The following is a 57,671-nucleotide window of genomic DNA, read 5'->3' as shown; positions in this document are numbered from 1 at the left end:
GCGAATGGTTTTGTTAATGTTCCTAAAATCTCAATTGGAGCTAATATAATTTTCATTGGAACTGGTACTCCTGGCATCCAGAAGATGTGACCCCAATAATCTTTGTTTGCACTAAATTGAGTAATGATAAATGTAAAGGCTGCTAGACAAACTGTAATAGCAATGTTTCCTGTTACGTTGATTCCCAGCGGAGTCATTCCTAATAAGTTCAAGATCCATACAAAGAAAAATACAGTTAATAGGTAACCCATATATTTACGGTATTTTTTCTCTCCAATATTTGGAACTGCAATCTCATCTCTAATGAAAATTACAAGTGGTTCTAAAACTCTACCAAATCCAGTTGGGATTGGTCCTTTTTTATATGATTTTGCTAAACCAGTAAACATTAATAATAATAATACTGATACGAAAAGCATTGAAACAACATTTTTAGTAATAGAAAAATCTAATGGCTTTTCATTTTCTGGATGACCGTGCTCATTAAAAGTAATTGTTCCGGCTGCATCTGTTTTGTAAATTTTACCGTGAACTAATTTGTAGAAGTTTCCATCAACTTCTGCAACTGTTTCTCCAAAGTGGAATTTTGAAGAAGAAAAAACTTTAAGACCACCATCAATTAAAATAACTGGTAATGGAAAACCGTAGTGTTTGTTTTCTTTCTCATCTTGAAAGAAAACAAAATCGTGAGAATCTTGTAAGTGGTGATCAATAAATGCATCAACTTTTGCCTTTGGATCTAGAGCAACGTGCTCTCCTTCTTCGGGAGCATTATGTGAAACTACTTTCTCTTCGTGAGCAGTTTCAGTTTGTACATGCGTCGAATCATTCTCTTGATTTGCAAAACCCATAATAGGTAGAGAAGCTACAAAAGCTGCAAGAATAAAGCTGAGTGGTTTGTTTGAAATCACCATATCGTGGAAAATCTTATTTTTTTACGTTTCTAAAATTTGGTGCAAAGGTACATTTTTTATTAATATTCAAAAGGATATGAAAAATTATTTTTAAACCTTGTTTTAAAGAATTGTTATTTTAACGCTTTTCATTTAATAATCGGGCAGTTAAAAGCGTCTGAAATAACAAAAACAGCACAAATGTTACAAAAAAACTAATTTTTTCAACATCGCTCTGCCCAGTTTTGTTTTTTAAGATTGGCTGCAAAACTAAATAGGCTAATAACATTTGTGTAAAGGTTCCGAATAAAAACGTCATTCCGACGATTTCAAAATTCTTCTTTTTTACTACTAATAATATAAGGTATAATAAAGACGAAATCGCGAAGAAAGAAAAATACAGTAATTCTAAACTGTAATGAAAGTTCTTTGTACTAATTTCACTAAAGAAAAAAATTGCTTTATGAATAATATAAGTCCCTAAAGCAAGGCCAAACAAATAAAAAAACGGTTTGTAATTTTTTAAAAGCATTTGAAATAATTTTTGTGCAAAGATGCAACTTTTATCTCAAGGCTTTTTTATTTACAAACTACTTTGTTTTATTGATATCATTTACTTGTCGGATTACATTATACAATGCAACTCCAACACCGGCTAATACAAAAATGGTGTTATAATATACTTTGGGGCTTGGATGTTTCTCATCGAGCCAAGTTCCGAAATAAGAGAATACAAAAATGATTACTCCCATTTGAAAGGGAATGTTAATAAATGCCAACCATTTATTTCTCCTATTATTGTTCGGCTCCTTTTCCATCTTCTAACATTATAACTGTGTTTGAATGTGCAAGCATCGTGCAGGTTGCTGTAAAGTCGGCACCTGGTTCTATCGAAAGTTTTCCTACTGCAACTTCTCCATGTATTTGAGCAGTCGATTTAATATTAAGGGTTTCTAGAACTTTTATTTTTCCATGAAACTCTCCTTCTATATCTGCATTGTTACAAATTATTTCTCCTTTAACAACTCCTTTTGCCCCAATCACTATTTTGCCTTGCGAAGTAAAATTTCCTATCAATTCGCCATCTAATCTAAAATCGGCTTTAGAGACTATATCTCCTACTATTGATGTTCCTTCAACAATTCTATTTGTTTTTCCTAATTGTTCAGTTCCGTTTTTTTTTACTTTTTCAAACATGGCGGTTAAGATTTAAGGGATTTTTGGGCTAAGATATGTATCTAGATTTTTTTTAATTTGAACAATTTTATAATTGTCATTTGATATAATTATTGCTTGATCTGGGATTTTATATTTCTTATCATCTCTGAAAACTCCAGCAACATCATTTGCATAAGCCTCAGATTTTAAACCATGAATAACTACAAAACTTTCTGTTTTATTGTATTTATCCAATGATGTTGTCAATCTTTCGTAATTTTCAACTAATAAAAATACTCTAATTGCTTCTTCAATTCTTTTAACTGCCTTTGTATCGTTATTATTAACTCGATACACTATTTTCCAGTTTTTAGTGTCTGTTGTTGTAAAATTAAGTTTCTCTAAAATAGGAACCTGTTTTTCTAGAATTTCTCTTGCATTTTTACCTTCTTCACTATTCGGATAATTATCGGCTACATTCTCAAGTCCTTTTTTATAAGCTTCTAAACCATATACTTTTCCTTGAGCGTTAGCCTTTAGCAATTCGTATTTTGAAACAATATCATCTCCAGAATATTGGTTAATTAGATTGTCAATATTTGCCAAGACTTCGTTAAACTGTTCTTGCTCAAATAGTTTATACCATTTTTGATATTCTTTGTCTGGACTAGAATTTGGATCTTCTTCTTTATTGTTTAAAATATGAGCATATCTCGAATCTGGATATTTTGAAGATATCTCTGCTTTTATAGCTTCAGCTTTTGCTGGGTTTGTAATTTGATATATTTTGTATAAATTATACATTGATGGCAATACCAATTTTTCTTCAGGATTATTTTGAAGTAATTGTTCTAGCTTATCGCTTGCCAAATTATATTCTTTAAACTTCTCCTTATATATAAGTCCCAATTGATAGTATGAAAAGTTTCGTTCTTTACCAATGCTATCCATAGCTGTTTGCGAAGTTGGAAGCTGTTTTACATAATAGGCTACAGTATATTTTTCTGGTACAATGGTATCTTTTAATGCGTTAGCAACTTCTTTAGTTGCAATAGAATCATTCATCGCATCATTATTAATGGCTCTCATTCCTGCCAATCTCCAGTTTCCAGCCATAGTTCTGTTACCCCACATTTTTTTAAACTGTAGTTTTCCATAGGCTACGGTTGTAGGGTTATAAAAATAGAATGTACTTGCGTTATCATTTCCTCCAGGGGGCACGATCCCTTCTGGTTCCATTGATTTACCTAAAGATTGCGGGTTTACTGCTCCATTTCCTGGAATTCCCGATTGAGAATTTCGATCGATATTGGCTAATCGTTCTTTTTCTTTTTCTTCTAAAAGTCTTTTTTCTTCGTCTTTCTTTTTAAGCTTTGCAATATAACCTTCAAAATAATCTTTCTTTTCGCTTGGTGGCAAATTGTATACCTTAATAATACTATCGTTGCGTTTTGCGATAGCTTCGTATTTAATTACGTCATCAAGATTTTTTCTGTTTTTTTCTATAAAAGCAAATTCTCTGGTTTTAGGATCCAGTTTTACCAAAGTACTATCATAATACTTTGCTGCCATAGAATAATCAGTGTTTTTAAAATACATGTTTCCGATGTTTCTGTAAGCAGATGCCATCAAATAAGGATCTTTAGATTTTCTGCCTAAAGATTTATTGTAGAAGAATAATGCATTTTCCTGATCTTTCTTTTTATCATAATAAACTCCCATTTCATAAAAAAGAATATCATAATAAGGACGATTTTCACGATCAGTCACCAATTTATTAAATGTTTTTAAGAAAATCGTATCATTATCTTTCCCATAATCAAACATTTGTGCTTTTTTCGCGTAAGCGTGCATCATATACTTACGATCTGCTTTTCGGTTTAAATCAATAACAGCATCATAGAAATAAATGGCGCTGTCACGTTTTCCTTCTGCCTGATACATCTGACCAAGTATAAAACGATACCTTGCGCGTTCTTCATTCTTTCTTGTAAATTGTTCTGCAACTCTAAGTCTAGAAACAGCACTGTCTTTTTGTTCCAGATTAATAAAAGCTTCTGCCAAAAGAGCGTTGGCATCAGCATAGGTCTGTTTATCTAAATCTGTTTTTTTAAGTAAAATTTTAATATTCTTAAGAACAATTGCATCGTTTCCTAAACGCATATTGGTTTTTTCGCGCCAGATTTTTGCGGTATAAATATTATTACTTTCTGGATATTTGTATAAAATATAATTGAAAGCCTCAATTGCTGGAATGAAACGTTGGTCGTAATATCTCGCTTTTCCTAGCATAAGATATGCTTCGTCAATCTGCCAGTTTCTTTCTCTTCCTCCAATATTCATGGAGTGTTTCTGAATGGCTTTTGTAGCTTTGGTTTCTGCCTTTTCAAAGTCAGGATTTTTAGTTTTTTCTCCTTCAGAAAAATTTTCATCAAACTGCATTTTTTCAATTGGCAGTATCTTCCAAAAATTATCTTCGTTATTAGCCTGAATTGACTTTAAACCTTTTTCTAGACCAATTCCTCCATTATAAAGAATGTTATATTTTGTCCCAATCGAATGAGAGCTTCGAGCCAAAAAAGTATTTTTTTTGGTAGAACAAGCTATCAAAAAGAATAAAAAAACGAGAGTAAAACTATATTTAAGAGTATTCTTTTTCAATAGAAAAGAGTTTAAAACAGATAACTACTAAAAATTGGTTTTAGTATATTCACTTGTAAAAATACGCTTCTTTTTGAAATATAGAAATTCTTACACAGCAAAAAACAATTCTAGTTCTTGTAAGGTCTCTTTTGAGGTCTGAATATCTTTGACAATCTCCCCCTTATTAAGAGCAACAATACGATTACAAACCTCGACAGTATGTTGTAAATCATGGCTTGAAACTAAAACCGTTACGTTTGGATCATCGGCTAATTCTTTGATTATTTTTTTTAGTCGGCTCACCGTTGTTGGATCTAAATTTGCAAAAGGTTCGTCTAAAATTACAACTTCTGGATTACCAATAAGAGTAGCAATTATTCCCACTTTCTTTTGGTTTCCTTTTGATAAATCACGAAGATATTTTTTATTCTTTAAAATTTCTCCGTTAAAAAATTCCTCGTGTTTCGCCAGCAAAGCATCAATATCTGCTTTATTCTGATTTCGTAAATCTCCAATAAAATAAAAATATTCTTCTGGAGTTAAATATCCGATAAGAAAATTTTCATCTAAAAAAGATCCAGTAAAAGATTTCCAGTTTTCACTTGTATTCACCTGAATATCATTACTTTTTATATATCCTGTTGAAGGCTGGATTAGGTCTAAAAGCAAACTGAAGAAAGTTGTTTTTCCTGCTCCGTTATTTCCTACCAACCCAAAACTTTGTCCTTTTGGAATTTCTAGACTATTAATATTTAAAACTGTTGTTTTGTTATATGTTTTTGAAAGCTGATGTACTTGTATCATGGCAATGTTAGGTTTATTTTCTAATGGCAAATTATCAATTAACTCTTTTGTTTATAAGCACTTATTGTACTATATTTTTCTCTTTTGTATATCTTTTCTATTAATGAAAACACTTTTTCTTTGAAGATAAAACCCAAGATTCCTACTCCTGCAACTAAGGCTAATGCAACCGTTTTATCTGCATAATGCAAACCAAGCCAATATAATATCGATGGCAGAAATATTTTTGGCAATGACAATAACATTGCATTAACATTAAACACTTTTTTATCAGAAAAAGCACCGCCAGCATTACTTAAATCAATTGGCGTTTTGGTAAAAGCGCCACCCAAAAGCACTAAATGAGAATTGACTCCTATATTATAAATTGCTCCAACTACAACAATTAGATAAGTTTCCCAACCATATAAAAGATAAAAAGAAGCAAGTATTGTTGAAATGAAAGTTGCAATTACAACAAGCCACCATTTTGCAGTAATGTAACCTCTATACGGAATATTCTGCGTCATCATTAATTGATAGTATGAACTGTCCCAACTCGGTACAAATTGTCCGAATACAAATAGAAATCCACCCGAAACAAAAATTCCAGCAAAAATTTGCATAGCAGGCGGCTGATTCATGTTTCCGAAAAAAATCAATCCGTAGAATAAAAAGATAACACTCATTACTATAGTGGTTTTGGATCTTTTATTTCTTTTGATGAGTTTAATGTCATTTTTAAGAAAAGTTCCCAAAGTCCCGAACTGATTCAGCCACGAAAGATTTTCTGTAGAAGCAACATCTTGTTTTACAGAGAGTCCTGCATCGAGATATAAATTCTTTTCAAAGTATTTAAAAGTAAAATAATGCAGTGTTATTAATACTAGAATCGGAATCAAAAACAATCCGTCTATTTCATAAAAACTTTGAAAAAATGGCGTTGTAAACTTTGTAATATCAAATAATTGATAATATTGTGCACTTCCTAAAACTATAATCAATAATAGAAAAAGAGCAAATAATCTGTCAATATTACTCAAAATAATATTTAGGAAATTGTTGATATAAATAATAGACATTACACCCACATGCCAATAAATAATCTGAACAACATCATATCCGTTTAAAATTAGAACAACAGTAAATGGAACAAAAAATAAGGCATGTATCCAATTAAAAAAAGATAAAATCGTTTTGCCTAAAGAAAAATGAACAATGGTCCTTTTTTTTAAAGGAAGAACCAGCAAAGGTTTGATATTTAGAACAGGAATTGACTGTAATAACAATCGAATCATTAAATCCGCCAGAAAATAATAAATCAGAAATTTGTTTAAAGTCACCAATGGTTCCAATTTCATTTCTTTAAGCATATAAAATGCTCCAACTCCCATACCAATAAAAATTAAAGAAAAATAGATCATCAAAAAACCTATTACAATTTTCATTGCCAGATTTTTACCGAAAGATGCCGATCTAGTAAAAGCCTTCCATTCGAGATAAATAAACTTCTTAATCATGGTTTATGGTTTAAGTATTTTTGTAGTAAGAGCCCAAATGTAGGAAAACGTTACAAAAAAAGTTAAAAAAAATAATTTCGTGCTAAAATTTTAATAGTGGTTTGCTACTTTTGCATAAAAATTCTATCATGCCTTCATTCTTAAAACTTATAATTAAAGAGGTTAAAAGAGAAACTGCAGATGCTGTTTCTATTCTTTTTAATGTTCCTGAAGAACTAAAATCTGACTATAAATTTATAGCAGGTCAATATATAAATTTAAAATTAACTCTTGACAACCAAGAAATTAGACGTGCATATTCTATTTGCTCTGCACCAGACAGCGGCGAATTACGAATTGCTGTAAAAGCAGTAAAAAATGGTCTTTTTTCTCAGTTTGCCAATACTACATTAAAAGCAGGAGATGTTCTTGAAGTAGGCCAGCCAGAAGGTAAATTTACTTTTGAACCAGATGCTGAAAGACAAAAGAACTATGCAGCATTTGCTGCAGGAAGCGGAATTACTCCGGTTCTTTCTATCATAAAATCAGTTTTAAAGAATGAGCCAAAAAGCTCATTTGTATTGGTTTACGGAAACAAAACTCCTGAAAGTACAATCTTTCATCAAGAGCTTCACGATTTGCAATTGCAATATGTAGGAAGATTTTTTGTGCATAATGTATACAGCCAAGCAAAAGCTGAAAATGCTTTATTTGGACGAATTGAAAAATCGGCTGTTAATTTTGTTTTAAACAACAAACACAAAGAACTTCAATTTGATAAATTTTTCCTTTGCGGGCCAGAAGAAATGATTAATACTGTTTCTAATGTTTTAAAAGAGAAAAACGTAAAAGAATCTGCTATTAAATTTGAGTTGTTTACATCTTCTTCTGAAGAGCACGAAATTCAAGGTTCTCAAGAAGGCCACACAAAAATTACTGTTTTAGTAGACGATGAAGAGACTACTTTTGAAATGTCTAAAAAACAAACAATTCTTGACGCAGCTCTAAAACAAGGTGTCGACGCTCCTTATTCTTGCCAAGGCGGAATTTGTAGTAGTTGTTTAGGACGCGTTACAAAAGGAACCGCAGAAATGACGAAAAATTCTATTTTAACAGATGGAGAAATTGCTGAAGGTTTAATTTTAACATGTCAAGCGCATCCAACATCAGAAACTATTTATGTAGATTACGACGACGTCTAGTCGTATTAAATTCCAATATCAAAAATTCCAACTTCCAACTTTACAATTGGAGTTTGGAATTTTTTTTGTTTAATTGCGTTTCTACTCTTTGTCAAAGTTTAAAACTTTGACAAAGATGTAACTTGGAATTTGGAATTTAAAAAATTGAAAATTAATTGTTTATGAAATCTGTACGAGAAATTTTTAGAAATAAAGAATATCTTCTGGACGAACCAGAAGTTATGAAGCTCGTTGATTACTGTGAAGAACTTCAGGATGAAATTGTTGAATTAAAATTTCAAAAAACGGACAATAAAGAACTTGCCTTGCTCGACATGATTAAAGAAGTTATAAAAGGATGCGATAGCATTGAAAGAGAACAAATGGAACACGAACGCTATAGTTATGACGCACCGAATTATCAGGAAACCATTGCAAATCTAAAAAGCTATATTTATCAACGTTGTCGTGATGAAAAGATTTGGCTCTAATTGAAATAAAAGCAAAATTTTATCAAAATATTGCCGAATTTTTAGTAAATTAGAGGTAAAATTATAGCAATCTCAATCTCATTGTTTTGAGATTTTACAGAGCTACATCAAATTTGTCAAACATTTAAAAAATTAAATATCATGACAGCTCACGTACAACACTTTCATCTCTATCTATTTATTATGCTGGTTGTAACTGCTTCGCTGTGCGTTCTGGCGGTTATTATAAAAATGAAAAACAGAAAAGGCCCTAAGTTGCTTGAAAGAGAAAAGTACAATTCAACTTTGACCGACAAAATGATAGAAGTAAAAAAGACCGATTCGAATGTTTTTAATATTTGGCCTTATGTAAGCAGACTTAAATCGGCTAAAATTTTATCCAAAAAAATTAAAGATCAAGACTTAATCTATAAAGTTTATAGAGATCCATCTCAAAAATTTGAGCATATTCTATTGTCAACTGAAGATAAAAATAACTTTGTTTCCATTATAGTAAACAAAAAAAGAAAAAAAACAATAGGATATTCTTTCCTCGATTCTAATGAAAATTATGATTTAAGCAAAAATATTGCTTAAATCATTGTTAATCGCAAATACCCCAGCGGGGTAAAATATTTATAGAATCACAATAAAACAAAAGAAAAAAGCTCCAGCGGAGCGACATGTTTTTTTATAATAATGTCGCTCCGCTGGAGCTTTAATATTGTAGACGCATATTTTACTATAAATATTTCGCTTCTCCGAAGCTTATAAAAAGTGACGTCTTCTAGTTTATTCTAATCCTTCATGAAAGTTGCTCTACAACCTTGTCAACAACCTGCTGTGGTAAAATTGTTCTCATGGCATCTTCATATCCTTCGACAATTTTGTTTCCATAAACTGAAGTTGGTAATTTTGGATATTGATTTCGGTCTGAAGTTAAAGCATCTACCATCTTCTGGTTAAACGGTAAAAATCCTGCATAAGGATGTGTCGCACCCCAAAGCGTAACTACTTTTACACCCAACATTGCTGCGATATGTGCATTTCCGGAATCCATAGAAAGCATCACATCAAGATTGCTGATTAATTGTAATTCCTGCTGAAATTTAATTTTTCCAGCCATATTAATTACATTTTCAAATGGTTGGGCAAGAGAATCTAAAATTTCGATTTCCTTCTTTCCTCCACCAAAAAGTAAAATCGTCTGATCTTTATTTTCGGCCAATTTTGCAATTACTTCCTGCATTAAATCAAGAGGATAAACTTTAGAATCGTATTGAGCAAAAGGCGCAATTCCAATTAATTTTCGATAATCGTGTCCAATTAAATCGTTAATTTCTGCGCTTAAATCTGCTTTTTTAGGAAACTCCGGATGAGACAAATCAATAGAAAAACCAAGTTCTTGAAATACTTTTACATGTCTTTCAAACATGGTTGGCAATTGCTTGAAAATCTTATTTTCAGCACGTGTTAACTCTTTTTTACCTTCTCTTCCTTTATCAACAGTTGCTCTTTTTTTTCCGCTTAAAGCGAAAAGCAAACTCACGACCTTAGATCTCAAAACATTATGAAGATCAGCAAATGCATCAATCTTCAGTTTTTTTATATCACTATATAAGCGTAAAAGCCCAGGAAATCCTTTGTGTCTTTCTTTTTCATCAAAAGCAAAAAACTCAAGATTAGGAATTCCGTCAAAAAAAGGTTTGAAAAATGGACGAGAAATAACGGTCAGTTTTACCGTTGGATATTGTTTTACAAAAGCTCGTAAAACAGGAACCGTCATGGCGACATCTCCCATTGCGGATAGTCTCATGACGGCTATATGCTTAATTTTGCTAGACAAGTCTGCCAAATTATTTTTTATTTTGATATAAAACTGGGTTCAAATCGTCGTCGTTGTACATTTTCATTTGTTTGTAAACTTTCATGAATTTGTCACCGTTTTCGATATCTGTCAATAATTCTTCAATTGCTGTAGATAAATCTGTTCTTTGCTCTAAAAGAATATTTAATTTTTCCTGACATTTATCTCTATGTTCCTGAGAAGCTTCAGCACGATTAGCTTCTTCATGCATGTGATAAATTTTTAAAGCCAAAATAGATAATCTGTCAAAAGCCCAAGCTGGACTTTCAGAATTGATTTTTGCTCCTTCTTTTACTTTTACATCGCTATATTTCTGTAAAAAGTAGCTATCAATATATTCCACCATATCAGTACGTTCCTGATTTGATGCATCAATTCTTCTTTTTAAAGTTAATGCCGCAACTGGATCAATCTGTGGATCACGAATAATATCTTCAAAATGCCATTGAACAGTGTCAATCCAATTTTTTAAATATAACAAATGCTCGAACTTATCTTTTGGATAAGGATTATTGATCGGCTGATCTACATTATCAAACTGGTGATAATCTTTGATGCTTTGCTCGAAAACAGAATATGCTAATTTTGAAAACATGTTTTTATTTTTTTATGAAACAAAGATACTTTTTATACTTTTATACTTTGAAAAAAAACATTAATTTTTCAATTATTCCTAATAAACAATTGATCTTCTAAAAAAATATTATGAAAATCCATTATATCTCTGAGAACAACAGTGTATTAAATCATTTTTTAAGTCAGATCCGAAATGTAAAGGTTCAAAACGACAGTATGCGTTTTCGTCGAAATATTGAACGTATTGGAGAAATCATGGCTTATGAATTGAGTAAAATTTTACCTTACAAAGAAGTTGAAATTCAAACGCCTTTAGGAATTAAAAAGACGACAGAAATTGATGCAAATTTGGTACTATGTCCAATTTTAAGAGCTGGATTGCCTCTACATAATGGTTTTCTAAATTATTTTGATCATGCAGAAAGTAGCTTTGTTTCTGCCTGCAGATATCATCCAAATAATGACGATGAATTTGAAATTCGAGTTGAATATCAGGCAATTTCTGACTTAAATAATAAAACAGTCCTTCTTCTTGATCCAATGTTGGCCACTGGACAATCAATTGTTGCCGTTCATGAAAAATTAATAGAAAATGCTACTCCAACAGAAATTCATATTGTTGTTGTTATTGCAGCTCCAGAAGGAATTGATCACCTTGAAAAAAATCTTCCAGAAAACTGTCATCTATGGGTTGCCTCTCTAGACGAAAAACTAAATGAGAAAAACTACATTGTTCCTGGACTTGGAGATGCTGGCGATCTTGCTTACGGAAGTAAATTATAATTGAGAGAAAAAAGTAAATAAACTACACACAATCAGAGTATAATAAACAATCTCGTTATTAAGTTTCTGTTGCATGTATTCTACATGACTTGTTGCCATTATCGTTAATGGTGCAATACTGAATAATAATAAATCATTGCTTTTATTTGGCGAAATGATATAAACAAAAGCAGCTATAAAAAAACAAGCTACAACTTTCTTGTACGAAGAATGTACAATTTGAGGCCTGTTTGATAGCGTCATTAGCATCGAAGTAACAAAAAATAACGCTACAGCGGTGTAAATTGAAAGTGCTGCGTTTTCGTAATTATTTTTAAAATAATCTATTCTAAAATCGATTACAGCTTTTTCTTGGATGAAAGCTATTGCATCAATATTTAAAATTAATGATGTCATATAGAATAAAATAGTTACGGCCAAAAGCGCTATAAAAGGCAGAACCCAGTTTCTATAATCTCTTGAAACATGAAAAATAATAGATATATAAACTAAAATTATAAAGAGAATACTCCAAAATTGAAATAAAGAAGCTACAAAAATCCAAAATGCGGCATCAAATATTTTTTCTTTTGATGCTTTAAGAGATTGCAATGAAATTAATCTTCGAAGTGCCAATAAAATGAAAAAATTGGCATAGATAACATTTGAGTTATTAAAAATCGTTGGGAAAAATAAAATAAACAATAAGTAAAAAAGTATCGAGTAACCGTTGTCTTTACTGAGTCCGTTCTTTTTTACAATGAAATTAATCATAAAAAAAGAAGCCAAAATAAAGCATAACAAACTCACTTTTTGAAACGCCAAAAAATAAGAAGTAACCCAAGATGGGTCTTTAATTTGGAACATAAAAAAGAAAACCAGTATTAAAATTACAACCAATGAATAATTTAATGGCGTAGATTTTTTAAAAACACTTGTTATCATAAGGATATTTTATACTTTTGTGATTGTAAAGATAATACTTGTTTAAAAGGAAAGACCTAACAAGTTGAAAAAAGATTTGGTTCGCCGAATTTTATCTTCAAGGCATTACACAACAATAAATAACATATAATTTTTAAAATTATGACAGCTTTTTTTGAAGGAATTCAATACCTATTCGTTAACATTTTGTTTGCTCCTCTTGACTTTTTACGTCATTTAGAATTAAAAACATGGTTTGGTGCAAATACTATTAACTGGATTTTTATGATCATCTGTGCATGCGCAATCGTTTATTGGATTAAACAATTACGTATTTTTGATGACGCTGGAACAGAAAACCAAGATACAACGGCTCATTCATTTTTAAAATAAAAAACCAAACCCTTTAATTAAAAAGGGCTGGTGAATTTATTTTTAGATTAAATCGAAACCGATATCTTTTCTAAAATACATCTTATCAAAGCTTAGTTTATCTATGTTTTGATAAGATTTTTTTATGGCCTCTTGGAAATTATCTCCGTAAGATGTCACAGCAATTACACGTCCTCCGTTAGTAACGACATTTTCGCCATCTAATTTTGTTCCCGCATGAAAAACTATAGAATCTTCAATATTTTCTAAACCAGAAATTACTTTTCCTTTTTCGAAATCTTCAGGATATCCGCCAGAAACTACCATTACAGTTGTTGCACTTCTTGGATCAACTTCTAAATTAAAGTCTCCTAATTTCTGATCTGCAACAGACAAGAATAATTCAACCAAATCAGATTTTAATCTCGGAACCACAACTTCAGTTTCAGGATCTCCCATTCTTACGTTGTATTCAATAACGATTGGTTCGTTTTTAACATTGATTAAACCAATAAAAACAAAACCTTTATATTCGATTCCGTCTTTTTGGAAACCTTCGATTGTTGGTTTTACAATACGAGTTTCAATTTTTTCCATCAAAACAGCATCAACATAAGGAACTGGAGAAACTGCTCCCATTCCGCCTGTGTTTAAACCTGTATCTCCTTCTCCAATTCTTTTATAATCTTTTGCAGTTGGAAGAATTTTATAGCTTTTTCCGTCAGTTAAAACGAAACAGCTTAATTCAATCCCGTCCAAGAATTCTTCAATAACCACTTTTGAACTTGCTGTTCCAAATTTTGCATGAACCAACATGTTTCTTAATTCCGTTTTGGCTTCTTCAAGATCTTGAATGATCAAAACACCTTTTCCAGCTGCTAATCCGTCTGCTTTTAAAACATAAGGAGGCTGTAAAGTTTCTAAAAACTCACATCCTTTTTCAACTGTTTCAGCTGTGAAACTGTCATAAGCTGCAGTTGGAATGTTATGTTTCATCAAGAATTCTTTTGCAAATTCTTTACTTCCTTCTAATTGCGCACCTAATTGAGATGGCCCGATAACCGGAATATGTTTTAAACTTTCATCGTTTTTAAAATAATCGTAAATACCTTTTACCAACGGATCTTCTGGTCCTACGACTACTAAACTTATATTTTCTTTAAGTACTAATGCTTTCACTGCTTCAAAATCAGTTGCAGATATTGCAACGTTTTCAGCAATTGCAGCAGTTCCTGCATTTCCAGGTACTACAAAAAGTTTTTCGCAAAGCGGACTCTGTGTCATTTTCCATGCAAAAGCATGCTCTCTTCCGCCTGATCCCAATAATAAAATTGTCATGGTGTTGTTGTATTTAGTTGTGGTGCAAAAATACTTGCTTTTGCACGTAAAAAATAATTAAATCTTCAAAAAATTGTTGGTTCTACATTGTTAGTAATTCCTAAACCTTATTTTTGACGAAAATTTTTCTGAAAAATGATTCGCCTTTTTGATATTTCCCTTCAATTAAATGGTTTTCCGATAAAGAAAGCTAAAGCCGAATTGGATAAAATTGTTCATTTTTCTGAAGAAGAATTTACGGTTTTTCTCGAAAACAAAAAGAAGGAAATTGTTGATTTTCATCTTAAAAACAATTCTTTTTATGCAGCATTAGCTGGAAATGTAACTGCCGAAAATTGGGATAATCTTCCGATTTTAAACAAACAGAATTTACAAAAACCTCTTGAAGAAAGACTTTCAAAAGGTTATTCTAAAAAATCTGTTTATCTCAACAAAACCTCTGGATCAAGCGGAACTCCTTTTGTTTTTGCCAAAGACAAATATTCACATGCCTTGACTTGGGCTTCCAATATTATGCGATTTGGCTGGTTCGGAATTGATTTTAATCATTCGTATCAAGCTCGTTTTTACGGAATTCCAATGGATTTTATTGGCAATCAAAAAGAACGTTTCAAGGATTTTTTGACACATCGATTTCGTTTTCCCGTTTTTGATTTATCTGATGAAGTTCTAGAAAAATTTTTTCAAAAATTCAAAGCAAAAAAATTCGATTACCTCAACGGTTATACAAGTTCTATTGTTTTATTTGCCAAATTTTTACAACAAAAAAATATCGTTTTAAATGAAATTTGTCCAACTTTAAAAGCTTGTTTTGTCACTTCGGAAATGCTCTTTGAAGCGGATAAAAAACTGTTAGAAAAACAATTCGGCATTCCGATTATTAGCGAATACGGCGCTTCTGAATTGGATTTGATTGCTTTTGAAAATCCGCAAGGCGAATGGCAAGTAAATGCAGAAACTTTGTTTGTAGAAATTTTAGATGAAAACAATAATCCTGTTCCACATGGAACAGAAGGAAAAATTGTGATTACTTCTTTATTCAACAAAGCAAATCCTTTCATTCGATATGAAATTGGCGATATTGGAATTTTGGATGAAAAAAGTACACCTCAAAAACCAATTCTTAAAAAACTTATCGGCAGAACAAATGATGTTGCGATTCTTCCAAGTGGGAAAAAATCACCAGGCTTGACCTTTTATTATGTAACTAAAAGCATCATTGAAGATGATGGAAACGTCAAAGAATTTATCATCAAACAAACTAAAATTGATACTTTTGAAATTAAATATGTAGCTGAAAAAGAACTGGTTTCAGAACAAATTCAAAAAATAAAAGAAGCAATCGATTTATATTTGGAACCCAATTTACACTTCACTTTTACTCGAAAAACAGTTTTAGAAAGAACCAATCGCGGAAAACTAAAGCAGTTTAAATCTTATTTATAAATATAAATAAAATCTTACATTTGTTTTTTTTAATTAAAAGCCTATGGAAGATCAATCTTTACTTTCTGAAGAAACAATTTCTTATAAAATATATTTTATCCGCGGTCAAAAAGTGATACTTGATCGTGATTTGGCTTTCTTATATGGAGTAGAAACAAAGCGATTAAAGGAACAAGTTAAAAGGAATTTAAACCGCTTCCCGGAAGACTTTATGTTTGAACTTAGCAAAACGGAATTTGAAAAATGGAGGTCGCAATTTGCGACCTCCAATTCAGAAAAGATGAGTTTACGATATGCACCGATGGCTTTTACAGAACATGGCGTTATGATGCTTTCAAGTGTCCTAAAAAGCGACAAAGCCATTCAAACCAATATTCAAATTATGAGGATTTTTACGAAAGTGAGGCAAATGCTTTTGGATACAACCGAAATTAAAGTTGATATCCTACAGATTCAGAAGAAGTTAGAAAATCATGATAAAAATATTGAGTTGGTCTTTTCTTATTTAGATGAATTAACTGAGAAGAAAGAAAATGAATCTGAAAGAGTGAAGATTGGCTATAAAAAATAATTCTTTAAGGTCACAATTTGTGACCTTAGAAACTTGATGTCACAATTTGTGACATCAAGTTTATCTTTTATATTACGATTTGAAAAAATTGGAAGTCACAAATTGTGATTTCCAATTCTAAACAAAATTCTTTAAGGTCGCAAATTGCGACCTTAGAAATCGAAACGTACTATTAAAAAAAAAATTGGAGGCCACAATTTGTGACCTCCAATTCTAAGCGAAATTCTTCAAGGTCGCAAATTGCGACCTTGAAACTTGAAGTCACAATTTGTGACATCAAGTTGAATTTTAAACTTTCTTAATATATTTTGTTTTGATTATCAACTGAGTAAACAAAAACCTCATCATCAATAAAACAGAAAAAACGAGATTATACCTGTGAAATTCCCTGTAAACACCAAAATTATGTTTGATCAATTTAAATTTTGAAGATGAAACGGAATCTTTTCTAATTCTGTAAAAAGCTAAAGGTTCTGCGACTGGTTTTGCTATTTTAATTTGCTTTAAAATCGTTAGCCAAATTCTCCAATCCTGACGTTTTTGTGTGGTTTCCAGAATGATTTTTCCAAAATAATCTGCATCATAAATGGCTGTCAAATTGCCTACATAATTACAGAAAAATAATTCTTTATAAGTTAATGGATTTGGTGATTCAACCCTTCTGTTTAAATTGTTTCCTTCTTCATCAATAGAATCGTAAAAACTAAAAGTAAAGTGTAAATTATTTGTTTTTAGAAACTGAATTTGTCTTTCTAATTTCTCAGGAAACCATAAATCATCGGCATCTAAATAGGCAATATATTTTCCTGTGGCTTTTTCTAAAGCGGTGTTTCTGGCAAAACCATTTCCGCGATTTTCTGGTAATTTGAAGAGTTTTATTCGATTGTCATTTTTCGCAAACTCTTCAATTATTGCAACCGTTTTATCTGTTGAAGCATCATCAGCCAGAATCATTTCCCAATTACTATAAGTTTGATTTTGAACAGATTCAATTGTTTGTCTAATGAACTTTTCAGTATTATATGTTGGTACAATAATAGAAACTAATTCGTTCATCTACAACAGATTTATTTGGAGTTTAATTAAAAAACAGCCCGAATTCAATTGGAAATTCGAGCTGTTATAAAGTTTTTATTTGATATAACTAGAAAAATCTTTATGTTCTTCTTTTGCAAGCTCTTCCGGAGATAATGATTTGAAATACTCATAAGTAATTTTCATTCCTTCGGCACGACTTACTTTTGCTTCCCAGCCTAATAATTCCTTTGCTTTTGTTGTATCGGGCTGACGTTGTAATGGATCATTTATTGGCAACGGATGATAAACTACTTTTTGGTTTGTACCCGTAAGTTTTATGATTTCTTCTGCAAAATCTTTGATTGTGATTTCGTCAGGATTTCCAATATTTACTGGATATACATAATCAGAATGTAATAATCTGTAAATACCTTCGACTTGGTCGTCTACATAACAGAAAGAACGCGTTTGCATTCCGTCTCCAAAAATCGTTAAATCTTCGCCACGTAAAGCCTGTCCAATAAAAGCAGGAATTACACGACCATCGTTTAGTCGCATTCTTGGACCATATGTATTAAAAATACGTACGATTCTAGTTTCTACACCATGAAAAGTATGGTAAGCCATTGTGATTGATTCCTGAAAACGTTTTGCTTCGTCATAAACGCCACGCGGACCTATTGTATTTACGTTTCCGTAGTATTCTTCAGTTTGCGGATGTACTAAAGGGTCTCCATAAACTTCAGATGTTGATGCAATTAGAATTCTTGCTTTTTTAACTCTTGCCAATCCAAGCAAATTATGTGTTCCTAAAGATCCTACTTTTAAAGTCTGAATCGGAATTTTTAAATAATCAATCGGACTTGCTGGAGATGCAAAGTGCAATATATAATCTAAATCGCCAGGAACATGAACAAACTTAGTAATATCGTGATGATAAAATTCGAAGTTTTCTAATTTGAATAAATGTTCAATATTTTTAAGATCTCCTGTAATTAAATTATCCATTCCGATTACAAAGTAACCTTCCTTAATAAATCTGTCACATAAATGCGATCCTAAAAATCCTGCCGCTCCAGTAATAAGTATTCTTTTCATTTCATTATTTTCTGTTCATTACAATTATTTACCAAATTAAACATGCAGTAAAAAATTATAAAGAAAATTATTCCTCTTTGTCTACTCAAAAAAGATTCGGTCAAAAATAAGATTATCATTGTTACTGCGAAAGCAATATGTATAAAATCTTTATTGACAATTCCTTTTCTAATGGTAGCAAACAACATACTTACTACTATTAAAAAGCCAAATATTCCTAATTCTGAAAATATTTGAACATATTCATTATGAAAATTAAACTCTCCGTAATTCGGGTATAAGTTATGTTCTTTGACCTTTTCTTTTATTTTATTTTGCGAAGCATCTAATCCAAATCCTGTGAAAAAAATATTCTCTTCCTCAAGCATTTCTTTAAAAATTCTTATCTGAAAAAGTCTAAATGCTGTTCCTGGAAAAAAATCATTTTGTTGAAATTGATCTTGGTTCCACGCTTGTTTTAAACTAATATTATAGATTGGTCCCTGATTCTTTTCTATAGTTTTATTCAAAGATCCATCAACAAATATGGTTTCAAATTCAATCATAAATCGGTCTCTAACCGGTTTAATAAAAAGTACAGAACTTATAGAAACTATAATGACTGCCAATAATATTACTTTCTTTGTTTTTTTGGAAACAGGAGAGAAAAACGAATAATACATTATTGTCATTATTAAATCGACTACAATGATATTTTTAGATGACAATAAAAATATAAAGACAATAAGAATCGAAAGTCCTATTTTATCAACAATTGACTTTTCTTTTTTAGAAAGAAAGAAAAACATGGCTAATGAAGCAAAAACAGCCATATAAATCGCATTTAACTCTAAAGTAACTAGTTCATGATAGAAAAAGACTTCTTTGTTTCCAGAATTTATAAATTTTACGACCGCTCTTAAAATATAGAATACCGCAAAACCCGTTATGGCAAAACTGTACGATCTTAAAACCTTGTTTATATCGTTTCGATTTATTTTTGGTAAGCTGCAAAATGCTAGAGGAATCAATAAAAATAAAACTTCTTTTTGTAATCCTTTGATTGTCTCCTTGCTTCCAATAGTCCAAAAAAGTGACATCAGCATTAAAACATACAATAGAATTGGAAGCAACAAAACCTTAGGAAGTGAAAAATGTGTTTTTTTAAATTTGACTAAAGAAACCAATAAAAAAACAATGCAAGTTAAACTTCCTATCGAATGTTTTAACGGAAGGGTAATCAACATTGCGCTTAAAAGAAAAATTAGCAATGTTTTGTTCTGCCATAATTCATCGATTTTACTGAAGGCTTTTTTCAAATAATCTGAGGTACGATTCATTTATTTTATTCCAATTAAATTCTTGAACTATTGTATCGAAGTTATTCTGAACCATTTGGTTATTTTCTTTCCTATTTACCGTTTCGATCAGGCGTTTAACATCTGCTGCATAAAAAAAGTAAAATGCATTTTCTTGTAAAATTGCATGGTTAAATTTATTGTTGTGCGCTACAATTAATGCTTTTGCTGCCATAGCTTCTAGCAAAGATGGATTTGTCCCTCCTACAGAATGCCCATGAAAATAAAGATTAGAAAAATATCTCAAATTGTCTAAATGCTCTTTATTATAAATTCCTCCTATAAAACGTATATTCGAATAAGCATTAAATTTCTTTTTAAGATAATTTCCAAAACTATTATCGTTATTTCCTACGACCAATATGTCTTTATCATCTTTGCTATCAACAATTCCGTCTAAAATTATTTCGATGTTATTCTCAGGTTCAAAGCGCGCAATCAATAAGTTGTACTTGTTTTTTTCTACATTATATAATGAAAGTACTTCTTCATTTTCTTTAAGGAAAGGTTCAGCACCATAAGCAATGTAAGTTGCATCAATGCTATATTTCTCTTGCAGATATTGTTTAATGCCGATAGAATCTGCCACTATATAATCGCTGCTTTTCACTGCTTTCTTTTCGGCAAACTTTAGAAATTTTTGGGTATTGTACGAATATTTAGTTCTCTTCCACTCCAATCCATCCATATTGGTAATAATAACTGCTTTTTTGGGTAAGAGAAAAGACCATATAGAACTGCTTGTGTATCCTAATTGTAAAATAATATCAAAATTTCTCTTTCTAGAATCGAGAATACAATTCAAATCGTAAATAAATTGTCCAGCAGAACCTATTTTATTTTCAGGGTCATATTGATGAATAATATTTACTCCCTTGTAGTTCTTCTCTTGAAAAACATGATTATGGGAATTATAAACATAAACCTCATGTTTTTGTTGTACTAAATAGACAGCAAAAATTTCAGCAAATTGCTCAAAACCGCCATAATTATTAGGGATTCCTCTGGTACCAAGAATGGCTATTTTCATCTAAATTTTATCAATCTGAAATCAAAAATAGCAATTTTAAAATTCTTAATAATTTAATTACAAACAAATTCGTTTTTAATTAATGAATATTTAATTTAATTTCTACTTTTGTTTGGAAGCAGCTAAAATAGCACCTATGATTAATTTTGAATATCTGGAAAACCATTTAGATGATTTGCGTTTAAAATATTTAACTGCCAGACCATTTCCACATTTAATAATAGATGCCTTTTGTGAAGAAGAAAAATTACTAAAAGCCCATAAAAGCATTCCTGAACTCAACAATAAAAGCCGCGATTATTCTTTTGCAAATAATAAATTTGAAAAATCAAATTATAAAGAATTAGGCCCTGAATTGAATGAGCTTTATAATGATCTCTCGTCTGAAAGATTCAATAAAATCATATCGTACATAACATCAAAATCAATTTTTGTTGACCCAAAAAATCACGGCGGAGGATTACATCAGGGCAAGAAAAATAGTTTTCTAGATATGCACTTAGACTTTAATTACCATCCTATTAACAAAAATTGGTATCGAGAGTTAAACTTACTTTTGTATTTAAATAAAGATTGGAAACCAGAGTACAAAGGAGGTTTAAAAATTTGTGATTTAAGAACTGGTGAAGAAGCTGAACTAGATGTTCCTTTTAATCGTTTAATTATCCAACAATGCGCACCTTATACACTTCATGGATATGATATGACTAATTTTCCTGAAGGAAGCTATAGAACATCAATCGCAACATATGCCTATCAAATTCATAAAAAGCTAATTGAAAAACCACGTACAACAGATTGGTTTCCAAAAGAAGATGCTTCTTTTTTAAAAAAACAATTTGCAAAAAATTATAACTTTTTAGTGCAAACGAAGAATAAATTATTTGGAAGCAATACTGCTAAAAATCAGTAAATCAAATTATTTCGTTTTTGTTATAAGATGATATAAAATCTCTGCTGATTTTTTCCAGCTGTATTTTTCTTTAATGTCTTCTGCCATTCTTTCGAAATCTGAACCTAAGTTTTCGTTCAATATTTTTTGAAGTTTTATATTAAATTCAGCTTGATTATGAGGATCAAAATAAAAATCATTGAAAAAACTAAAATCGGACATTGCCGTTTTATTGGAGCAAATTGTCGGTATTTTTGCCGCTACTGATTCTAATGGTGGAATTCCGAAACCTTCTGCCATAGAAGGATAAACAGCTGCATTTGCTCCTCTTAACAATAATAACATGGTCTTAAAATCAATGTTTTTTAAAGTTATGATCTTCTTTTTTATTTCAGAATCTAGTTTGTTAAATACTTCAGTAAATTGAGGATTCTCTAAAGTATCATTTCCTAAAAAAAGAAGTTCATATTCTTTATATAATTCCATATTTAAAAAAGCTTTTAAAACCATTTGATGATTTTTTCTTGGCTCCCATCGGCTTACATAAATAATATACTTTTTTAATGAAAATTTTTTTGCGACTTCAGCCTTAATTGATTCTTTATCATATGCTTCAAAAAAGATTTCATCAATTGCATTTGGAGTAATCTCATAATTTGACATTACAAAATGCTGTCGGATTTTTTCTTTGGAATACTCTGAAACTGTTAATCTGATTTCTGACCATTTAGCACTTTGTTTATATAAAAACGTATTGATCATTTTACTAAAGAAAGAAAAATATTCTGGAAAATCGATAAACAATATATCGTGTGTTGTCACTATGTATTTACACCTTTTAAATGGTGAAACGGTATATTGAAAATGGGCAAAATCTATTTTATACTTTTTGATAATCTGCGGAACATCAATAAGTAATCTCAAATATTTGTTTTGATATTTATACTTCAAATAAGTAACATTTGAATGATTACCAAAAACAGCTGCCAAATTATCGGGATGAGAAGAGACCAGAAAAAAATGAAGATCTTGTTTTGTAATTAATTCAGAATATAAACCTTGTATATATGTTCTAGTTCCTTGAAAACCACTATCAAAAACATGGCAGTCAACAAAAATGCTGGTGGTGTTTTTAATACTCATTTTTTATTCTTTTTTGACTATTATGCTCTCTAATCATTACTTCTCTAAGAGCAATCAAGAATCCAATTATTATCGATTTATTGTCAAGTTTTAAGTACAATCCTAAAAATACCCAGTTTGATACTATCAAAAAAACGCTTGATCCTATTAATAAATAATTTATTGTTTGCACATTGTCAATATCCGATTTTTTTTGTCGGAACAAAACAACTAAAAAAGTCAATAGAAATAAAACGCCTAATATTCCCGATTTTAAAAACACTGTCATATACCCGTTGTGTACAATTGGAATATACTGAACATATTCGTGATCATTGGTCCATACTTTTCTTCCGAGATTTAATGTAGATCCTAAACCTTCTCCAAAAAATATTGCTCTATTTCCGTTTGCCGAAACTTGATTTACGGCAATTATATTCTCAAATGATCTATAATTGTCATTAAAATCTTTCCAATCATCCTTGTCGATTCGAGTTTTAAAAGCTTCTTTTGGAGCGATTTTTATTTTATATAAAAAGGCTTGGATTCCTCTTCCTTCTCTTTTCGGATTAATATAAACAATGGCTGCATAGCCGATAATCGCAGCCAGTACAATGGATAAAATTACTTTTAAAGATCTTTTATTAAAGGTTAAATATCCTTTTAAACCAACATATAAAATTACAAACTGAATTAAATTTGTACGTGCCAAATATAAAAAACTTGACAAGCCTATTGTTGCTATTAAAAATAATCTTTGATTCTTTGAAATTTCTAGTTTAAAGTCTTTATAGAAAATGAGAATAATTAGTATATAAATCTCATAATCACTAAAATACCCTCCACGATCTCTTAAAAGATTTACACTTAAAGTTCTAAATTCTATTACTGCAAAAAGCAACATTATTAAGTGTATAATAGAAATTGCTAATCCGGTATAAACCAATACTTTTAAAGCTAGTTTGCTACTAAATCTGCAGAGTTGATATCCTACTAATAATCCTAAAATAGGTTTAACCAAATACGTAAAATCTCTTATAAATAAAAAAGCGGTTGTTTTATTGAAAAAAGTAGAAACAATTGCAATTAAAAGTATGGACAAAAAAATGGCATTGTACTGAATTATCGTAAAAGAGTATTTTCTTTTAATTGTTATCAATAACGTTAAAGACCAAACTGCAAAAGTAAGTTCATAATTGGCAAACAAAGAAACCACAATGCAAAGCAAAAATAAAATCTGATAGGGAAAACTTTTATAAATCGTGATATTCATTATTACTTATTCAATTTAATCATTGGTTTTAAAACTAAACAATAGGCAATTATCACCAGTATTTCGATAATAATTGTAGCAATAAAAGCACCTTGCAATCCGATGTTTTTTACTAATAGAAAAAATACAAGTAAACTAAAAACAGAAGAACCAATTGTAATATGTATATATACCCTATTTCTGTCTAATGCAAAAAGCAATTGTTTTAAAGCAAAAGAAATTGCCATAAATATGGGGATAATTAAACCTAACCTAAAAAAGAATGCCATTGATTCTAATTCATTTGAAGGAATATTGAAATATAACAAAATCTGCTCTGTTAAAACAAATGCAATAAATACTAATGACAAAACAAATAGATAATTTAAGCCATTATACTTCAACCAATTATAAATACCTTTTTTTAAATTCAAGTGTATCTGCAAACAAACATCGGCATATATAAAATTAAAAAACATTTGCAGATATGTTCTAAAAGTCATTATAATCTGTTCTATAATTCTATATTGTCCTGCCATGCCATTTCCGCCCACATAACTAATTATCATTATGGGCAGATATTGATAAAACGAAAGAAACAATTGTGAAAATGTTAGAGAGAATTCCTCTTTTAACAACTGTAAAGCATCTTTAGTAACATTGTGATAGAACCTTAAATTGTATTTTTTTATAAGACTAGCCAATCCTATCAAACTTGAAATTATCAATCCTAATCCCAAATAAGCATTGGCATAAATATAATCATCCTTTTTATGGATAAAAATAAAAATGCCAGCCACATAGATTATTTTAGAAATAATATTAATGAAAGAGATCCATTTGTAATTTTCTAAACCCTGAAAAATCCAAGTGGGATTTATTAATTGACCTATTACATACAAAAAACTAAAAAAGAAAACGGCTTCTTCCTTATTAAAAAATGGGACAAAATAAATAAGTAAAAGAGCTGCAAATAGTAAAATTACAGTCAAAAACAATTTCATTACATAAATAGAAACTATTTTCTTTTTTATAATTTCAGGATTGTTTCTGTTAATTGATATTTCTTTAGTTCCGTTAATATAAGAACCATAATCAACCAAAACATTTAATATTAAAGCAAACGAAAAACCAACCCCAATCTTTCCTAATCCTTCTTTTTCGCAAATAGCAACCAAATATGGTACAACCAGCAGCGGACTAACCAGATTAATAATCTGACCAATGCCGTAAATAACAAAATTTTTCATTCGGTTATTCTGCAATATCTTTAAGTATTTTGATCTAAACAAGATAATAAGATTGGTTTACAAATGCGACAAAAGATTCAAGATGATTTAAAAAATAGATAGAAAGTTACAGAATCTTTTATAACGAAACTAGATAAAAAGAGCCACAAAATTGTGGCTCTTAGATATTTATAAAGTAAAGTTATTTTACGATTAATTGAATTTGATCATAAAGCGCTTTCTCTGAATAAAACAACGGATCATATTTTCCTTCTTTTGTTTTGAAGTTTTGAATAGTTGAATTTTTCTTGTCTAGAATTTTTATACAATCATTTGGTATAAAATAGTTAAAAAATAGCGAGTCTTTAGCTTCAAAACTTTTGCTATAGTATTTCATTCTAAAATTCTTAATAACAATTTCTTTTTGCGCTTCATTAGTTCCAAAATCAATTCTAATGTAATTTGGAATTACATCTTCTGGTAAGTTAAAAACAATATCTTGCTGATTCTCATTAGCTTTTACAGCTGTCCAAACAGAATTTTCTTCTTTATAAGGAACCTCATAAGCATCTTGGCTATAATACAACTGAAAGTTATCGTCTGCTTTTACAATTGCTGATAACGTTACTTGAAAATTGTTGTTCTTTACTTCAACTTCGGCTGGTTTAACCTCATCTTTATTGGCTTCTTTTTTACAAGAAGTAAACGTTACAAATAAAATTAAACTTACAAAAAATAGTTTTGTTTTCATTTTGGAAATTTTTGGCTAATTTAGTTTTTAAACTTTAAAAAAAAGCTTTACCTCGATAATACTATTATATTTTTTTTAGACTGTTTTTTCTACAATTAATGACTTTTGTTTTCTGTAAAAATTCTTAAAATATTGTAGAGAAATATAAATTAAAATAAACAAGAAAGGAAATAACAATTTCTTGTGTCCATAAAGAATACCTTTTTTCTCGATATTTATTGTTGTACTAATATCTTTGATAATTTTATCGTATCCTATTAATTCAAGTCTATGGCTTCCTTGTTCATTAACTAAATCTCCTTTTGTTCTAATGACATCATTAAGCTGATTATTTTCATTATAATAAACTAATTTGTCACTTTTTTGAGAGTTTGCGTTAGCAGAAAATTCATTTAATACCCCATCTATCTGAGCAATAGTGGCTTCATTTTGTGCCATTTTTGCTTTGACATTTGCCAGTTGTGCTTCCTGAATTTTTTTATAATATTCTGCTTCGTTTAAGTATTTCAAAAGAGGTTCTATAATTTCTTTATCATCAATCAAATCATCAGTTCTAATTGAAATACTATGAAAACGGTAATTCTTACTAGTTATATCATCCGAAAGAATCTTTTTTATATCTCCATTATCAGCCATTAATTTTATTAATTCAAAATTTTCGGGCTTATTATTTATAAAATTATAAACGTCTGCAACAGGCTCAATTTCTATAGTAACTAGTTTATCTGGCTGTTTAATACCTACCGTTTTCTTTAAAAATAAATTATCGTCTTCATTGATTTTTGAGTTTATCAAATCAATTTTTGAATATAGATATTCTATGCTTCCAAAATTTGGCGCCACAATAATCTGATGGTCATATTTCTTTTGAGTTTTATCTAAAAAAAGACCAATACCAAACCCAACAATAATTAAAATTGCAGAAATCTTCCAATTCTTGATAAAGAACTGAATTGCATTGAAAATGGATCTTTTAGTAGATTCAAAAAATCCATTAATCTTTTTTGAAACATCAGCTAAATCAATCTCTTGATCTGTATTATCCTGCGGTACTTTTGTACTCATTCACAATTTATTTTATATTGAAAATCTGCTCTAAAATTTTAATCGTAATTAAATAAGTAGGTTTTACACCCGTTGTTCCCAATCCGCCTGAAGCCAAAGTGCTTCCTGTTTCAAGAGGATTATCTGATGCATAATAGGCGTAACGAACTTTAATATCGTGCGGAACGCTTTTTCTAATTTTTGATGCTGACTGAATTGCTTTTTGGTAATAAGAACCTTCCATTTCTAGACCGATTACACCCCAAGTCGATTCGTGGAAAAACTTCAATAAATCTCTGTTTTGCAATGACGTTCCTAAAACAGTAACCATTGCTCCTTCATAAATATCAATGTCATTTCCTTCGAACATAGAACCTGTTAGTTCATTTTCAAAGAAATAGTTATCGGCAGTTCCTTCGTTAATATGAGCAGAAGGAATCATGATATCTCCTTTTCCACCTTCTAGAATTCCCGCTTTACCCATAATGGAAACTGATTTTACATTTAGTAAAGTTTCTTTTTTATATGGTTTTAAGAGCTCATCAATAGTTTCATAAGCCTGCTCACCAAAAGCATAATCCATTACAATGATTACCGGTTTGTCTTCGCCTACATTTGCATGTGAAAATGCTGTTTTTGACCAGTCAATTTTAGCTGTATCAAAAATCTGAACATCGATATTGGTTCCTGAACAATCTGGCAACGAAATCATTCCGTTTTTTAAAGCCAAATCTTCTACTTGAGCTCTAATTTCTTTTGAGCCAGAACTACTTAATTCTTCATAAATAAAGAAATCTGTTTTTCCTTTATATTTTGTTTTCAGCAAAGGTGTTGCAAAGATCGAATTCATTACACTATGCATATTGGCACTGATAACGTGAATTGGCCTTTTCAGTAAATCGTTTGCTTTTAGAACCTCTTTTATATTTGTTGCCCAGATTTCTCCATGAATATGATGTCCTAATCTTTCACGTAAAACTGGACTAAAAGTAATTGTACGTTTATTGTTTTCAACAATTTCTTCGATTGCTAATTTTCCTAACCAATAAATTACGTGCAGGAAACGATCTGGCGCAGTTTCTGAACCAAAAGCATCATAGATATCTAAAACTTCCTCAAAAGTTCTCGCTAAAATATTTGCAACGTGCGAAATGGCTTTTTCTTTCTCAATCTGTGTTAGCTTTTTAGTTTGCATAACAGCTTGCTCCAGTTTCTGCCAATCGCGAGAAACCTCTCCACCATCATCGATTAAAACTCTATTTTTAATTTTATGAGATTCAATAAAAATGAAAGTCAAATGTGTTAGAATATCATAAATGTCAGAACGTCCACGTGTGATTTCTACATTCATTTGTTCTTCGTCTATTCTGTAGCAATTTCTTCTTCTTTTTGGAGGAACAATCGGCTGAAAATGCGATTTAGAATATCCCTCGTCTGAAGTTAAGTTAATAAAACGGCATTGCTCAATTCCAATTGGAAGACGCTCAATAACGTATAAAAGTCCGTTTAATTCTACTTTTTCTTCTGCGATATTCCCATAAATTTCTGGACGTAACGCTAATAATGATTCTCTTAAACTATCACCAGAAACTCCCATTGGTTTGTAAAAACCACGGTTAAATAAATGGCGCATTGTTATGTACATTTTTTCTATCGCCGCAGAAGATTCCTGCGCTCTTGATCTTGATATATGTTTAGTTTCTTTCATGCTTTTTTATTTTAAAAATCATCCTCATTTTTAAAGAAGATGTAAATATTTCGATAAACGAAAGTAGGAATTATATATAACTTTAATAAATTTCCATTTAACAAATTGTTAGTAGGTCTTTTTAAAAAAGCTGATTTTACTTCAAATTATCCGCAATATTTCTATCATTCGATAATCTAGGTATTTTATTCTGTCCGCCCAGTTTTCCTTGCGATTTCATATAATCTTGAAATCCGTTTTTAGAAACTTTAGTGATCACTACTTTTCTTAAAACATTTCCGGTAATTAAATCGTCATAATAAATGTTTTGTTTTCGCATCGAGTTATCAATCTTTTCGGCAAAAACTTCCATGTTTTCTGGCTCTTTTTCAAATTCTACAAACCATTCGTGGTAAGGTAATCCGCTAGCTGGCGTAATTTGTGGTGCTACGGTAAATTCGTTAATAACAATATCGGTAGAATTTATAGCTTCTTTCATCGCATTTTCGACTTCATTAGCAATTACGTGTTCTCCAAAAGCCGAAATATAATGTTTAATACGTCCAGAAACTATAACACGATACGGATCTAAAGAAGTAAATTGAATAGTATCTCCAATATTATAACGCCAAAGTCCTGCATTTGTCGAAATAATCAAAACATAGTTTACTCCTACCTCAACTTCGCCAATTGTGTATACTTTCGGATTTTCGTTAAAGAATTCATCTGCTTTTATAAACTCATAGAAAATACCAGAATTTAAAAGTAATAACATTCCTTTTTCTTTCTGCGAATCTTGGTACGCAAAAAAACCTTCAGAAGCTGGAAACAATTCGATACTATCTACTTTCTTACCAATCATCTGCTCAAATTTGGCACGATATGGTTCGTAATTAACACCTCCGTAAATAAACAGATTGAAATTTTTGAATATTTCACTAATCTTTTTACCGCCACTTTTTTGCTGCAAACGTTCAAAATACATCTGTACCCAAGACGGAATTCCAGAAATAACAGACATATCTTCTTGTATCGTTTCGTCTACAATGGCGTCTACTTTGGTTTCCCAATCTTCAATACAATTCGTTTCCCAAGATGGCATTCTGTTTTTCTGCAGATATTTTGGAACAAAATGCGCCACGATTCCAGAAAGTCTTCCAAACTTAATTCCGTATTTCTCCGTTAGAATAGGACTTCCTTGCAAAAAGATCATTTTTCCGTCAACAAAATCGGCTTTTCTCGTTTCGTTAATATAATGAAGAATTGCATTTCGAGCCGCTTCTATATGAAATGGCATAGATTCTTTAGTTAGCGGAATAAATTTTGCGCCAGAAGTTGTTCCAGAAGTTTTAGCAAAATATAATGGTTTTCCTTTCCAAAGAATATCAGCTTCTCCTTTTACAACCTTTTCGACATACGGTTTTAGATCTTCATAATCTCTAACTGGAACACGTTTCTGAAAATCTTCAAAAGTTTTTATCTCATTAAAATTATGATCTTTTCCAAATTCAGTGTTTTGTGCAATCTCAATCAAACTTTTAAAAACCTCATGTTGGGTTTGAATTGGCTTATTTGCCCATTTAAGAGTTTGTTTATATATTTTTCGGGCAAAAATTTTTGCCGCAATTGACTTAATTGACATTTTTAGTGGTATTATTTTTTGTCACTTTTCTTTTTGTCTTGAGATTTTGTCTTCGTTTCTTTTTCGGTTTCAGCGACATCTTCTCTTAGTTTTATTTCGGCCTCTGAGGCTTTCATATTTAAATCTGAAGCGTCTTCAACAGACTCTGTTAATATAGAATCTTTATTAAATTTTGAATATTCTAATTCTCCTTTTAAAACTTTCTGGATTCCTTTTATATAAATTTCATTGTGTTTTAAAGCCGTTTCTAAAGAATCTGATTTAATTGCCAGTCTCGTAGCATTTCGTTTCAATTCTGTAGAAGAATATCCCGGAATAAATTCGCGAAGCGGAGTAAATGCGATAATGAAAGTAGTAACCAAAATTAGAAATATTCCGCCTAAAGTAAACGTTACAAATACATTCATTAAAGTAAGCCTAAAAGAAAAGATCTCTTCAAAAGTGTCTTCATTTAAAATTACTAATCGGTTTTTAATGAACAGTTTTTTTCTAAAATTCTTTTTATTTTTCTTAGTCATTATCCTTCTTTATGCTAGCAAATATAGTAATTAATCATCATGATATTTATTCGAAAAATTTCATGAAGAGCTATAATCTACGATTTTATAAAATATTTAACGTAGTCTTATTGAAATATTTTAAACTAAAAATACTTATATTTCGTATATTTCTATATACCTTTGCGGGATAATTAATAAAAATCAATTTGCTTCGGCATTAAATATAGTTAGTCATGGGAAGATTAGGTCTTACAGAAATCCTTGTTATCGTAGGTATTGTGATATTACTTTTTGGAGGTAAAAAAATTCCAGAATTAATGAAAGGTTTAGGAAGTGGAATTAAGGAATTTAAAAACGCTGCTAAAGACGATCAACCTGCTGCTTCTAAAAAACAAGAAGAAGAAGAAACAAAATAAGAAATTCGAAAAAATTAAAATCCCAAACTACATTGTAGTTTGGGATTTTTTTATGGGTTATAATGAAACTACTCTCAATAGTTTTGTGATTTCTCCCTTCGGTCGAAATCTTCGCTAGAAACTCTACAAAAATTGGACAATTGTAACGGAGTTACTTGTGAAGATTTCTCCCTTCGGTCGAAATGACAAGATTACGCAAGTTTTTGGAATTTGGTATTTAAAAAAATTGGAATTTTTACAAAATCATCGTCAACTGAATTCTCTTTCTATCTTCATCAACCTCAGTCACTTTCACATCAACATGCTGGTGTAATTTTACCACTTCGTTTACATCACTCACGAAACCAGCTTTTAACTGTGAAATATGTACTAATCCACTTTCTTTGATTCCGATGTCAACAAAACAGCCAAAATTGGTAATGTTATTCACAATCCCTGGTAATATCATTCCGGTTTTCAAATCTTTGATTGATTTTACATTGGCATCAAATTCAAAAACCTTAGCCGACTTTCTTGGATCCAATCCCGGCTTTTCAAGCTCTTTTATGATGTCTTTTAGCGTAAGTAAACCAATTTCAGGTGTTACATATTTTTCGGCCTTAATAAGCGCTGTTTTATCTTTGTTTGCAATTAAGTCATTTAAAGAAATATTCAAATCCTTCGCCATCTTTTCAACAACCGGATATGCTTCTGGGTGTACAGCCGAATTATCTAACGGATTTTTAGCATTTGTAATTCTAATAAACGCTGCTCCTTGTTGATATGCTTTATCTCCTAAACGTGGCACTTTTTTAAGCTGCTTTCTATCTTCAAAAGGTCCGTTTTCAGAACGGTATTGTACAATGTTCTCCGCTAGCTTCTCCCCGATTCCACTCACGTAACTTAATAAATGCTTACTTGCAGTGTTAATGTTAATTCCAACCGAGTTTACGCAACGAATAACCGTATTATCTAATTCTTCTTTTAATTTTGTTTGGTCAACATCGTGCTGATACTGTCCTACTCCAATCGCTTTTGGATCAATTTTTACTAATTCAGCCAGCGGATCTGAAAGTCGTCGCCCAATAGAAACCGAACCACGAACGGTTACATCATAATTTGGAAATTCTTCTCTCGCAATTTTTGAAGCAGAATAAACCGAAGCTCCTGCCTCAGAAACTACAAATACTTGAATTGGTTTATCAAACGCGATTTTTTTTATAAAAAATTCTGTTTCGCGAGAAGCTGTTCCGTTTCCGATAGAAATGGCATCAATTTGATACGCATTTACCATTGAACGGATTTTTTTAATCGCCATTGTTTCCTCATTTTGAGGCGCGTGCGGATAAATGGTTTCATTGTATAATAAATCTCCTTTTTCGTCCAGACAAACTACCTTACAACCGCTTCTAAATCCTGGATCGATCGCTAGAATTCGTTTTTCTCCCAATGGCGGAGCTAATAAAAGTTGTCCTAAATTATTAGCAAAAACCTGAATTGAGTTTGCATCGGCTTTTGCTTTTGCTTCTTGTAACGTTTCGTTTCCAATTGCTGGATTCAACAAACGTTTGTAACTATCTTCAATCGCCAGCTGTAAATGCGCTGTCGTATTATTTTGTTTTTTAATGATGATTTCGTCAATTACATCGTAAGCATCGTCAATATCAACATCAATTTTCATTTTAATAAAACCTTCATTTTCTGCACGAAGCATCGCTAATAAACGGTGTGCTGGTGCTTTTGTTAAAGGCTCTTCCCAATCAAAATATTGGTTGAATTTTTGTGCACCTTCTTCTTCAGCTTTCTTTTTAACCACTTTTGTAGCGATAGTTGCTTTTCGCTGAAATAATCTACGCAACTGTTTACGAACATAAATATTTTCGTTAATCCATTCTGCTACAATATCTCTTGCGCCTTGAATAGCTGCTTCTTCGTTAATAACATTTTCATTAATGTATTGTGTCGAAATAAAATCGATATCAGCATCACTTTCAGATATAATCAGTTTTGCTAAAGGTTCTAAACCAAATTCGCGCGCAACATCGGCTTTTGTTTTTTTCTTCTTTTTGTACGGAAGGTAGAAATCTTCTATTTCTTGTAAATCAAAACTGTCTTCAATTTTTTTCTTCAATTCTGGCGTAAGTGCTTTTTGCTCTTCGATCGATTTTAAAACAGCTTCTTTACGTTTTATAAGCGTATCGTATTCTTTCTGCAATTTAGCAATATGCTCAATAACAGTTTCATCAAGGTTTCCGGTCGCATCTTTTCGGTAACGCGAAATAAACGGAATTGTACAGTCTTCCTCTAATAATTTTACTGTGTTTTGAATACTAACTGCCGGTGCCTGAACAGACTTGGCAATAAATTGAATATTAGTCATACTTTTAATGAAATGATTTTCTTACTTAAAAATGATATAATTTACTTGTTAAAGCATTTCTGCAAAATAGTAAATCATTCGGCTAAAATAATATCTTTGTTTCTAATTTTAAGCCAATGGAAATTTTATTACTATATTTTTTATTTATAAATGTGCTCGTTTTTATTTTCGCTGGATATGACAAATCTCAAGCTCGAAAAAATAACCGACGTGTTCCTGAAAAAACCTTGTTTCTCATGGCTTTAACGGGTGGTTCACTAGGGTTATTAACAGCAATGTTATTATTTAAACATAAAACGAGTAAAACTTCTTTTATTGTAAAGTTTGCTGTGATTTTAGCAATCCAAGTAGCACTTATATATGCTCTTTTGAATTATAAAAAGTAGATATTAACATTGTTGATAACTCAAAAAACAATGTTTTTATAGAAGTTAAATAATTGAATTATAAATACTTAAATAAAAAACCGAGCAAATTAAAAATCGGCCCGGTGTGTTTATGAATAGGTGCGAAGCACCGAATTTTTTTTTGACTTTTTACGAACAAGCAATTTTATTTACTCTATTTTGGTGTCTTCCGCCTTCAAAAGCAGTATCAAGAAAAGTTTCAACGATTTCAACAGCTTGATGAATAGATGTGAATCTCGCTGGAATGCTAACAATATTTGCATCATTGTGTAAACGAGTTAAATATGCAATTTCTTTAGTCCAGCATAAACCAGCTCTCACTTTCGGGTGTTTATTAACAGTCATTGCAATTCCGTTACCGCTTCCACAGATTACGATTCCAAAATCAGCTTTTCCTTCAGATACATCATTGGCAACTGGATGCCCAAAATCTGGATAATCTACTGAAGCATCAGTATCTGTTCCATAATTTGTTACCTCATATCCTCTAGCTTTAAGCATTTCAACAATTGCTTTTTTATATTCTGGTCCTGCGTGGTCGTTTCCTATCGAAATTTTCATTTTTCTATACTATTTAGTTGTGTCATGCAAATTTACTTAATAAATGTATGTTTGCCACGAATTGCACCAATTTTCACAAATTATTTTCTTTTTCAATACTATATAAACATTACAATATAAATTCGTCAACATTCGTTCAATTCATTGCAAAGACCCTTATTTTACAACTATCTTACTGTCAAAACCTTATAGGTTATTAACAATTTTGATAACTCTATAAGTATCTCAAAATCAATAAATAATATTCAGAATATTTGTTAAAATTTTGAGGTGTTAATAGGAGTTTGTAATTGCTTGATATTCAATTAACTTTAAGTTAACAGAAAATGTTAATAAGTTCGAAAAGAAAATTAGAAGTTTTTTTTGGTTGTTTAAGAAAAATGCTTAATCCAAAACGTGATTTAAATATGCAAGAAAAGTTTCGTGAATTTTTGGAAAAGTTATCAATATTAAAAATACCATTTTCAACACAAATCAACATATCAACTTATCTACAAAATCAATTCAAATTTGGTTGTCAACCGTTGTTAATTAAAATGCAAAAAGTCTTAAAAATTAATCATTTAACCAAAAATAACTATGTTGATAACTCAGAATAAATAAGTAAAACGAGATTTCAATGACTTCAAAAAAAAATTTATTCGACATATTAACACGCTATAATAACCATAATTTTTTTTTAAATTTTTAAAAATCTTTTTTGTTGTATTTAATATATGTTGAAAACTAAAAAAGTTGAAAAGGAAAAAAAATTTTTTGATGAATTGAATTTTACTCTATTTTGAGTTTGTTTGAATTTTGTTTTAGACGATTTTGAGAGGATTGTTGAGATTGTCCAAGATTTGCTGAACTTCTTCGAAATCGTTTGGATGAACTTTGAGTTTGATTCCGCCAAGTGCCGTTGAGTATAATGGAACGACTGAGAGCGTCATTTCGTTTTCGAAAAAATAAGGAATTCCTTCTTGTTCCAGTAAGTGTTTGAGAACCACTGTTTCGTGCAGATAATTGAATACGGCAATCGTTTTAAAGCTTTCCATTTTAGGTCTTTTTGTAAATGTACGAAAAGTTATATTTTTAATAATTCTATTTGCTAAAAAGTATTATCTGATATCTTATTTGTAATTTTAAGCCTTATTAGAAAAGATATATGAGTAAGAAAATTAGAAAGCCGATAAAAAAAGAGAAAGATTTCTCTGGAAAAATACTTAAGATTTTATCGCAAAATGCTAATAAACCTTTCAATTACAAACAAATAGGAGCTAAGCTAGAATTAGACGATACAAAAAGCAGAAATCAGATCATAAAAGATTTAAAGATTCTTGCAGCTCAAAAGAAGATTATAGAAACAGAACCTGGAAAATACTTGATTAAAGCAGTAAGCCAGGACTACTACGAAGGAACAATAGATATGACGAGCAGAAAAACGGCATATTTTATTTGTGATGAGTTTGAAGAAGATGTTTTTATTCCTACCAATAATTTGAATCGTGCATTAGATAAAGACAAAGTAAAAGTTTACGTTTATAACAGAAGAAAAGGTAAAAGACCTGAGGGTGAAGTTATTGAAGTTATAGAAAGAGATAAAACAGAATTTGTAGGTGTAATAGATATGCAGCCAAATTTTGCTTTTGTGTCTACTGCAAATCCTAAAATGTATACCGATATTTTTATTCCTAAGGATAAACTTGGTGAAGCAGAAAACGGTGATGTTGTTTTGGTTAAGATTGAAGATTGGCCAAAAAGAGCCGATAGTCCGTTTGGATCTGTAATTCGAGTTTTAGGAAAACCTGGAGAACATAATACTGAAATTCATGCTATTTTAGCAGAATATGGTTTGCCAGCAGATTTCCCTGTAGAAGTAGAAGTTTTTGCACAAAAACTAGATACTTCGATTCAGGAATCTGAGATTGCAAAACGTCGTGATATGCGTGATACGCTTACGTTTACGATAGATCCAAAAGATGCAAAAGATTTTGATGATGCATTGTCTTTCAAAAAGTTAGAAAATGGAAACTTTGAAATAGGTATTCACATTGCCGATGTTTCCTATTATCTTGAAGAAGGTACAATTCTGGATGATGAAGCGTATCAAAGAGCTACTTCGGTTTATTTGGTAGATAGAGTAGTGCCAATGCTCCCAGAAGTATTGTCTAACTTTGCTTGTTCATTACGTCCGAATGAAGAGAAATATACATTCTCTGCAGTATTCGAAGTTTCGCCAACTGCACAAGTTATTAACCAATGGTTTGGAAGAACTGTAATATATTCAGATCAGCGTTTTGCTTACGAAGAGGCTCAGCATATTATTGAAACAAAAGGAAATAATACAATTCCAGTTGATATTTCTATTACTGGAGAATCTTATGTGGTTTCAGATGAAATTGTTGAAGCTACTTTAAAACTAGATGAATTAGCTAAGATTTTGAGAAAGAAAAGAATGCAGCAAGGCGCTATTTCTTTTGATAAAGTTGAAGTTAAATTTAATCTAAATGAAGAAGGAGAACCTGAAGGCGTTTATTTCAAAATATCAAAAGATGCCAATCATTTGATTGAAGAATTTATGCTTTTAGCCAATAGAAAAGTGGCAGAATATATTGGAAAACAGAAGAAAACCTTTGTCTACCGTATTCACGACGAACCAAACGAAGACAAATTGGTTGCAATGCAAACAGTTATTGCTAAGTTTGGTTATAAAATTGATTTTAGAACAAAAGGTGATATTGCCAAATCAATCAATGCTTTGATGGAAGAAGTAAACGGTAAGAAAGAACAAAATCTTATTGATACTCTTGCTATTAGAAGTATGAGCAAAGCTAAATATTCGACTGATAATATTGGTCATTATGGTTTAGCTTTTGATTATTATAGCCATTTTACATCACCAATTCGTCGTTATCCAGACGTTATGGTACACCGTTTGTTGCAGTATTATTTGGATGGAGGAGCTTCTGTAGACGAAGAAACTTACGAAACCAAATGTCTGCATTGTTCTAACATGGAAAACTTAGCAACAAATGCTGAGCGTGACAGTATCAAATACATGCAGGTTAAATACATGCAAGACCATCAGGATGAAGAATTCCTTGGAGTTATTTCTGGTGTTACTGAATGGGGAATTTATGTTGAAATCGTTTCTAACAAATGCGAAGGAATGGTAAGAATCAGAGAAATAAAAGAAGATTACTATACTTTTGATGAAAGACAATATGCATTGGTTGGAGCTACTTCAAACCGATTATTGCAATTGGGAGACGAGATTTATGTAAAAGTAAAAAATGCTGACTTAGTGAAAAAACAACTTGATTTTCACTTTTTAAGAAGAGCAGAATAAATATTAATTTAAAAATAAAAGTATGAAAAAGCTAATTATAGGAGCAGCAATTTTATTTGTACAAATGTCTTTTGGTCAAGTTACCAAAGAGTTAGGAGATTTTGATACCGTAAAAGTATTTGATAAATTAAGTGTAAAATTAGTTCCAGGTTCTGAAAATAAAATTGTAATAAAAGGAACAAGAGAAGCAGAATTAGAAGCTGTTAATAAGAATGGTATTTTAAAATTGAGAATGCCATTTCCAAAACTTTTGTCAGGAAATGATCTTGAAGTAACTTTGTATTATAAACATTTAGAATTAATTGATGTCAATGAAGGAGCAACTGTAACAAGCAGTGACGTAATCAAAGCAACTTCATTTAAAGTAAGTGCACAAGAAGGTGGAGTTATAAATGTTGATTTAGATGTTGATAAACTAAAAGTAAGCTCAGTATCAGGAGGTTCGATCACATTAACTGGTAAAGCAGCAAATCAGGATGCAAGTTTAGGAGCTGGAGGATATTTACTAGCAAGTAAATTGAATACGTCTCAGACTACTGTAAGCGTTTCTGCGGGCGGAAAAGCTGATGTTAATGCTTCTACCCTTGTCGATGCAAAAGTAAGCGCAGGAGGCTCTATTTACATTTATGGAAAACCAAAACAAATAAATCAGAAAACAGTTTTTGGTGGTAAAATCGAAGAAGTAAAATAACACGAGATATTTGATGATAAATGATATTCTGGCTGGACTGCCATGGGGACTTGTTCTTAGTTTTATGGTTGGCCCAGTATTTTTTGTTTTATTAGAAACCAGTATTACAAAAGGTTTTAGATCTGCAATTGTTTTCGATTTAGGCGTAGTATTAGGCGATATTTTCTTTATTGCTATTGCTTATTTAGGAAGTTACAGATTGATTTCAAGTTTAAAAGACGATCCAGCTCTTTTTATTTTTGGAGGGATAATTATGCTTTCTTATGGAATTATTTCTTTTGTAAAACTAAAAAAAGAAGAAAAAATAAACGACGAAGAAATTGACCGTGATATTTTAAAAAGAAACTACGCAAGTTTGTTTGTAAAAGGGTTTTTATTGAACGTTATTAACATTGGAGTCTTAGGATTCTGGTTAGCAGTAATTATTTCTGTTGGACCAAAACTAGAAATGCAGACTCCTAGAATGATGACTTTTTTTGCCGCTGTAATCATCACTTATTTATTAATTGATTGTGCTAAAATTTTATTAGCCAAACAATTAAAATCAAAAATGACTCCAACTAATATTCTTAAAATCAAAAAAGGAATTAGCGTTGTTTTAATGGTTTTCGGATTTGCATTAGTAGTTCAAGGTTGGTTTCCAAAAGAAAAAGAAATGGTTAAAAATGCCTTCGAAAGAATAGAGAAGAAGTAGTTGTTAATAACTCAAAAATATAAAATTAAACCTCTGAATTTCAGAGGTTTTTTTATGTTTATAACTGTTAGTTTAGAACTTTGACAAAGTTTCAAACTTTGACAAAGTTGACAACAGTTTATCATTTCGACGAAGGAGAAATCTCCGCAAGTAACTCCGTAACAATTATTCAATCTTTGTAGAGCTTCTCGTGGAGATTTCTCCTTCGTCGAAATGACAAGATTGTGTATAATCTTCATAGAGTAACAAACCCGACAGGTTTTTAAAACCTGTCGGGTTTACTTGTAAAATTTAAAAATTAAACACAAAAAAACTTCAAATTGCTTTGAAAGGTTTTGAGGCATCGTCCGGATTCGAACAGTATATTTTTAATTAATTTTTTCTAAAAATTAAACATAAAAAAACCTTCAAATTGCTTTGAAGGTTTTGAGGCATCGTCCGGATTCGAACAGTATATTTTTAATTAATTTTTTCTAAAAATTAAACATAAAAAAACCTCTAAATTGCTTTAGAGGTTTTAGAGGCATCGTCCGGATTCGAACCGGAGTAGGAGCTTTTGCAGAGCCCAGCCTAGCCGCTCGGCCACGACGCCATTACTTGAACGGTTGGCAAAAGTAACTAAAATCTTTAAATTTCAAAAGTTTCATAGTAACTATTTTAAAATTTTAGGAATTTAATTTTAAAAATTACTTTCTAATTTCCGTCATTTTTATAGTAACTGACTCAACATCACCACCAATAGGCGGATTTATTTTAGAAACCCAAACTGTTGTTTTTTCTACCATTTCTATCTCTGCCAGTACACGAATATTGATTCTTTTGGCCACATGTTCTAATAAATGCGAACGAATTGCCATTTCTTCTGTCACAATTTTGTTCAAATGTACGTAGTCAACAGTGTCTAAAAGATGGTCTGTTTCTGCCGATTTCTGTAAATTGGTTTTAATTTTTAGATCTACAGTGTAATCAGATCCAATTTTTCCTTCTTCAATTAAACATCCGTGGTAAGAAAAAGTACGGATATTTTTAAGTTTAATGACTCCCATTTTTATATTGTTTCTTGTTTCAAATTTCAGGTTTTACGCCAGTTAGATAACTTTAAATCTGAAAGCTGAAACCTTTTTTTTATCTTTGCTAAAATTACTATAAAATAATGGCATCAGAAGAGAAATCACTCAATTTTATTGAACAAATTATAGAGGAAGACGTAAAATCAGGTCTTTCAAATACTAAACTTCGCTTTCGTTTTCCACCAGAACCTAATGGTTATTTACACATTGGACACGCGAGTTCTATTGCGTTAAATTTTGGTTTAGGAATTGATTATCAATCTCCTGTGAATTTACGTTTTGATGATACAAACCCTGAAAAAGAAGAACAGGAATTTGTTGATGCTATTAAAAAAGATGTAGAATGGCTAGGTTACAAATGGGCTGAAGAATGTTATGCATCAGATTATTTCCAACAATTATACGATTGGGCAGTTTTCTTAATTAAGAAAGATAAAGCTTATGTTGATAGTCAGACTTCTGAAGAAATGGCGATCCAGAAAGGAACTCCAACAACTCCAGGAACTGATAGTCCGTACAGAAATCGTTCTGTTGAAGAAAATTTAGATTTATTCGAAAGAATGAAAAATGGTGAATTTGAGGCTGGTACGCATATTCTTCGTGCAAAAATTGACATGAAATCAACAAACATGTTAATGCGTGATCCGATCATGTACAGAATTTTACACAAACATCACCATAGAACTGGAGATGCCTGGAAAATCTATCCAATGTACGATTGGGCACACGGACAAAGTGATTATTTAGAACAAATTTCTCACTCATTTTGTACACTAGAATTCTTGCCTCACCGTGAATTATACGATTGGTTTTTAGATCAGATTTTAGATGAAAATAAACTGCGTCCAAAACAAAGAGAATTTGCAAGACGTAACTTATCACATACTGTTGTTAGTAAAAGAAAATTACAGCAACTAGTTAAAGAAAAGCATGTTAACGGTTGGGATGATCCAAGAATGTCAACCATTTCTGGATTAAGAAGACGTGGTTATACAGCAGCTTCTTTACGTAATTTTGCTAACACAATTGGTATTGCAAAACGTGATAATTTGATCAATGTATCGGTTTTAGAATTCTGTATTCGTGAAGATTTGAACAAAATTGCACCTCGTGTAATGGCTGTTTTAGATCCTGTAAAACTGGTAATTACCAATTATCCAGAAGGAAAAGAAGAGTGGTTAGAAGCTGAAAACAATCAGGAAGATGAAAATGCTGGTTTCAGAAAAGTACCTTTTTCTCGTGAATTATACATTGAAAGAGAAGACTTTTTAGAGGAAGCTCCAGCTAAGTTTTTCCGTTTGACTTTAGGAAAAGAAGTTCGTCTTAAAAATGCTTATATCATTAAAGGTGAATCAGTTGTAAAAGATGAAAATGGAAATATTACAGAAATTCATGTAACGTATGATACGGATTCTTTAAGCGGAAGCGGAACTGAAGCTAGCCAAAGAAAAGTTTCTGGAACATTACATTGGGTTTCTATCAAACATGCATTAGAAGCAGAAGTTCGTTTGTACGATCGTTTGTTTACAGATGAAGCTCCAGACAGTTATAAAGAGAAGAATTTCTTAGATTTTGTGAATCCAAATTCATTAGAAATTGTAACTGGATATGTTGAGCCAAGTTTATCAACAGCTCAAAATGAAGATAAATTTCAGTTTCAACGTTTAGGATATTTTACTGTTGATAAAGACTCAACTGCTTCAAAATTAGTATTTAACAAAACAGTTGGATTGAAAGATGCTTGGGAAGAAAAGGGTAAAAAAGAAGAAAACAGCATTAATAATTCTTTGAAAGATATCAACAAATATTTTAAAGTTGAGACTAAACCAGAAAGAATTGCAATTGAAAGTGCAATAGGGGAGAACATTAAAAATATCTCGACTTTTTCACTTTTACAGAATTCTTTAAAGAAGAATATCAACAATAATAAGGCTTCGCTGTTGTTTTCTCAGTTTATTTTGAAATATTCAAACTGGAAATCAACAGATTTTGAAGAAGAAGATATTAAGAAATTATATTCAATGTCTCTAAAAAGTGAATCGACTTATCTTAGATCAAAAGCACTTTTAAATTTAAGAGATATTGAGAGTGAAGATTTGAGAAATCAATTTTCAGATGAAATTTTGAAATTATATTCAAATCCACCAAAAAATGCTTCAGAAAGAGAAATTGAAATTCTCTCTGAAATGGTGAAGAAGTAATATCAACTAAATTTATGAAAAGCGCTTTTATAAGCGCTTTTTTTTATTATATAGATTAACTATTGAAATTAATAATTTTATAATTTTTATAGATTAAAAGTGACTTTCATAAATTGATTTTAACGGAAAATAAAATTATGTTGGATAAGGAATTCATTTTTTTAATTTTCTTCTATTTGGAAGCTTTATTTTAATTTTAGTCTTTTTTTAGGTTCAATTTTTGTTTTAAATCCGTAATAATAAATTTTAATTATTTAAAATATATAATTTTAATATTTTGTCTATTATTAATAAAATCTATCAAATTTAGTATTTTTATTTATTTTATAGATTAAAATTAACTTTCATAATTTAATTTTAAGAGCGAATAAAAAATAGTTGAATAGAGAAGATCTTTTTCTACTTTTCATTCATTAAAACTCTTTATTTTAATTTATTACTTTTTTGCTTCCAGTTTTCTTTTAAAAAAACTTAAATTAAGGTTTTTTCTTATTTTTTAATTTTTTGACTTCAATTTTTATAATTATAAGTTTTGATTATTATTATAGTTTAAAATTTAGTTTATAATTATTATTTATAAAAATTACTATAAAATTTAAAACTATAGTTTTTTATTATTTTTAAAGCTCTTGATTTTAATTTTATATATATAAATTTTTATTATTGATTTTTCAGAACTTTAGTTTTTAATTATTATTTATAAAAATGATTAAAAATGTAAAAATAATAGTTTTTATAGATTAATTTTAACCTTCATAAATTAATTTTAAGACGTTTTTTAAACGTGTTTGATAGATAACTCATTTTTTTAATAATTGTTTATTTAGAAGCTTTATTTTAGTTTTTACTGTTATTTTAGTCAGTTTAACGGGTTGTTAACACACAATTGTTTATAAAACTGCTATTTTTAACTCAATACCAAAAGTCAGAGATGATTTTTGTAAAAAATTAAAATTTGCCGAAAAGAATCTAAGTTGAAATTTATTGTTTTTAGAAACTCGTAATTTTTATAGCAATAAGTTTTCAAAACTGATTTCCTAAAAAGACAATTTTATGTTCTCATTTTTATTATGATGTAGTTTTGATAATATTTCCCGTAAAAAATATTTTTTCAAATTGTGTCATAATGTACAAAATTCCATAATGTTGAATTTGAGTGAAAGTTTAGTTTTTAAATTTCAGGTCTGACAATTTTTAATTTAAATCTAATTATCATGAAAATTTTATATTTCACACTAGCATTATTATTTGCAAATGTTGCAATTTCTCAAACTCATCAAATTACAAAACACAACGGAGAACAACTTGATGTAAATTTTATTAAATCTGAAAATGGTTTTGTTTACTATTCTTTAAACGGAAGTTCTGAAGAAATCAAAATCAGTAAATATGCAGTTTCATCTATTACAAATAAAGAAACAAAACAAACTCAAAAAGTTTCTGATAAAATAGTAGTTGATTCAAAAGACGATTACAAAATGGTAACTGTTCTTCCGCAAGAAAAAACAATAGGACTGAAACAAGCAGCGAGTTTTACAGGTGTCTCAACAAGGACAAAAGGAGAACCGCCAATTGCAAATCAGAACCAGACTGCTATGAGAATCAAATCTAAATCGGCTTCAAATGGTTATCCTTTTGTTAGCATTGTTGAAAAAGCAGATGGTAAGTACGAAGCTGTAGCTTATGTGTATTAATAAGATTGTTAATTTTTTGTAAATTGCAATTAATCAAAGTTTTATCATTTTAAAAAAGAGTATCTTTATTAATAATTTTAAATTGTAACTATCATGTCTAAGAATTTAAATACAGCAGCAGCAATTTTGGCTGCAGCGGCTGCAGGAGCGGCAATCGGAATTTTATTTGCTCCCGATAAAGGATCAAAAACAAGAGCAAAAATTAAGGAAGGTATCGATGATGCTAAACATAATCTGAAAGATTCTTTTGATGCCAGCTCTGAAGTTCTTCGTGAAAAATTTACGAGTGCTACTCATAATCTTGACGGAACTTTGAATGAGTTACTTTCTAATGTCAGCCATAAAACAGAAGAAGTAATTACTTTTTTAGAAACTAAATTGGCTGAGTTAAAAGCACAAAACGCTAAACTTCAGAAATAATATTTTTATAAAGCACATTACTTGCTTATTTTTATAAGAAAGTTTTGTGCTTTTTTTTATCTAAAATTTTAAATATGGCTTTTGAAGAATTAAAAGAAAACACTGAAAAAGTTCAGGATCAAGCTAAAGAATACATTGAAAGTCATTTAGCTTATTACAAACTTTGGGGTTTTAAGGTTGCAATGAAGTCAACAACTTTAATCTTTAAGTTTACTTTGATTTTATTGTGTTTCAGTATGGTGATGATTTTTGGATCTTTCGCCGCAGCGTATGCTTTTGGTTCTCTGTTTGAAAGTAATGCTCTCGGATTTTTGACGGTAGGAGGAATCTATTTGGTAATAACTATTTTGCTTTTCTTTATAAAAGACAAATTTGTTGAAGGACCAATTTTGGAGAAATTTTCAGAAATCTTTTTTAATGATTAATTATGGAAAGAAAAAAATACTCTTCGTATGCTGAGATTGAAAGAGATCTAGAAATTTTGAAATTAGAAAAAGAAATCAATTATCAGAAATTGGTTTTGAGTTTTCAGAAAACTAAGGAAAGTATCACTCCACAAAATATTGTAAATGGTTTCATTTCATCTTACACAGATTACTTTTCAAATTCTTATGTAAAAATTATCCAGACCATTTTACCGTATGTAATAGGTTGGTTCATAAATAGAAAAAGAGGCGATTAAGCCTCTTTTTTATTTTATAATTATTGTTGAACATCTGGTTGAACATCATCTTCATAACCAGATTGTCTGTGAGTTGGTTTTGGTTTTTCCACTTTTTTATTGTTTTTCTTCATCATTTCTCCAACTTGATTTGAAGCTGAGAATGAAGCAACCATATTGTTTAACATATCACTTCCGGCTTGTGGAGAATTCGGAAGAAGAATTAAGTTTGAGTTTGTATCAGATCCAATAGATTGTAAAGTGTCATAATGTTGTGTAACTACAATAAGGGCAGAAGCTTCTTGCGAATTAATTCCAACTTGGTTCAAAACTTCAACACTTTCTACAAGACCTCTTGCAATTTCACGACGTTGGTCTGCAATACCTTGACCTTGTAAGCGTTTGCTTTCTGCTTCAGCTTTTGCTTTTGCAACGATTCTAATTCTTGAACTTTCAGCTTCAAATTCAGCTGCAGTTTTTTCTCTATCAGCTGCGTTGATTCTGTTCATTGCATTTTTTACTTGAATGTCCGGATCAATATCAGTAACCAAAGTATTGATGATATCATATCCGTAAGTAGACATTGCCTCGTTCAATTCACGTTTTACTGCCACTGCAATATCATCTTTTCTTTCAAAAACATCATCCAATTTTAGTTTCGGAACTTCGGCACGAACTACGTCAAATACATAAGAAGTAATTTGATCATGCGGATATTCTAATTTATAAAATGCTTCATACACTTTATCTTGAATCACTTTGAACTGAACTGAAACTTTCATTTTGATGAAAACGTTGTCTCTAGTTTTAGTTTCGATGATAACATCTAGTTGCTGAATTTTAAGATTTACTCTTCCGGCCAATCTATCAACCATCGGAATTTTAAGCTGTAATCCTGAATTTCTTACACTTTGGAATTTTCCAAATCGTTCGATAATTACGGAGGATTGTTGTTTCACAGTAAAGAACGACGACATGAAAATGAAGAATGCCAATACTAAAAAGATAATAAATGCTGTACTCATGGTTATTTAGTTTAATTTATGAATTTCGGTAAATTACGAAAATTCTTCTAAAAAGGAATTATCAAATATTAAAAAAACGCTAAGAACATTTGGTCGATGTTTCTTAGCGTTTCTATTTTTAAATGAAATTTTAATTATAAAGTTTCAATCGCTTTCTGAATTCTAGAAATAGTTTCTTCTTTTCCAATGATTTCAACAATGTCAAATAGGTGAGGACCTTTAAGTGCTCCAACCAAACTTAGACGGAAAGGTTGCATAACTTTACCCATTCCGATTTCGTTTTTGGTTAACCAATCTTTCACGATTGTTTCAATATTTGCAGAAGTAAAATCTTCTATATTTTCTAAAACAGAAATCAGTTCCTGCATTAAAGTTGGAGTTTCTTCTTTCCAATTTTTACTTGCTTTCTCATCATAAGATGTTGGCGCTTGGAAAAAGAAATCTGTCAGATCCCAGAATTCTGAAACAAAGTTTGCTCTTTCTTTAATCAAAGAAACGATTCTAGTTAGATCATATTTAGAAACATCAATACCTTTTTCTACCAAAATAGGAGAGAAGGTTTTTGCTAAATCAGCATCATTTTGTTTTACTAAATATTGGTGGTTGAACCATTTGTTTTTCTCTGGATCAAATTTAGCTCCAGCTTTGTGAACTCTATTTAAGTCAAAAGATTGAGCTAGCTCTTCTAGAGAAAATAGTTCTTTGTCAGTTCCATCGTTCCATCCTAACAAAGCAAGAAAGTTTACAACAGCTTCCGGGAAAAACCCTTTTTCTCTATAACCAGATGAAACACCTTCTTCAGTTTTCCATTCTAATGGAAATACTGGGAAACCCATTTTGTCTCCGTCTCTTTTTGATAATTTACCATTTCCAACTGGTTTTAAAATTAAAGGTAAATGAGCAAATTCTGGAGCTTCCCAACCAAATGCTTTGTATAATAAAACGTGAAGTGGCATAGATGGCAACCATTCTTCACCACGAATTACATGTGAAGTTTCCATCAAATGATCATCAACAATATTGGCTAAATGATACGTTGGCATTCCGTCACTTTTGAAAAGAACTTTATCATCCAAAAGATTAGTTTCAAACTTCACATCACCACGAATGATGTCTTTCAAATGTAAAGTTTCATTAACCGGAGTTTTAAAACGGATTACATAATGTTCTCCATTTGCAATTCTTTTAGCAACTTCATCAGAAGAAATTACTAAAGAAGTATCTAACTTTTCACGATTGTGGTGATTGTAAATAAATGTTTTTCCTTCAGCTTCGTGCTGTTTTCTATGTGCATCCAAAGCTTCAGGAGTATCAAAAGCATAATATGCCCAACCAGAATTGATCAACTGATCTGCATATTGTTGGTATAAATCTTTACGTTCGCTTTGTCTGTATGGTCCAAATTTTTCATTTTTCCCAACCGTTTCTTCAGGAGCAATTCCTAACCATTCAAGAGCTTCCATAATGTAAGCCTCTGCACCTGGAACAAAACGTGTCTGATCTGTATCTTCAATTCTCAGATAAAAAACACCGTTATGTTTCTTTGCAAATAAATAATTAAATAGGGCAGTACGAACTCCGCCAATATGTAACGGTCCAGTAGGACTTGGTGCAAAACGCACACGAACTTGCTTTGACATTTGTTTAAAATTTTGTTGCAAAGATACGACTCTGAATTAGAAAATTAGGTAATGAGAAAATTTGATAATTCATCGTGTTAAGCTTAATTGACTAATTTTCTAATTGATCATTATCTAATTAATAATTATTACTTTTATAGGTTATAATTAAAACAGATTTATTTTGAAAACATCATCTGCAATATATCAAAAGTTAGAGGCTTTCATTAAGAAATATTATACCAATGAACTGATAAAAGGGATATTACTTTTTACTGGTTTTGGTTTATTATATTTTCTATTTACGCTTTTTGTAGAGTACTTTCTTTGGTTAAAACCATTAGGAAGAACTTTTCTATTTTGGTTATTCGTCGGAGTTGAAGTTTTCCTTTTAGTCCGTTTAATTCTTTTTCCTTTGTTCAAGTTGTTCAAACTTCAAAAGGGAATTGATTATAGTCAGGCTTCTAAAATTATTGGAAATCATTTTACAGAAGTGAGTGATAAGCTTACTAACTTTTTGCAATTGTCTTCTGAGAATAATTCCGAAAGTTCAGAATTAGTTTTAGCTTCAATTGAGCAAAAAGCAAATTCACTGCAGCCGATTCCTTTTGGAAATGCAATCAATTTTAAAGCAAATAAAAAATATTTACCATTGGCTTTAATACCAATTTTGCTTTTTGCAGTATTTTATATTTCTGGAAATAGTAATGTAATTTCTCAAAGTTTGAATAGAGTTGTGCATTTCAATTCTGCATTTTTACCACCAGCTCCATTTAAGTTTGTGGTTTTGAATTCGAATTTACAAGCTGAACAGAATAAAGATTTCGTTATCAGAATGGAATCTGTTGGAAATGTAGTTCCAGAAAATGTTACGATTCATATTGGAAATGAAAGCTATTTTATGGAATCTTCTCAACCTGGAAAGTTTGAATTTAAAGTGGAGAAACCAGCAGAGAATATTCAATTTTCTTTTGAAGGAAATTCAGTTGTTTCAGAAGAATACGAATTGAAAGTAATCACAGTTCCATCAATTGCCAACTTCGAAATGGTTCTAAATTTCCCTTCTTATTTGAAGAAAAAATCAGAAACAATTCAAGGAACAGGAAACGCAATTGTACCAGAAGGAACAACGGTAACCTGGAAAATGAACACCAAATCTACCCAAGAAATTGAATGGAAAAGAGAGAACGAAGTATTTAAGTTCAATAAGGTTGAAAATGACTTTAAATTGAGTAAAAATATTAGTCAAAACACAGAATATCAAATTCTTACGTCTAATAGTAAGGTTAAAAACTACGAGAAATTAGACTATCAGCTGTCTGTAATCAAAGATCAGTATCCAACCATTAATGTGGGGCCTGCGCCAGACAGTTTGAAGCTAGATAAGAACTATATTTTAGGAAGATTGGGTGATGATTATGGACTTTCGAAATTACAAATTGTATACTACGAACGCAACAAACCACAATCTGCCAAGCGTGGAAATATTCCTGTGAAGTCTGGAGTATTCGATCAGTTTGTTTTTAATTTTCCAAGCAACCTTCCAGTAGAAGAAGGAGTGTCTTACGAATACTATTTTGAAGTTTTTGATAACGATGCACCACACGGTTTTAAGTCTACAAAGTCTTCTACGTTTTCAGATCGTGTAGCTACAACAGATGAAATTCAAGATCAAGAATTACAACAACAGAATAATAATATCAATAGTTTATCTAAATCTTTAAAGAACCAAACGAAGCAGATTTCAGAAATGGATAAGCTTCAGAATACAGGAAAAGAGAAAGATAATTTAGAATTTAAAGATCAGCAGAAGATCAATGATTTTATCAAACGTCAGAAACAACAAGACGAAATGATGAAACAGTTTTCTGAAAAAATGAATCAGAATCTAGATAAGTTTAAAGATGATAAGAAAGATAAAACTGCTGAAGATTTACAGAAGCGTTTAGATAATGCACAGAAAGATTTAGAAAAGAATCAGAAATTATTAGACGAATTGAAGAACTTAAACGATAAATTAAACAGTGAAGAGCTGTTTGATAAGATGGAAAAGTTCAAGCAAATTAGTAAAAACCAATCTCGTAATTTAGAGCAATTGGTTGAGTTGACCAAGCGTTTTTATGTTTCTAAGAAAGCTGAACAGGTTGCTGAAAAACTAAATAAACTGTCAGAACAGCAGGAACAGTTATCTAATAAAGAGAAAGAAAATACAAAAGAGAAACAGGATGAAATCAATAAATCTTTTGATAAAATTCAGGAAGATTTAAAAGATTTGAAAGAGGAAAATAAGACATTAAAGAAACCTTTAGATATTCCGTCTGATGCTTCAAAAGAGAAAGATGTAGATAATGATCTTAATAAAGCTTCTGAAGAATTGAGTAAAAAGAATACTTCTGGGGCTAAGCCAAAACAGAAAAGTGCTGCGAAGAAAATGAAGTCTATGGCTCAGGAAATGCAGAGCGAAATGGAAGGTGGAGAACAAGAACAATTAGAAGAAGATGTAGCAATGCTTCGTCAGATTCTGGATAATCTTTTGGCTTATTCTTTATCACAAGAAGATGTAATGAAACAGTTCAAAGCAATGAAATTGGGCTCCTCTACATTTACAAAAAACATCAAGATTCAGCAGAATTTAAAACAGCAGTTTAGACATGTTGATGATAGTTTGTTTGCACTTTCATTACGTAACCCAAAGGTAGCAGAAGACGTAACTAAAGAAATTGGAAATGTACAATACAACATGGACAAGACAATTGAAACTCTAACTGATGTACAGATTCCAAGAGGAGTTTCACATCAGCAATATGCAGTTTCATCTGCTAATAAGCTAGCCGATTTCTTAAGCGATTTATTGAATAATATGCAGATGTCTATGTCTAAACCGGGAGCAGGGAAACCTAAACCAGGTGACGGACAAGGAATGCAATTGCCAGATATTATTCAGAAACAAAAAGGACTTGCTGATAAGATGAAAGAAGGTATGAAACCTGGACAGCAATCAGGAGATAAACCTGGAGAAGGAAAAGATGGAAAATCTGGGCAAGGACAAAATGGGCAGGGAAAAGATGGTCAGGGTAAAGAAGGGCAAGGTAACAAAAGTGGAGATAAAGGTTCTTCGGGTAAAGATGGAAAGAATGGAAAGGGAGAGAAGAACGGTAATGAAGGAGAAGATGGAGAAGGAGATGCTGAAGCTATAATGGAGATTTATAAAGAGCAAGTTAAACTTCGTGAGGCTCTTCAAAAAGAATTAGCAAAGAAAGGTTTAGACTCTCAAGGTAAATCTGTAATAGACCAAATGAAACAATCTGAAAAGCAGATTTTGAATAAGGGTTTTAAGAATGAGAACTTGCAACGTATATTAAATATTCAGCAAGAATTGTGGAAATTGAATAACGCAGTTCAGCAACAAGGTCAAGATACACAAAGACAATCTGAAACTAATAAGGCTGAATTTACTAATCGTTCTAATGCTTTACCAAGTTCGCTATTGGAATATTTAAACAGTGTAGAGATATTAAACAGACAATCACTACCTTTGCGCTCGAATTTTAATCAAAAAGTTCAAGAATACTTTAATACAAAATGATAAATTTTAATTACGAAACAGATTTTACTTTAGGAGACGAGCAGGCTTTTAGTGACTGGCTTAGTGCTGTAATTGTTTCTGAAAATAAGAACGAAGGAGAAATCAATTATATATTTTGTGATGATGAGTATCTTCATAAAATCAATGTAGAATATTTAGATCACGACACTTTAACTGATATAATTAGTTTTGATTATTCAGTTGGTAACGAGTTAAATGGAGATATTTTTGTTTCTGTAGAGCGCGTTGCAGACAATGCAAAAGACTTTAATGTTTCATTTGCTGAAGAACTTAAAAGAGTGCTATCTCATGGTATACTGCATTACTGTGGATACAAAGATAAGTCAGACGAAGAAGCTCAATTAATGAGACAGAAGGAAGAAGAGAAAATGAAGATGTTTCACGTGGAACAGTAATTAAACATCTTTTTAATATATATGTTCCACGTGAAACGTTTTGATTTTTAAAATTTTCATAACGTTCCACGTGAAACATATCCGAAGAAAATAAAAGAATTTTGTAGCGTTCCACGTGGAACGTTTAGGTGAAGAATTCGAATAGAATATTAAATCGTTCCACGTGGAACGATTTTTTGAGTTTGAATTTAAAAGAAAAAGAATAAGATGTTTTACGTGGAACATGATTTTGAATTGTCCTTTGGAAGTTTAGAATGGAAGTTTAGAAATGTTTCACGTGAAACATTTATTATAAAGATTCTGTTTCGGAGTTCTGATTTGAAAGTTCTGATTTGAAAGTTCTGATTTGAAAGTTCTGATTTGAAAGTTCTGATTTGAAAGTTCTGATTTGAAAGTTCTGATTTGAAAGTTCTGATTTGGAAGTTCTGATTTGGAAGTTCTGATTTGGAAGTTCTGATTTGGAAGTTCTGTTTGGAAGTTCTGTTTGGAAGTTCTGTTTGGAAGTTCTGTTTGGAAGTTCTGTTTGAAGAAAATAAGAAAATGTTCCACGTGAAACGTTTTTATTTGTTTTTTCTGAATTTGAAGATATCAGTTTGCAGGTTTCAGTTTGAACTTGAAACTTGAGACAAAAATAAAAGTTCCACGTGGAACAAGAAAAATATAAATGTAATTCTAGAAACCGCGTTAGCGGTTTTTGGAGAATAATAAAACAAAATGTTTTTAGAAGAATACGATGTTATTGTGGTTGGTGCAGGCCATGCTGGTTCTGAAGCTGCGGCTGCGGCTGCAAATTTGGGATCGAAAACTTTATTGGTTACAATGAGTTTGCAAAACATAGCACAGATGTCTTGTAATCCTGCGATGGGTGGAATTGCAAAAGGACAGATCGTTCGTGAAATTGATGCGCTTGGTGGATATTCTGGAATTGTTTCTGATAAGACTGCGATTCAGTTCAAGATGTTGAACAAGTCAAAAGGACCTGCAATGTGGTCGCCAAGAGTTCAAAGTGATAGAATGCGTTTTGCAGAAGAATGGAGAATGATGTTGGAGGCAACTCCAAATCTTGATTTTTATCAAGAGATGGTAAAAGGGTTGATAATCGAAGATGGAAAGATAAAAGGAATTAGAACTTCACTTGGTGTGGAGATTCGTTCCAAATCTGTGGTTTTGACGAATGGTACTTTTTTGAATGGTTTAATTCATATCGGAGAAAAACAATTCGGAGGAGGTAGAGCAGGAGAAAGTGCTGCAACTGGAATTACCGAAGATTTGATCAAAGCAGGTTTTGAAGCTGGAAGAATGAAAACAGGAACACCACCTCGAGTAGATGGACGTTCTTTAGATTATTCTAAAATGAATGAAGAAAAAGGAGATGCTAAGCCAGCCAAGTTTTCTTATTCAGATGTGACTTCTCCGTTAACGCATCAGCGTTCTTGTTACATGACGTATACGTCTTTGAATGTTCATGATATTTTGAGAGAAGGTTTTGATCGTTCTCCAATGTTCAACGGAAGAATCAAAAGTTTAGGACCAAGATATTGTCCATCGATTGAAGATAAAATAAATCGTTTTGCGGATAAAGAACGTCACCAATTATTTGTTGAGCCAGAAGGATGGAATACTTGCGAAGTTTACGTAAACGGATTTTCAACTTCACTTCCAGAAGATATTCAATTCAAAGCGCTTCGTTCAGTTGCAGGTTTTGAGAATGTGAAATTTTTTAGACCAGGTTATGCAATCGAATATGATTTCTTTCCACCGACACAATTGAAACATACTTTGGAAACAAAGTTAGTTGAAGGTTTATATTTCGCTGGGCAAATCAATGGAACAACCGGATATGAAGAAGCAGCTTCTCAAGGTTTGATGGCTGGAATAAATGCACACTTGAAAGTACACGAAAAGGATCCATTGATTTTAAAACGTGATGAAGCTTACATCGGAGTTCTAATTGATGACTTGATTACGAAAGGAACGGAAGAACCTTATCGAATGTTTACATCAAGAGCAGAGTATAGAACTTTGTTGCGTCAAGATAATGCCGATTTCAGATTGACTCCAATGTCATACGAAATTGGTTTAGCTTCTGAAGATCGTTTACGAAGAATGGAAAAGAAATTAAATGAATCTGAAAAGATGGTTCAATTCTTTAAAGAGACTAGTGTTACGATTGCAGAAACAAATCCTATTTTGGAAGCAAAAGAATCAGCACCAATTTCTCAAGGAGATAAAATGTTTAAGATTTTTTCTCGTCCACAAATTGAATTAGAAGATATGTTGAAATTTGAAAAGGTTGAAGCATATATCAAAGAAAATGATTTGGATGAAGAAATTGTAGAACAAGCCGTAATTCAGGTTAAATATTCTGGTTATATCGAAAAAGAAAGAAATAATGCAGATAAATTAAATCGTTTGGAAGAAGTGAAAATTCCAGACAATTTTGATTATAATAAAATCAAGTCGATGTCTATTGAAGCAAAACAGAAATTAAGCAAGATTCGTCCTGTAACTATTTCACAAGCTTCAAGAATTAGCGGAGTGTCACCAAGTGATATTTCCGTGCTTTTGATTTATATGGGAAGGTAAAAAAGTTTGCATTCCCAGTTTTCAGTTTTTACTAAGACTGTAAACTGGGACTGAAAACTTTTAAATGTTCCACGTGAAACTATAATGCTTTTAGTTTTTTATTTCAGAATCGAGAATAAATCTAGAATTTAAAGTCTTAAATCTAAAATTGTTTCTGTTCCACGTGAAACCTTTTACTGAAACAAGAATGATTTTTTTGAAATAATTTGAATTATTAGCTGTTTCAGATGGAAAGAAAATCAAATTTGAAAAGGATATTAATTTGCAAAGAGGCTGAATAAAGTAGATTTGCAATTGTATTGAATTATCAATTTTGAAGAAATCAAAAAGAGTTTAGAAGAATAAAAGAAAAAAATAAAAATCCTAAAAGCGATAAAATTTCGTTTTTAGGATTTGCTATAAATTAAACCCAAATATCTATAAATTTAAAAAATGAACGTTTTAAACAAAAAACACTTTCTTACGGTAAAAGACCATTCTGTTTCAAAAGAAATTTTTGATTTGTATTACGATGAAGAATTAGATATGCTAATTACTTCTCCGCAGCCCGAACTTCAAAATTTAGGCAAATACTACGAAAGCGAAGATTATATTTCGCATACAGATAACAAACGTTCGTTATTTGAAAAAGCATATCACTTTGTAAAAAATATTGCACTTCAAAACAAATTGAAGTTGATTAATAGCCAGCAACCACAAAAAGGAAAAATTTTGGATATTGGTGCTGGAACCGGAGATTTTCTTTTAACTGCAAAAAATGACGGTTGGGAAACCATTGGAGTTGAACCAAGCGATCGAGCAAAAAATATTGCTAAAGAAAAAGGAATTTCATTTGTAGAAGAAACTAGCACTTTAGAAAGTAATTCTTTAGATGTAATTACAATGTGGCACGTTTTAGAACACGTTCCAAATTTAGAACGCCAGATTCAAGAATTGAAGCGTTTATTAAAACCAACTGGAACTTTAATTATTGCGGTTCCAAACTATAAATCGTTCGATGCGGGTCATTATGAAACTTTTTGGGCTGCGTATGATGTGCCGATTCACTTTTGGCATTTTTCAAAAAAATCAATTCAAGTGCTTTTTGAAAGAGTTGATATGAAATTGGAAAAAATCCTTCCAATGAAGTTTGATTCGTTTTACGTGAGCCTTTTGTCCGAAAAATACAAAACAGGAAAGATGAATTATATTAAAGCTTTTTTCGTTGGTTTGAAATCAAATTTGAAAGCAAAAAACACAAATGAATATTCATCGCATATTTATGTTCTAAAGAACAAATAGAGTTCAAAATAATAAACAAAAGCTATTTCTTAAAAACATGAAGAAATAGCTTTTTTGATTTAAAAAAATGATAAAAAACAATGGTTTTCATGCTATAAAGTTGAATTATTGGTATTATTTTTTCGATAAATAAAAACAATATCATAAAATTTGCGCATTTTTTAAACTTTATGCTGATGCTATTGATTTTTTTATATTTTTGTCTTCAATACTTAAAAAAATAGAATTTAAAAAAATGAAAAAAGCATTAGTTATTATCGCACTTTCAGTTTTCGCAGTTTCTTGTAATAAAACAGCAGAGGTAAAGGAAGTAAAAACAGCTTACGTGGATACTTCGGTTTTAATGAAAGAATACACTGAGGCAAAAGATTTAGAGGCAAAGTACAAAGCTCAAGCGGAAGAAAAAGGTAGACAATTACAAGCTGAGATTTCACGTTTTAAACAAGACGCTGCTAATTTTCAAAGCCAGGCACAAGCAAACGGTCAAGCTTGGGCACAGCAAAGAGGAGCTGAATTGCAAAAAAGAGAGCAGCAATTAGGTTATGCACAACAAGCATTAGCACAACAATTACAACAAGAAAGTGGTGTTGAAATGGATTCTCTTGTTAGTGGAGTTAAAAAATTCATTAAAGACTACGGAAAGAAAAATGGTTACTCTTACATCTACGGAACAGGAGATGCTGCATCAATTTTGTATGCTGAAGAGAAATACGATATCACAAAAGATATTGTAAAAGCATTAAACGACAAATACAAAGCAGAGCCTAAAGCAGATGCAAAACCAGCAGCTGAAACAAAAGAAGGCGAAGCAAAAAAATAAAAACTACCAAACTAACTAAATTACTGAAAACCTAAATCCACTGCGATTTAGGTTTTTTCTTTTTATAAAAATGCGGTAATTTTATTTTTTTAATACAAGCCCAATGCAGAACGTTTCAGAAGCGGCAGCTTATACTTTACAATTCATCAATCAGACTCAAAAATCTATTTTCCTTACGGGGAAAGCAGGTACTGGAAAAACTACGCTTTTGCGAGAAATCATCGCGACAACGCATAAAAATACTGTGGTCGTTGCACCAACCGGAATCGCAGCTTTGAATGCCGGAGGAGTAACAATCCATTCCATGTTTCAACTTCCATTTTCTGCTTTTATTCCGTCGTACGAAGCGAGCGCACAATTTACGGAAACGGTAAAGTTTGAAAACAAGGAATCACTTCGTCGTCATTTTAAAATGAATAATGTCAAGCGAAATGTAATCAAAAACATGGAGCTTTTGGTTATTGATGAAGTGAGTATGATGCGTGCCGATTTGTTGGACGCGGTTGATTTTATGATGCAGACGGTTCGAAGAAATACACAGCCTTTTGGCGGAGTCCAGGTTTTGTTTATTGGAGATTTGCTGCAATTGCCGCCGGTTATTCGTGATGAAGAATGGCGAACGCTGAAAAATTATTACCGAGGGAAATTCTTTTTTCATTCTCATGTTCTCCAAACGTATCCGCCAATTTATATTGAATTGTCAAAAATCTATCGCCAGACAGACGATGCTTTTATCTCGGTTTTGAACA

Annotated in this window: 54 protein-coding genes and 1 tRNA gene (2 of these 55 only partly in view); 24 read left to right on the top strand and 31 right to left on the bottom strand. The window is 31.0% G+C overall.

Annotated elements, in window-relative coordinates; all coding sequences use genetic code 11:
• The 7 genes from atpB to AC1Q5Z_RS09560 all read right to left on the bottom strand — a co-directional run.
• Positions 1-914: the 5' portion of a F0F1 ATP synthase subunit A gene (atpB, locus tag AC1Q5Z_RS09590; RefSeq protein ID WP_198855034.1), read on the bottom strand. 262 nt of this gene lie to the left of the window's left edge; only the first 914 of its 1,176 coding nucleotides appear in the window; its start codon is at positions 912-914; its stop codon lies beyond the left edge, outside the window.
• A 118-nt stretch (positions 915-1,032) separates the two neighbouring features.
• Positions 1,033-1,425 carry a hypothetical protein gene (locus AC1Q5Z_RS09585; protein ID WP_343588894.1) on the bottom strand — a complete coding sequence of 131 codons (393 nt, stop codon included), beginning with the start codon at positions 1,423-1,425 and terminating at the stop codon, positions 1,033-1,035.
• 58 nt (positions 1,426-1,483) lie between these two features.
• Positions 1,484-1,711, bottom strand: a complete 228-nt coding sequence (locus AC1Q5Z_RS09580) for an AtpZ/AtpI family protein (RefSeq protein ID WP_095930601.1) — start codon at positions 1,709-1,711, stop codon at positions 1,484-1,486.
• The gene (locus AC1Q5Z_RS09575) at positions 1,689-2,090 is read right to left on the bottom strand and encodes a bactofilin family protein (protein WP_198855036.1); all 402 of its coding nucleotides are present in this window, start codon (positions 2,088-2,090) and stop codon (positions 1,689-1,691) included. The genes AC1Q5Z_RS09580 and AC1Q5Z_RS09575 overlap by 23 nt, the downstream gene beginning before the upstream one ends.
• A 12-nt stretch (positions 2,091-2,102) precedes the next feature.
• A complete protein-coding gene (gene porW / locus AC1Q5Z_RS09570; protein ID WP_492445128.1) occupies positions 2,103-4,661 on the bottom strand; it encodes a type IX secretion system periplasmic lipoprotein PorW/SprE in 2,559 nt (852 codons plus the stop codon).
• Positions 4,662-4,802: 141 nt separating this feature from the next.
• Positions 4,803-5,498: an ABC transporter ATP-binding protein gene (locus AC1Q5Z_RS09565; RefSeq protein WP_278019983.1), complete on the bottom strand. Its 696-nt coding sequence runs from the start codon at positions 5,496-5,498 to the stop codon at positions 4,803-4,805.
• A gap of 38 nt (positions 5,499-5,536) precedes the next feature.
• The gene (locus tag AC1Q5Z_RS09560) at positions 5,537-6,997 is read right to left on the bottom strand and encodes a DUF5687 family protein (protein WP_492444518.1); all 1,461 of its coding nucleotides are present in this window, start codon (positions 6,995-6,997) and stop codon (positions 5,537-5,539) included.
• Positions 6,998-7,125: 128 nt separating this feature from the next.
• Here AC1Q5Z_RS09560 and AC1Q5Z_RS09555 point away from each other — a divergent pair, with 128 nt between their 5' ends.
• From AC1Q5Z_RS09555 to AC1Q5Z_RS09545, 3 genes are all read left to right on the top strand, one after another.
• The gene (locus AC1Q5Z_RS09555; protein WP_289058182.1) at positions 7,126-8,178 is read left to right on the top strand and encodes a 2Fe-2S iron-sulfur cluster-binding protein; all 1,053 of its coding nucleotides are present in this window, start codon (positions 7,126-7,128) and stop codon (positions 8,176-8,178) included.
• 161 nt (positions 8,179-8,339) lie between these two features.
• Positions 8,340-8,648 carry a hypothetical protein gene (locus AC1Q5Z_RS09550; RefSeq protein ID WP_492444517.1) on the top strand — a complete coding sequence of 103 codons (309 nt, stop codon included), beginning with the start codon at positions 8,340-8,342 and terminating at the stop codon, positions 8,646-8,648.
• 141 nt (positions 8,649-8,789) lie between these two features.
• Entirely contained in the window at positions 8,790-9,224 is a 435-nt protein-coding gene (locus AC1Q5Z_RS09545; RefSeq protein WP_343588898.1) for a hypothetical protein, read from the top strand.
• Positions 9,225-9,432: 208 nt separating this feature from the next.
• On the opposite strand, the gene AC1Q5Z_RS09540 is transcribed toward AC1Q5Z_RS09545, so the two are convergent.
• Together AC1Q5Z_RS09540 and AC1Q5Z_RS09535 are read right to left on the bottom strand one after the other, a co-directional pair.
• Entirely contained in the window at positions 9,433-10,443 is a 1,011-nt protein-coding gene (locus AC1Q5Z_RS09540; RefSeq protein WP_492444515.1) for a glycosyltransferase family 9 protein, read from the bottom strand.
• 40 nt (positions 10,444-10,483) lie between these two features.
• Positions 10,484-11,089, bottom strand: a complete 606-nt coding sequence (locus tag AC1Q5Z_RS09535; protein ID WP_198855044.1) for a DUF4254 domain-containing protein — start codon at positions 11,087-11,089, stop codon at positions 10,484-10,486.
• 110 nt (positions 11,090-11,199) lie between these two features.
• Between AC1Q5Z_RS09535 and upp the strand changes: the two genes are divergently transcribed.
• Positions 11,200-11,853 carry a uracil phosphoribosyltransferase gene (gene upp / locus AC1Q5Z_RS09530; protein WP_492444512.1) on the top strand — a complete coding sequence of 218 codons (654 nt, stop codon included), beginning with the start codon at positions 11,200-11,202 and terminating at the stop codon, positions 11,851-11,853.
• Here upp and AC1Q5Z_RS09525 read toward each other — a convergent pair.
• The gene (locus AC1Q5Z_RS09525) at positions 11,848-12,777 is read right to left on the bottom strand and encodes a DUF6427 family protein (RefSeq protein WP_198855046.1); all 930 of its coding nucleotides are present in this window, start codon (positions 12,775-12,777) and stop codon (positions 11,848-11,850) included. The genes upp and AC1Q5Z_RS09525 overlap by 6 nt on opposite strands.
• Before the next feature lie 141 nt (positions 12,778-12,918).
• On the opposite strand from AC1Q5Z_RS09525, the gene AC1Q5Z_RS09520 reads away from it, so the two are divergent.
• Positions 12,919-13,149: a DUF6341 family protein gene (locus tag AC1Q5Z_RS09520; RefSeq protein ID WP_198855047.1), complete on the top strand. Its 231-nt coding sequence runs from the start codon at positions 12,919-12,921 to the stop codon at positions 13,147-13,149.
• Between the two features lie 42 nt (positions 13,150-13,191).
• On the opposite strand, the gene purD is transcribed toward AC1Q5Z_RS09520, so the two are convergent.
• Entirely contained in the window at positions 13,192-14,466 is a 1,275-nt protein-coding gene (gene purD, locus AC1Q5Z_RS09515; RefSeq protein WP_198855048.1) for a phosphoribosylamine--glycine ligase, read from the bottom strand.
• 135 nt (positions 14,467-14,601) lie between these two features.
• Here purD and AC1Q5Z_RS09510 point away from each other — a divergent pair, with 135 nt between their 5' ends.
• Together AC1Q5Z_RS09510 and AC1Q5Z_RS09505 are read left to right on the top strand one after the other, a co-directional pair.
• Positions 14,602-15,912: a phenylacetate--CoA ligase family protein gene (locus AC1Q5Z_RS09510; RefSeq protein WP_343588900.1), complete on the top strand. Its 1,311-nt coding sequence runs from the start codon at positions 14,602-14,604 to the stop codon at positions 15,910-15,912.
• A 43-nt stretch (positions 15,913-15,955) separates the two neighbouring features.
• Positions 15,956-16,483 (top strand): ORF6N domain-containing protein, encoded by a 528-nt coding sequence (locus AC1Q5Z_RS09505; protein WP_492444510.1) that lies wholly within the window; start codon positions 15,956-15,958, stop codon positions 16,481-16,483.
• A 288-nt stretch (positions 16,484-16,771) separates the two neighbouring features.
• On the opposite strand, the gene AC1Q5Z_RS09500 is transcribed toward AC1Q5Z_RS09505, so the two are convergent.
• The 4 genes from AC1Q5Z_RS09500 to AC1Q5Z_RS09485 form a co-directional block, all read right to left on the bottom strand.
• Positions 16,772-17,539, bottom strand: coding sequence for a glycosyltransferase family 2 protein (locus AC1Q5Z_RS09500; RefSeq protein ID WP_492444508.1), 768 nt, complete (start codon positions 17,537-17,539; stop codon positions 16,772-16,774).
• 75 nt (positions 17,540-17,614) lie between these two features.
• A complete protein-coding gene (locus tag AC1Q5Z_RS09495) occupies positions 17,615-18,598 on the bottom strand; it encodes a UDP-glucuronic acid decarboxylase family protein (protein WP_066033174.1) in 984 nt (327 codons plus the stop codon).
• Positions 18,595-19,917, bottom strand: a complete 1,323-nt coding sequence (locus AC1Q5Z_RS09490; RefSeq protein WP_343588903.1) for an O-antigen ligase family protein — start codon at positions 19,915-19,917, stop codon at positions 18,595-18,597. Before AC1Q5Z_RS09490 ends, AC1Q5Z_RS09495 begins: the two co-directional genes overlap by 4 nt.
• Complete coding sequence (locus AC1Q5Z_RS09485; RefSeq protein WP_492444506.1) at positions 19,877-20,965, bottom strand: DUF1972 domain-containing protein; 1,089 nt, start codon at positions 20,963-20,965, stop codon at positions 19,877-19,879. Before AC1Q5Z_RS09485 ends, AC1Q5Z_RS09490 begins: the two co-directional genes overlap by 41 nt.
• Positions 20,966-21,101: 136 nt before the next feature.
• Here AC1Q5Z_RS09485 and AC1Q5Z_RS09480 point away from each other — a divergent pair, with 136 nt between their 5' ends.
• Positions 21,102-21,878, top strand: a complete 777-nt coding sequence (locus tag AC1Q5Z_RS09480) for a 2OG-Fe(II) oxygenase (protein WP_198855056.1) — start codon at positions 21,102-21,104, stop codon at positions 21,876-21,878.
• A gap of 6 nt (positions 21,879-21,884) precedes the next feature.
• On the opposite strand, the gene AC1Q5Z_RS09475 is transcribed toward AC1Q5Z_RS09480, so the two are convergent.
• The 8 genes from AC1Q5Z_RS09475 to AC1Q5Z_RS09440 form a co-directional block, all read right to left on the bottom strand.
• On the bottom strand, positions 21,885-23,000 hold the full coding sequence (locus AC1Q5Z_RS09475) for a glycosyltransferase family 4 protein (RefSeq protein WP_492444504.1): 1,116 nt from the start codon (positions 22,998-23,000) through the stop codon (positions 21,885-21,887).
• Positions 22,990-24,252 (bottom strand): hypothetical protein, encoded by a 1,263-nt coding sequence (locus AC1Q5Z_RS09470; RefSeq protein WP_492444502.1) that lies wholly within the window; start codon positions 24,250-24,252, stop codon positions 22,990-22,992. The genes AC1Q5Z_RS09475 and AC1Q5Z_RS09470 overlap by 11 nt, the downstream gene beginning before the upstream one ends.
• 2 nt (positions 24,253-24,254) lie before the next feature.
• A complete protein-coding gene (locus AC1Q5Z_RS09465; protein ID WP_492444501.1) occupies positions 24,255-25,481 on the bottom strand; it encodes an oligosaccharide flippase family protein in 1,227 nt (408 codons plus the stop codon).
• A 181-nt stretch (positions 25,482-25,662) separates the two neighbouring features.
• Positions 25,663-26,211: a hypothetical protein gene (locus tag AC1Q5Z_RS09460; protein WP_198855060.1), complete on the bottom strand. Its 549-nt coding sequence runs from the start codon at positions 26,209-26,211 to the stop codon at positions 25,663-25,665.
• A gap of 75 nt (positions 26,212-26,286) precedes the next feature.
• On the bottom strand, positions 26,287-27,276 hold the full coding sequence (locus AC1Q5Z_RS09455; RefSeq protein WP_343588908.1) for a hypothetical protein: 990 nt from the start codon (positions 27,274-27,276) through the stop codon (positions 26,287-26,289).
• Between the two features lie 7 nt (positions 27,277-27,283).
• Positions 27,284-28,963 carry a DUF6909 family protein gene (locus AC1Q5Z_RS09450; RefSeq protein WP_198855062.1) on the bottom strand — a complete coding sequence of 560 codons (1,680 nt, stop codon included), beginning with the start codon at positions 28,961-28,963 and terminating at the stop codon, positions 27,284-27,286.
• 136 nt (positions 28,964-29,099) lie between these two features.
• Positions 29,100-30,584, bottom strand: a complete 1,485-nt coding sequence (locus AC1Q5Z_RS09445) for a GH3 auxin-responsive promoter family protein (protein ID WP_492444498.1) — start codon at positions 30,582-30,584, stop codon at positions 29,100-29,102.
• Positions 30,585-30,595: 11 nt separating this feature from the next.
• Positions 30,596-31,102 carry a peptidase gene (locus tag AC1Q5Z_RS09440; RefSeq protein WP_198855064.1) on the bottom strand — a complete coding sequence of 169 codons (507 nt, stop codon included), beginning with the start codon at positions 31,100-31,102 and terminating at the stop codon, positions 30,596-30,598.
• Between the two features lie 215 nt (positions 31,103-31,317).
• On the opposite strand from AC1Q5Z_RS09440, the gene AC1Q5Z_RS09435 reads away from it, so the two are divergent.
• Positions 31,318-31,500: a Sec-independent protein translocase subunit TatA/TatB gene (locus AC1Q5Z_RS09435; protein WP_111378739.1), complete on the top strand. Its 183-nt coding sequence runs from the start codon at positions 31,318-31,320 to the stop codon at positions 31,498-31,500.
• 235 nt (positions 31,501-31,735) lie between these two features.
• Here AC1Q5Z_RS09435 and AC1Q5Z_RS09430 read toward each other — a convergent pair whose 3' ends face one another.
• Positions 31,736-33,859: a Tex family protein gene (locus tag AC1Q5Z_RS09430; RefSeq protein ID WP_343588910.1), complete on the bottom strand. Its 2,124-nt coding sequence runs from the start codon at positions 33,857-33,859 to the stop codon at positions 31,736-31,738.
• A gap of 116 nt (positions 33,860-33,975) precedes the next feature.
• Here AC1Q5Z_RS09430 and AC1Q5Z_RS09425 point away from each other — a divergent pair, with 116 nt between their 5' ends.
• Entirely contained in the window at positions 33,976-34,245 is a 270-nt protein-coding gene (locus tag AC1Q5Z_RS09425) for a DUF1294 domain-containing protein (RefSeq protein WP_492444497.1), read from the top strand.
• 150 nt (positions 34,246-34,395) lie between these two features.
• Here AC1Q5Z_RS09425 and rpiB read toward each other — a convergent pair whose 3' ends face one another.
• Both rpiB and AC1Q5Z_RS09415 read right to left on the bottom strand, forming a co-directional pair.
• Complete coding sequence (rpiB, locus tag AC1Q5Z_RS09420) at positions 34,396-34,827, bottom strand: ribose 5-phosphate isomerase B (protein WP_091129181.1); 432 nt, start codon at positions 34,825-34,827, stop codon at positions 34,396-34,398.
• 803 nt (positions 34,828-35,630) lie between these two features.
• Positions 35,631-35,864 carry a putative signal transducing protein gene (locus tag AC1Q5Z_RS09415; protein WP_017498760.1) on the bottom strand — a complete coding sequence of 78 codons (234 nt, stop codon included), beginning with the start codon at positions 35,862-35,864 and terminating at the stop codon, positions 35,631-35,633.
• Between the two features lie 110 nt (positions 35,865-35,974).
• On the opposite strand from AC1Q5Z_RS09415, the gene rnr reads away from it, so the two are divergent.
• The 3 genes from rnr to AC1Q5Z_RS09400 are packed head-to-tail and all read left to right on the top strand — an operon-like array spanning position 35,975 to position 39,543.
• Positions 35,975-38,158, top strand: a complete 2,184-nt coding sequence (rnr, locus tag AC1Q5Z_RS09410) for a ribonuclease R (RefSeq protein WP_286969910.1) — start codon at positions 35,975-35,977, stop codon at positions 38,156-38,158.
• Between the two features lie 22 nt (positions 38,159-38,180).
• The gene (locus tag AC1Q5Z_RS09405) at positions 38,181-38,849 is read left to right on the top strand and encodes a head GIN domain-containing protein (protein ID WP_286969909.1); all 669 of its coding nucleotides are present in this window, start codon (positions 38,181-38,183) and stop codon (positions 38,847-38,849) included.
• Positions 38,850-38,862: 13 nt separating this feature from the next.
• Positions 38,863-39,543, top strand: coding sequence for a LysE family translocator (locus AC1Q5Z_RS09400; RefSeq protein WP_198855069.1), 681 nt, complete (start codon positions 38,863-38,865; stop codon positions 39,541-39,543).
• Between the two features lie 521 nt (positions 39,544-40,064).
• Here AC1Q5Z_RS09400 and AC1Q5Z_RS09395 read toward each other — a convergent pair.
• Together AC1Q5Z_RS09395 and folB are read right to left on the bottom strand one after the other, a co-directional pair.
• Positions 40,065-40,135, bottom strand: a tRNA-Cys gene (locus AC1Q5Z_RS09395).
• Positions 40,136-40,229: 94 nt separating this feature from the next.
• Complete coding sequence (gene folB, locus AC1Q5Z_RS09390) at positions 40,230-40,589, bottom strand: dihydroneopterin aldolase (RefSeq protein ID WP_343588913.1); 360 nt, start codon at positions 40,587-40,589, stop codon at positions 40,230-40,232.
• Between the two features lie 107 nt (positions 40,590-40,696).
• Between folB and AC1Q5Z_RS09385 the strand changes: the two genes are divergently transcribed.
• The 5 genes from AC1Q5Z_RS09385 to AC1Q5Z_RS09365 all read left to right on the top strand — a co-directional run bounded on the left by AC1Q5Z_RS09385 (position 40,697) and on the right by AC1Q5Z_RS09365 (position 45,610).
• Positions 40,697-42,814, top strand: a complete 2,118-nt coding sequence (locus AC1Q5Z_RS09385) for a glutamine--tRNA ligase/YqeY domain fusion protein (protein ID WP_492444492.1) — start codon at positions 40,697-40,699, stop codon at positions 42,812-42,814.
• Positions 42,815-44,028: 1,214 nt separating this feature from the next.
• On the top strand, positions 44,029-44,508 hold the full coding sequence (locus AC1Q5Z_RS09380; protein WP_198855071.1) for a hypothetical protein: 480 nt from the start codon (positions 44,029-44,031) through the stop codon (positions 44,506-44,508).
• A 93-nt stretch (positions 44,509-44,601) separates the two neighbouring features.
• Entirely contained in the window at positions 44,602-44,928 is a 327-nt protein-coding gene (locus AC1Q5Z_RS09375; RefSeq protein ID WP_111378726.1) for a YtxH domain-containing protein, read from the top strand.
• A 74-nt stretch (positions 44,929-45,002) separates the two neighbouring features.
• Positions 45,003-45,353 (top strand): competence protein, encoded by a 351-nt coding sequence (locus tag AC1Q5Z_RS09370; protein ID WP_198855072.1) that lies wholly within the window; start codon positions 45,003-45,005, stop codon positions 45,351-45,353.
• Positions 45,354-45,355: 2 nt separating this feature from the next.
• The gene (locus tag AC1Q5Z_RS09365; protein WP_111378724.1) at positions 45,356-45,610 is read left to right on the top strand and encodes a DUF6327 family protein; all 255 of its coding nucleotides are present in this window, start codon (positions 45,356-45,358) and stop codon (positions 45,608-45,610) included.
• A 20-nt stretch (positions 45,611-45,630) separates the two neighbouring features.
• On the opposite strand, the gene AC1Q5Z_RS09360 is transcribed toward AC1Q5Z_RS09365, so the two are convergent.
• Positions 45,631-46,614 (bottom strand): SPFH domain-containing protein, encoded by a 984-nt coding sequence (locus tag AC1Q5Z_RS09360; RefSeq protein ID WP_343588915.1) that lies wholly within the window; start codon positions 46,612-46,614, stop codon positions 45,631-45,633.
• Positions 46,615-46,748: 134 nt separating this feature from the next.
• Positions 46,749-48,254, bottom strand: coding sequence for a glutamate--tRNA ligase (gltX, locus tag AC1Q5Z_RS09355; RefSeq protein ID WP_492444489.1), 1,506 nt, complete (start codon positions 48,252-48,254; stop codon positions 46,749-46,751).
• A 163-nt stretch (positions 48,255-48,417) separates the two neighbouring features.
• On the opposite strand from gltX, the gene AC1Q5Z_RS09350 reads away from it, so the two are divergent.
• Positions 48,418-51,819 (top strand): hypothetical protein, encoded by a 3,402-nt coding sequence (locus AC1Q5Z_RS09350; RefSeq protein WP_492444487.1) that lies wholly within the window; start codon positions 48,418-48,420, stop codon positions 51,817-51,819.
• On the top strand, positions 51,816-52,235 hold the full coding sequence (ybeY, locus tag AC1Q5Z_RS09345) for an rRNA maturation RNase YbeY (RefSeq protein ID WP_179003067.1): 420 nt from the start codon (positions 51,816-51,818) through the stop codon (positions 52,233-52,235). Before AC1Q5Z_RS09350 ends, ybeY begins: the two co-directional genes overlap by 4 nt.
• A 273-nt stretch (positions 52,236-52,508) precedes the next feature.
• Here ybeY and AC1Q5Z_RS09340 read toward each other — a convergent pair whose 3' ends face one another.
• On the bottom strand, positions 52,509-52,784 hold the full coding sequence (locus AC1Q5Z_RS09340; protein WP_492444486.1) for a hypothetical protein: 276 nt from the start codon (positions 52,782-52,784) through the stop codon (positions 52,509-52,511).
• A gap of 165 nt (positions 52,785-52,949) precedes the next feature.
• Between AC1Q5Z_RS09340 and mnmG the strand changes: the two genes are divergently transcribed.
• The 4 genes from mnmG to AC1Q5Z_RS09320 all read left to right on the top strand — a co-directional run.
• A complete protein-coding gene (gene mnmG, locus AC1Q5Z_RS09335) occupies positions 52,950-54,821 on the top strand; it encodes a tRNA uridine-5-carboxymethylaminomethyl(34) synthesis enzyme MnmG (RefSeq protein WP_111377752.1) in 1,872 nt (623 codons plus the stop codon).
• 432 nt (positions 54,822-55,253) lie between these two features.
• The gene (locus AC1Q5Z_RS09330) at positions 55,254-56,102 is read left to right on the top strand and encodes a class I SAM-dependent methyltransferase (RefSeq protein ID WP_492444485.1); all 849 of its coding nucleotides are present in this window, start codon (positions 55,254-55,256) and stop codon (positions 56,100-56,102) included.
• A 235-nt stretch (positions 56,103-56,337) separates the two neighbouring features.
• Entirely contained in the window at positions 56,338-56,922 is a 585-nt protein-coding gene (locus tag AC1Q5Z_RS09325) for an OmpH/Skp family outer membrane protein (protein WP_198855077.1), read from the top strand.
• Positions 56,923-57,025: 103 nt separating this feature from the next.
• Positions 57,026-57,671, top strand: the 5' end (the start) of a protein-coding gene (locus AC1Q5Z_RS09320) for a helix-turn-helix domain-containing protein (protein WP_492444483.1). The gene runs 1,634 nt beyond the window's last position; the window shows 646 of its 2,280 coding nt (coding positions 1-646); it begins with the start codon at positions 57,026-57,028; its stop codon lies beyond the right edge, outside the window.

The organism is Flavobacterium sp. GW823-FHT06G12, assembly GCF_058794775.1.
The sequence above is the reverse complement of the archived record's forward strand: the minus strand, read 5'-3'. Positions and strand labels throughout refer to the sequence as shown.

Coding starts and splice junctions, on each gene's coding strand:
- AC1Q5Z_RS09325 (WP_198855077.1), top strand. CDS start 56,338: ATGAAAAAAGCATTAGTTATTATCGCACTTTCAGTTTTCGCAGTTTCT.
- AC1Q5Z_RS09575 (WP_198855036.1), bottom strand. CDS start 2,090: ATGTTTGAAAAAGTAAAAAAAAACGGAACTGAACAATTAGGAAAAACA.
- AC1Q5Z_RS09475 (WP_492444504.1), bottom strand. CDS start 23,000: ATGAGTATTAAAAACACCACCAGCATTTTTGTTGACTGCCATGTTTTT.
- mnmG (WP_111377752.1), top strand. CDS start 52,950: ATGTTTTTAGAAGAATACGATGTTATTGTGGTTGGTGCAGGCCATGCT.
- AC1Q5Z_RS09450 (WP_198855062.1), bottom strand. CDS start 28,963: ATGAAAGAAACTAAACATATATCAAGATCAAGAGCGCAGGAATCTTCT.
- AC1Q5Z_RS09545 (WP_343588898.1), top strand. CDS start 8,790: ATGACAGCTCACGTACAACACTTTCATCTCTATCTATTTATTATGCTG.
- AC1Q5Z_RS09370 (WP_198855072.1), top strand. CDS start 45,003: ATGGCTTTTGAAGAATTAAAAGAAAACACTGAAAAAGTTCAGGATCAA.
- AC1Q5Z_RS09560 (WP_492444518.1), bottom strand. CDS start 6,997: ATGATTAAGAAGTTTATTTATCTCGAATGGAAGGCTTTTACTAGATCG.
- AC1Q5Z_RS09525 (WP_198855046.1), bottom strand. CDS start 12,777: ATGATAACAAGTGTTTTTAAAAAATCTACGCCATTAAATTATTCATTG.
- AC1Q5Z_RS09470 (WP_492444502.1), bottom strand. CDS start 24,252: ATGAATATCACGATTTATAAAAGTTTTCCCTATCAGATTTTATTTTTG.
- AC1Q5Z_RS09555 (WP_289058182.1), top strand. CDS start 7,126: ATGCCTTCATTCTTAAAACTTATAATTAAAGAGGTTAAAAGAGAAACT.
- AC1Q5Z_RS09505 (WP_492444510.1), top strand. CDS start 15,956: ATGGAAGATCAATCTTTACTTTCTGAAGAAACAATTTCTTATAAAATA.
- AC1Q5Z_RS09565 (WP_278019983.1), bottom strand. CDS start 5,498: ATGATACAAGTACATCAGCTTTCAAAAACATATAACAAAACAACAGTT.
- AC1Q5Z_RS09440 (WP_198855064.1), bottom strand. CDS start 31,102: ATGACTAAGAAAAATAAAAAGAATTTTAGAAAAAAACTGTTCATTAAA.
- AC1Q5Z_RS09490 (WP_343588903.1), bottom strand. CDS start 19,917: ATGAATCGTACCTCAGATTATTTGAAAAAAGCCTTCAGTAAAATCGAT.
- AC1Q5Z_RS09550 (WP_492444517.1), top strand. CDS start 8,340: ATGAAATCTGTACGAGAAATTTTTAGAAATAAAGAATATCTTCTGGAC.
- AC1Q5Z_RS09485 (WP_492444506.1), bottom strand. CDS start 20,965: ATGAAAATAGCCATTCTTGGTACCAGAGGAATCCCTAATAATTATGGC.
- AC1Q5Z_RS09405 (WP_286969909.1), top strand. CDS start 38,181: ATGAAAAAGCTAATTATAGGAGCAGCAATTTTATTTGTACAAATGTCT.
- upp (WP_492444512.1), top strand. CDS start 11,200: ATGAAAATCCATTATATCTCTGAGAACAACAGTGTATTAAATCATTTT.
- AC1Q5Z_RS09500 (WP_492444508.1), bottom strand. CDS start 17,539: ATGAACGAATTAGTTTCTATTATTGTACCAACATATAATACTGAAAAG.
- AC1Q5Z_RS09480 (WP_198855056.1), top strand. CDS start 21,102: ATGATTAATTTTGAATATCTGGAAAACCATTTAGATGATTTGCGTTTA.
- AC1Q5Z_RS09380 (WP_198855071.1), top strand. CDS start 44,029: ATGAAAATTTTATATTTCACACTAGCATTATTATTTGCAAATGTTGCA.
- AC1Q5Z_RS09400 (WP_198855069.1), top strand. CDS start 38,863: ATGATAAATGATATTCTGGCTGGACTGCCATGGGGACTTGTTCTTAGT.
- purD (WP_198855048.1), bottom strand. CDS start 14,466: ATGACAATTTTATTATTGGGATCAGGCGGAAGAGAGCATGCTTTTGCA.
- AC1Q5Z_RS09510 (WP_343588900.1), top strand. CDS start 14,602: ATGATTCGCCTTTTTGATATTTCCCTTCAATTAAATGGTTTTCCGATA.
- AC1Q5Z_RS09375 (WP_111378726.1), top strand. CDS start 44,602: ATGTCTAAGAATTTAAATACAGCAGCAGCAATTTTGGCTGCAGCGGCT.
- AC1Q5Z_RS09330 (WP_492444485.1), top strand. CDS start 55,254: ATGAACGTTTTAAACAAAAAACACTTTCTTACGGTAAAAGACCATTCT.
- AC1Q5Z_RS09360 (WP_343588915.1), bottom strand. CDS start 46,614: ATGAGTACAGCATTTATTATCTTTTTAGTATTGGCATTCTTCATTTTC.
- AC1Q5Z_RS09465 (WP_492444501.1), bottom strand. CDS start 25,481: ATGAAAAATTTTGTTATTTACGGCATTGGTCAGATTATTAATCTGGTT.
- rnr (WP_286969910.1), top strand. CDS start 35,975: ATGAGTAAGAAAATTAGAAAGCCGATAAAAAAAGAGAAAGATTTCTCT.
- AC1Q5Z_RS09385 (WP_492444492.1), top strand. CDS start 40,697: ATGGCATCAGAAGAGAAATCACTCAATTTTATTGAACAAATTATAGAG.
- AC1Q5Z_RS09585 (WP_343588894.1), bottom strand. CDS start 1,425: ATGCTTTTAAAAAATTACAAACCGTTTTTTTATTTGTTTGGCCTTGCT.
- ybeY (WP_179003067.1), top strand. CDS start 51,816: ATGATAAATTTTAATTACGAAACAGATTTTACTTTAGGAGACGAGCAG.
- AC1Q5Z_RS09445 (WP_492444498.1), bottom strand. CDS start 30,584: ATGTCAATTAAGTCAATTGCGGCAAAAATTTTTGCCCGAAAAATATAT.
- AC1Q5Z_RS09495 (WP_066033174.1), bottom strand. CDS start 18,598: ATGAAAAGAATACTTATTACTGGAGCGGCAGGATTTTTAGGATCGCAT.
- AC1Q5Z_RS09540 (WP_492444515.1), bottom strand. CDS start 10,443: ATGAGACTATCCGCAATGGGAGATGTCGCCATGACGGTTCCTGTTTTA.
- folB (WP_343588913.1), bottom strand. CDS start 40,589: ATGGGAGTCATTAAACTTAAAAATATCCGTACTTTTTCTTACCACGGA.
- AC1Q5Z_RS09535 (WP_198855044.1), bottom strand. CDS start 11,089: ATGTTTTCAAAATTAGCATATTCTGTTTTCGAGCAAAGCATCAAAGAT.
- AC1Q5Z_RS09435 (WP_111378739.1), top strand. CDS start 31,318: ATGGGAAGATTAGGTCTTACAGAAATCCTTGTTATCGTAGGTATTGTG.
- AC1Q5Z_RS09460 (WP_198855060.1), bottom strand. CDS start 26,211: ATGAAAACAAAACTATTTTTTGTAAGTTTAATTTTATTTGTAACGTTT.
- AC1Q5Z_RS09430 (WP_343588910.1), bottom strand. CDS start 33,859: ATGACTAATATTCAATTTATTGCCAAGTCTGTTCAGGCACCGGCAGTT.
- AC1Q5Z_RS09425 (WP_492444497.1), top strand. CDS start 33,976: ATGGAAATTTTATTACTATATTTTTTATTTATAAATGTGCTCGTTTTT.
- rpiB (WP_091129181.1), bottom strand. CDS start 34,827: ATGAAAATTTCGATAGGAAACGACCACGCAGGACCAGAATATAAAAAA.
- AC1Q5Z_RS09455 (WP_343588908.1), bottom strand. CDS start 27,276: ATGAGTACAAAAGTACCGCAGGATAATACAGATCAAGAGATTGATTTA.
- AC1Q5Z_RS09365 (WP_111378724.1), top strand. CDS start 45,356: ATGGAAAGAAAAAAATACTCTTCGTATGCTGAGATTGAAAGAGATCTA.
- AC1Q5Z_RS09415 (WP_017498760.1), bottom strand. CDS start 35,864: ATGGAAAGCTTTAAAACGATTGCCGTATTCAATTATCTGCACGAAACA.
- AC1Q5Z_RS09580 (WP_095930601.1), bottom strand. CDS start 1,711: ATGGAAAAGGAGCCGAACAATAATAGGAGAAATAAATGGTTGGCATTT.
- AC1Q5Z_RS09520 (WP_198855047.1), top strand. CDS start 12,919: ATGACAGCTTTTTTTGAAGGAATTCAATACCTATTCGTTAACATTTTG.
- gltX (WP_492444489.1), bottom strand. CDS start 48,254: ATGTCAAAGCAAGTTCGTGTGCGTTTTGCACCAAGTCCTACTGGACCG.